The organism is Actinomycetospora chlora (assembly GCF_039542135.1).
GTDB lineage: Bacteria > Actinomycetota > Actinomycetes > Mycobacteriales > Pseudonocardiaceae > Actinomycetospora > Actinomycetospora chlora.
In genome coordinates, this window is record NZ_BAABHO010000033.1 from 1 (window position 1) to 55,663 (window position 55,663).

Here is a 55,663-nt window from a genome sequence, read left to right on the forward strand (position 1 = left end):
CGGCCCGGTCGCTGGCCCGGCGCCCGGCGCCACGCCCGTCCCCACCGCGGACGTGGCGCCGGCGGCCGCCGCCGTGCCCACCGGCGCCGACGGGGGCACCGAGCGGGCCGGGTCCCCGACCGGGCGGGGCGGGTCGGAAGCGGGGGAGTCCGGGTCCGGCAGCCGGTCGTCCGGCGGGTCCTCCGGCGGGTCCTCCGGCGACTCCGGCGGCGGGTCGGGCGGCGGGTCGTCGGGCGGCGGCGGGTCCTCCGGCGGGTCGTCCGGTGGCTCGTCGGGCGGGTCCTCGGGGGGTTCGTCCGGCGGGTCGGGCGGCTCCGGCGGTGGTGGCGGTGGTGGCGGTGGTGGTGGCGGCGGGATCGGCGTCGGCGCCTGCGTGGTCGTGGCCTGCGTGGACGTCGGGCTGGGCCGCTAGCTCACCCGCGGCGCCCGACGAGCAGCGCGACCGGCGCGGCGAGCAGGCACGCGAGGGCGGCGACGACGAACGCGGCCGGCCCGCCGGCGACGCCCAGCACCGCCGAGAGCGCCGCGGCGCCGAGCCCGGTGCCGGCGTCGTAGGCGGTGTTCCACCAGGTGCTGGCGGCGCCCGAGCGGGCCGGACCGGCGCGGGCGAACAGCCCGAGCAGCGTGTCGGCCTGCACCGCGCCGAAGCCGAGCCCGACGACGGCGGCGCCCGCGAGCACGACCGCGCCCTCGACCCCGGCGCCCGCGGCCACGGCGCCGGCCCCGACCGCCACGGCCGCGAGCCCGAGCAGGGTGAGCACCGGGGTGCGGCGGGAGCGCCGGTCGGCCAGCTCGCCGGCGAGGCTGCGGCCCGCGAGCTGGCCCGCGGTGAGCACGGCGAGCGCGACGGCGGCGGTGGCGGTGCCGCCCGCCAGGCCGGTCGGGGAGCCGACGCCGGGCGTCCACAGCGGCAGCACGGTGATGACACCGCCCGCCGCGGCGGCCGACACGACCATCGCCGTCCACGGGCCCGTCACCACCCGCAGGGGCAGCCCCGCCGCGGGCTCGCCGGTCGCGTCCGGCGCCGGCCGCGACGGCAGCCGCAGGCAGGCGAGGGCCGCGAGCACCGGCAGGACCGCGCCGGCCAGCATGACCGTCGCCGGGCCGAGCGCCGCGTAGGCCCAGACGCCGCCACTGAGCAGGGCGAGCTGCGGGAGCCCGAGCGCGAGCCCGTAGACGCCGACCGCCCGCCCGCGGCGCGCCGGCGGGGCGAGGTCGGCGACGAGGGCCGCCCCGGTCACCGTGACCAGGCCGAACCCGATCCCGCGCACGACCGCCACCGCGAACAGCGCGGGCAGCGCGGCCGTCGCCGCGAGCAGCGCGGCCGGGGCGCCCAGGGCGAGCACCCCGGCGATCAGCGCGGTCCGCGGCCCGACGCGGCGCAGCACCGCGGGCACGGCCAGCTGGGTGGCGACGGTGGCCGCCATGAACACGCCCGTCGTGGCGCCCGCGGCGCCGGGGCTCGCCCCCCCGGCCGCGGCGTGGACCGGCACCGCCGGCAGGAGCAGCGCGTAGCCGCCGAAGGCGAGGACCGTCGCGACGAGGACCGCGACGAAGGGCGCGGTCCAGAGCCGCCCGGGTGCCTCGATCAGGAGGCGCCGCGGGCGTCGAGCACGGCCGAGATCTTCGCGGCGAGGTCGGTGTCCTTGGCGGTGAGGCCACCCTCGGAGTGGGTGGACAGCTTGAACTTCAGGCTGTTGTAGCGGATGTCCATGTCCGGGTGGTGGTCGTTCTCCTCGGCCAGCTCGGCGACCGCGTCGACGGCGCGCACCGCCTCGACGAAGCTCGGCAGCTTGGCGAAGCGGACGATCGTGGCGTCGTCCTCCCGCTGCCAGCCCGGCAGGCCCTCGAGGGCCTCGGCGATCGCGTCCTCGCTCAGGAGTTCGGCCATGACGGCATCCTGACACGCATGGGACACGTCGTGGTGGGGGCGGCCGTGGTGCGCGACGGGCGGGTGCTGGCCGCGCGGCGCACCCGGCCCGCGGCGGCGGCCGGACGCTGGGAGCTGCCCGGCGGCGGGGTCGAACCGGGCGAGGACGAGGCGACGGCCCTGGCGCGCGAGCTGCGCGAGGAGCTCGCGCTCGACGCCGTCGACGTGGGCGAGCGGGTGGGGCCGGAGGTGGCGCTGCCCGGCGGGCGGGTCCTGCGCATCCGCGTCTGCCGGACCGACGGCGAGCCCACCGCGCTCGAGCACGACGCCCTGCGCTGGGTCGACCACGACGAGCTCGACGGGGTCGACTGGCTGGACGCCGACCGCGCGGTGCTGCCCGACCTGGCGGCCCTGCTCAGGCCGCCCGCGCCTTCTTCAGCGCCTTCTTGAGGTCCTTGCCCGTCACGCCGGCATCGGCCAGCCGGGCCGCGCGCATCAGCAGCACCGGGCAGCCCTTGCAGCGCGGGGTCGAGCGGCAGCACTGCTTCTTGATCTTCTTCGCGCCGGTGAGGGGCGCGGCGTGGGCGTAGTGCTCGAGGTGGAGCGGCACCTTCGGGGCCTTGTCCCCTCGGGGCTCCTTCTCCTTCTTGGCGCCCTTGCCCATGAGGTGAGGCTAACCTCCGGGTCCCGTCGGGATCCAGACCCCACGGGGGCCGACGGGCCCCTCCGTGTCACGATGACCACGCCGGTGCGGCGGGTCCCGCGGGGTCCGTCCGGCCGGTCCACCGACGCGGTCCCCCGAGGCAGAAGGGCCGGACGAAGGCTGTGACAGGTCCCCGACGCGCCGTCGGAGTCCTCCCCGCCCTCCTGCTCGTCCTCGCGGTCCTGGCGGCGTGCTCCGGCGACCCGCCGCCCGTGGTGGGCCAGGTGCCGACGCCGGCCCCCGCCCCGACGCCCCAGCTCGAGCCGGACCCCACCGAGCTGCGCCTCGGCGTCGACGACCTCGGCATCGGCTTCAACCCCCACCGCGTCGCCGAGGACACCCCGGTCTCGCGCGCGATGGCCGCCCTCGTGCTCCCGTCGGCCTTCCGCCCCGGGCCCGACGGCGAGCCGCGGCTGGACACGGCCGTCGTGACGTCGGCCCGCGTGACCGGGACCCGCCCGTTCACCGTGTCCTACGAGATCGCGCCGGCGGCGAGCTGGTCGGACAACGCGCCGGTGGCCGCCGAGGACTTCGTCTACCTGTGGCAGCAGATGCGCAGCCAGCCCGGGGTGATCAGCTCGGCGGGCTACCGGGCGATCAGCGACGTCCGCTCCCGCGCGGGCGGCAAGGCGGTCGACGTCGTGTTCGACCGCCCGTACCCGGCGTGGCCGACGCTGTTCGACCACCTCCTGCCCGCCCACCTGCTCAAGGACGCGCCCGGGTCGTGGGGCGGCGGGCTCACCGACAGCATCCCGGTGTCGGCCGGCCCCTACTCCGTGCGCGTCGTCGACCGCATCCGCGGGCAGGTCACCCTCGCCCGCAACGACCGCTTCTGGGGCACGCCCGGCGTGCCCGACGAGGTCGTCTTCCAGGCCGCCGAGGCGGGCTCGCTCATCGACCGCGTGCGCTCCGGTGACGTCCAGGCCACCCAGTTCCGCGCGACCGGGGCCGACCTCGCCGCGCTGGCCGCCGCCGGGCCGGGCCTGACCGTCCGGACGCTGCCCGAGCCCGCCCTCGTCCAGCTCGCCCTGCGCAGCGACGACGGCCCGCTGGCCGACCTGCGCGTCCGGCGGGCCGTGGCCGCCGCGCTCGACCGCGACGCCCTGCGCACGGTGGGCGCCGACGGCGGGCCGAGCGCCGACCTGCCGGCCGACGCCTTCGCGCGGGCGCCGTCGGAGCCCGGCTACCGGGCGACGCTGACGCCGGACTCCCCGGCCGCGCGCCGCGACCTCGCCGAGGCGGCCGGGCTGCTCACCGAGGCCGGCTACACGCGCGGCGCGGACGGCATCTGGCAGCGCGCGGGCCAGCCGCTGGTCCTGCGCCTGGCCGCCCCGCCGCAGGTCGCGCCGTACGGCCGGATGCTCGGCACCCTCGGCACGCAGCTGCGCACGGCGGGCATCGCCTCGGTGGTGGTGGCCGACGGCGGCGACGCAGGCTTCCTGCCCGGCCGCGGCCCGGCGTCGACCACGACGCCGGCGACCCCGGTGACCCCCGCGACCCCGGCCCCGACCCTCACGCCGACCACCCCGGGCGCGAGCCCCACCCCGACCACCCCGCTCCCGGTCGGCGCCAGCAGCACGTCCACCACGACGACCACCGTCCCGCCGACGCCCAACTCGGCGTCGGACCTCGCGGTCGCCGACATCGCCCTCGAGGCCCTCCCGATCGGCGCGGACCCGATCGCCGACCTCGCGTCGGTGGTCGGCTGCCCGGGCGGGCGCGCGCCGTCGACGTCGGGCCGGACGGTCCCCGACCCGGGCGTGGACCTCAGCGCCGCCGACCTCGCGACCCCGCCGACGCCGGGCGCCACGTCCACCGTGCCCAGCACCCCGGCCGCGCCCACGAGCACGTCCGCGCCCACCAGCGCGGCCCCCGCCGCGTCGGCCACCGGTGCCGCGCCGACGTCGACCGACGCGCCGGGCCCGACGACCGCGGGCAGCGCCCCCGACGCCGAGGAGCTCGCCGAGCTCACCGAGGAGCTCACCGACCCCCAGGCGTCCGAGGCACTGACGCCCACCGGCTTCTGCGACCCCGCCCTGCAGTCGCTGCTGGACGCCGCGTCCTCGGGTGCGGTCTCCACCGACACCGCCCTCGCCCTCGCCGAGCCCGCGCTGTGGGGCTCGCTGCCGACGATCCCGCTCTTCCAGGCCGCGTCGGTGCTGGTCGGGCCGTCGGACCGCACCGACGTCGTCGTGCCGCCGCTCACCGCGAGCCCCTTCGCCGGCGCCGACCGCTGGACCCCGCCCCCGGCGAGCCAGCGCGGGGACGACGGCATCAACTGACGTTTCTGTGACGGATGCCGTGAACGTTCTCGGAACTCTTGCCCCTCTCTAGGGAAACCCTTAGGTTCCTCCCGGCCGAGTGACGCGCGGTGACGACACGATTGCCCCGCGCGAGCGGTTCCGGCCTTCCCGCCACCACGAGGAGGAACGTTGTCGTTGCGTCGGTTGGTCACCCTGGTGGCCGGGGTGCTCGCCGTGGCGCTGGTCGCCACCGCGTGCGGCGGAGGTGGGGGCGACGACCAGAACGCGTCGACCATCAGCTCCGAGTGGGGCGAGCCGGAGAACCCGCTCATCCCGGGGAACACGACGGAGCAGAACGGCGGCGACGTGATCGACGCCCTGTTCGCCGGCCTCGTGAAGTACGACGTGAACACCGGTCGGCCGTCCAACGAGGTCGCCGACTCGATCACGACGACGGACAACAAGACCTTCACCATCAGGATCAAGCCGGGCTGGACGTTCCACGACGGCACGCCGGTGACCGCCCAGAGCTTCGTCGATTCCTGGAACTGGACCGCGTCCGGCCCGAACGCCGCCCAGGCGCAGTCGTTCATGGAGAAGATCGACGGCTACGACGAGGTCTCGACCGAGGCGCCGACCGCGCCGACGATGCGCGGCCTGCGGGTGGTCGACCCCCAGACCTTCACGGTCACGCTGAAGGCACCCTTCACGATCTTCCCGCTCACGCTGGGCTACTCGGCCTACTACCCGATGCCCCAGGCGTTCTTCCAGAACCGCCAGGCCTGGGAGGACCGGCCGATCGGCAACGGCGAGTTCCGGTTCGACAGCCGGACCCCGAACCAGAGCCTGACGCTGGTGCGCAACGACCAGTACGCGGGCCAGGACAAGGCGCAGGTCCAGCGCATCCAGTTCCGCGTCTACTCCGAGCTGCAGACCGCGTACGACGACGTCATCTCCGGCAACCTCGACCACGTCCGGGCCATCCCGTCGGCCGCTCTCGGCGGCGGACGCTGGCGGCAGGACCTGGGGGCGGGGGCCCACCAGAAGGAAGGGCTCGTCACCGACTCGCTCGGCTTCCCGCTCTACGACCCGCGGTTCGCCAATCCGCTGGTGCGCCAGGCGATCTCCATGGCCATCGACCGCCGGACGATCGTCGACCAGATCTTCGGTGGCGTCTACACCCCGGCGTCGGGCTACGCGACGGCCGCCGCCCAGGGCTTCGTGCCCGGCCAGTGCGGTGAGCTCTGCACCTACAACCCGGACCGCGCACGCCAGCTGCTCGCGCAGGCGGGCGGGTTCCAGGGCCCGCTGACGCTGACCGCCAACTCCGACGGTGGTCACGACCCCTACATGCAGGCCGTGGCCAACAGCATCCGCCAGACCCTCGGCATCGATGCCCGCTACACCCCGGTCCCGTCGTTCCAGGAGCAACGCCGGCTGGCCAACTCCCAGGGCTTCACCGGCCTGTTCCGCAACGGGTGGCAGGGCGACTACCCCGACATCGAGACCTTCCTGACCCAGCTCTACCGCACGGGGGCCTCGTCGAACGACTACGGGTACTCCAACCCGGCCGTCGACGCCGCGCTCTCGGCGGCCGACCAGGCGCCGACCGTCCAGGCGGCTGACCAGGGCTACGCGGCGGCCGAGCGCCTCGTGCTCGCCGATATGCCGAACATCCCGCTGTGGAGCCGCCCGGTGATCTACGGCAACAGCTCCCGGGTGGCCAGCGCCGAGCACAACCCGCTCAACCGCCAGGTCACCTCGACCTACGCGCTCAACCCGCAGGGCTGAACTCCCGGCCCGATCACCACCGCCGGCCCGGGACCGCGCAGCGAGGCGCGGTCACCCGGGCCGGTGTCCGGCCGAAGGGAGGACCGTGGGCCGCTACACGCTGCGGCGCCTGCTGCAGCTGGTCCCCGTGTTCCTGGGGACGACCTTCATCGTCTACTTCCTCGTCTGGGGACTGTCGGACGACCCGTTCGCGGGGAAGTGCGGGCAGCGCGCCTGCTCGGCGTCCTACGTCGCCGAGATGACCCAGCGCTACAACCTCGACGACCCGCTGATCGTGCAGTACCTCAAGTACCTCGGGTCGCTGCTCACCGGTGACTTCGGGCAGACGTTCTCGGGTACCGAGGTGTCCACGCTGATCGCGAACGCCTACCCGATCACCATCAAGCTCGCCCTCGTCGCCGTGGCCATCGAGGCCGTGATCGGCATCGCGGCCGGCGTCCTCACCGGGCTGCGGGGCCGCGGGTTCGTCGACAACCTCGTCCTGGTCTCGACGCTCGTGCTCATCGCCCTGCCGGTGTTCGTCACCGGCCTCGTGCTGCGCCAGGTGCTCGGGGTCGAACTCGGCTGGATCCGGCCCTCGGTGCCCAACAACCCGACGATCGGCCAGCTCTTCATCCCGGGACTCGTGCTCGGCAGCCTCTCGATGGCCTACATCGCGCGGCTGACGCGCACGAGCCTCGTCGAGAACAAGCGCGCCGACTTCGTGCGCACCGCGGTGGCCAAAGGACTTCCGCGGCGCCGGGTCGTCGGGGTGCACATGCTGCGGAACTCGCTCATCCCGGTGGTGACGTTCCTCGGCTACGACATCGGTGCACTCATGGGCGGGGCCATCCTCACCGAGGGCGTGTTCAACATCCGCGGTATCGGCGGGCTGGTGTTCCGGGGCATCCAGCAGCAGGACACCGCCACCGTGGTGGGCATCGTCGCCCTGCTCGTCATCGTCTTCCTGCTGGCGAACCTGATCGTCGACCTGCTCTACGCCGTGCTCGACCCGAGGATCCGCTATGACTGACGCCGCACCGGCCGTCCGGGCCGCCGGGGCCGCCGAGCCCGAGGAGGTCGAGGGCGTCGAGGCCGTCGGTGGCCTGTGGGCCGACGGCTGGGCCCAGCTGCGCCGGCGCCCGCTGTTCTGGGTCTCGTCCGCGCTCATCGTCGTCCTGCTCCTGATGGCGTTGTTCCCGTCGTTGTTCACCTCGGTGGACCCGCGCGCCGCCGACCTCTCGCTCTCCGGCGCCGACCCCTCGCCGGACGCGATCTTCGGGCGCGACCTGCAGGGGCGCGACATCTACGCGCGCGCGATCCACGGCGCCGCGCCGACCCTCACCGTCGGGCTGCTGGCGAGCCTCGGCACGGTCGTGGTCGGCGCGATCGCCGGGCTCGTCGCCGGGTTCCGCAGCGGATGGTCCGACGGCCTCATCTCCCGGATCGCGGAGATCTTCGCAGGGCTGCCGTTCATCCTCGGCGGCATCGTGATCCTCACGACGTTCAACCGGCCCGGGCAGATCGTCGGCGAGGTCCGCATCGTCACCCAGGTCGTGCTCACGATCGTCGTGCTGTCCTGGCCCCTGGCCATGCGCATCATGCGGGCGGCCGCGCTGGAGGCGACCCAGCAGGACTACGTCAAGGCGGCCCGCGCGCTGGGCGCGGGACCCTGGCGGATCGTGACGCGGCACATCCTGCCCAACACGCTGGCGCCGGTGCTCGTCTTCGCGACCATCCAGTTCGGGGTGTTCATCGGCGCCGAGGCCGCCCTGTCCTTCCTCGGGATCGGCCTGCGCGATCCCGTCGTGTCCTGGGGCGTGATGATCTCCGAAGCGCAGGAGCGCGTGGCCGACATCCCGCAGTCGCTGTTCTTCCCGGCCGCCTTCCTCGTCGTCGCGGTGCTGGCGTTCGTCATGCTCGGCGACGCCGTCCGCGACGCCTTCGACCCGAGAGGACGGTGACGTCGATGACGGGACCGGGAGAGCACCTGCTCGAGGTCGACGACCTCCGCGTCGAGTTCGGCCGTGGCCGCGACACCGCGTCCGTGCTCAACGGCGTGAGCTACCACGTCGACGCCGGCGAGACGCTCGCGGTGCTGGGCGAGTCCGGCTCCGGCAAGAGCGTCACCGCCCAGACGATCATGGGCATCCTCGACACCCCACCCGGGCGGGTCACCGGCGGCGCGGTGCGCTTCCGCGGCGAGGAGCTCCTCGGTGCCGACGAGGAGCGACGGCGCCTCCTGCGTGGCGAGTCGATGGCGATGATCTTCCAGGACGCGCTGTCGGCGCTGAACCCCGTCTACTCGGTGGGCTTCCAGATCGCCGAGCAGTTCCGTTTCCGCCGCGGGATGTCGCGGCGGGACGCGATGAAGCGCGCCGCGGAGATGCTGGACATGGTGCGGATCCCGAACGCGACACAGCGCGTGCGGGAGTACCCGCACCAGTTCTCCGGCGGCATGCGGCAGCGGGCGATGATCGCGATGTCGCTCGCCCTCGACCCGGAGCTGCTCATCGCCGACGAGCCGACGACCGCGCTCGACGTCACCGTGCAGGCGCAGATCATGGAGCTGCTCGACGAGCTGCGCCGCGAGCGGGGGATGGGTCTGATCCTCATCACCCACGACCTCGGCGTGGTCGCCGAGGTCGCCGACCGGATCGCCGTGATGTACGCGGGGCGCATCGTCGAGCACGCGGACGCCGCGACGCTCTACGCCCGCCCCGGGCATCCCTACACCCGCGGGCTCATGGACTCGGTGCCGCGGGTGGACGACGTGGCGGGCGCCGCGCTGCGGCCGATCCCCGGGCTGCCGCCGAGCCTGTCCGCGATCCCGAACGGCTGCCCGTTCCACCCGCGCTGCGCGTACGCGCAGGACGTCTGCACGGACGAGGTGCCACCGCTGCGGGCGCTCGGGAACGGACACCAGGCCGCCTGCCACTTCGCCGAGCGGTTCGTGGCGCAGGGTCCGGACCGGCCGGAGACCCAGGAGGTGGTGGGGCGATGACCCAGCCCGTGCTGTCCGTCCGCGACCTCGTCAAGCACTTCCCGGTCACCCGCGGAGTCCTCTTCCGCCGCACGATCGGCCACGTCCGGGCCGTCGACGGCGTCTCGCTCGACCTCTACCCCGGCGAGACGCTGGGCGTGGTCGGCGAGTCCGGCTGCGGCAAGTCGACGCTGGCGCAGGTCCTCATGCGCCTGACGCCGCCGACGAGCGGCACGGCGACGTTCGAGGGCGAGGACCTGTTCGCCAAGCGCGGGTCGGCGCTCACGGCGTGGCGCCGCGACATGCAGATCGTGCTGCAGGACCCGTACACGTCGCTGAACCCGCGCAAGACGGTCGGCGACATCGTCGGTGAGCCCTTCGACATCCACCCCGAGGTGGCCCCGAAGGGCGACCGCCGCCGACGGGTGCAGGAGCTGCTCGAGGTGGTCGGGCTCAACCCCGAGCACATCCGCCGCTACCCGCACCAGTTCTCCGGCGGGCAGCGCCAGCGCATCGGCATCGCGCGGGCGCTGGCGCTGCGGCCCAAGGTCATCGTGTGCGACGAGCCGGTGTCGGCGCTCGACGTCTCGATCCAGGCGCAGGTGCTCAACCTGCTCTCGGATCTGCAGCGCGAGTTCGGGCTGGCGTACCTGTTCATCGCCCACGACCTCGGCGTCGTGCGCCACCTCTGCGACCGCGTCGCGGTGATGTACCTCGGCTCGATCGTCGAGACCGGCACCGCCGACGAGATCTACACGCGGGCGGCGCACCCGTACACGCAGGCGCTGCTGTCGTCGGTGCCGGTGCCCGACCCGTCGCTGCGCGGGCGGCGCGAGGCGATCCGGCTGGAGGGCGACGTGCCGAGCCCCGCGGACCCGCCGTCGGGCTGCCGGTTCCGCACGCGCTGCCCGAAGGCCGCGACGATCTGCGCGGAGGACCCGCCGGCGCTCGAGGTGCGCCCGTCCACCGACCACCCGGCGGCGTGCCACTTCGCGGAGCCGCCGCACCTGGTCCGGGCCGACTAGGCCACCCGTCCGACCCGGTGGCGGCGCCGGGGGAGCGGAGCGCCTACCGTCACCGGTTCGTGAGTCCCGGTCCGCTGCTGCTCGTCCACGCCCACCCCGACGACGAGACGATCACGTGTGGCGGGCTGATGGCGCGGGCCGCACAGGCCGGGACGCCGGTGACGCTCGTGACGTGCAACCGCGGCGAGGCGGGCGAGGTGATCCCGCCCGGGCTGCGCCACCTCGCCGGTGACGCGCTGGGCGAGTACCGCGAGGGCGAGCTGGCCCGGGCCTGCGCGGCGCTGGGCGTCACCGACCACCGCTGGCTCGGCAGGGTCGGCCGATGGCACGACTCCGGGATGGTCCGCGTCGGCGAGGGCATCCTGGCGGCCGCTCCGGACGCGATCTCCCCGGACGCCTTCGCGGCGCCCGACGCGTTCGACGCGCAGGTGAAGGCCCTGGTGGACGTGGTGCGCGACGTCGGGCCGCGCGTGGTGGTGAGCTACGACCACGCCGGCGGCTACGGCCACCCGGACCACGTGCGCGCCCACGAGATCACGATGGCCGCCGTCGCCGAGGTCGACCCCGACGCGTCGGCGATCACCGTCGCCGCGACGGCCGCACCGCGCGACGAGGTGGACGCGGCACTCGCGGTGCTGCGCCGCCGCTCGTGGCTCGGCCTGCCGGTGCCGCCGGTGGACGACCTGCCGACCGTTCCGGACGCGACGATCACGACGCGTCTGCCGCTCGGCGGGGCGCGCGTCGCCAAGCTGGCCGCGCTGCGCGCGCACGCCACCCAGATCGCCGTGTACGACGACGGCGCCGAGCCCCCGGTCTACGCGCTGTCGAACGGCCTCGCCCAGCCCGTGCTCGGCGTCGAGTGCTTCGTGCACCTGCGCGGCCCCCGGGCCGCCGCCGACGACCTGCTCGCCCCGGCGTGAGCTCCCCCGGGGGGAGCGAGGGCGTCCCTCGCGCCGCGGAGAGCAGCGAGGGTGACCCTCGCTCCGGCCCCTCCCGGCGCGCGGTGGTGGGCGTCGTCGCCGTCGGGGTGCTGGCGCTGGACGCGCTTCTCCTGGCGTGGACCGAGATGGCGTGGCTGACCGTGCGGGTCGGCGAGGGCGCGGTGCCGCTGCCGCTGGCCGCGGTCGTGGCGCTGGTGACGACCCCGGTGCTCGTGCTCGCCGCCGACGCGGCCCGGCCCGGCAGCCGGGCCCCGCTGGTGGTGCTCGCGGTGTGGACGCTGACGGTCGTCGGGGCGGGGCTGTGGAGCCCCGCGGGCGGCGGGGTCCTGCCGCCGGACTGGCGGGCGATCGTCCTGCTGGCGGGCGGCGTGCTGCCCGGGGCCCTGGCGCTGTCGTGGACGTCGGCGCGCCGCCGGGTGACGCAGGCCCGGGGTTGAAGGCCCCGGCGGTCGGGAAACGTGCCGCCATGCCCGCCATCCCCGACGAGCACGTCGTCCGCGTCCTGCGGCCCTTCGTCGCCGCCACCGGCCCGGTCCTGCGCGGCCTGCGCGACGCCGACCCGTTCCGGCTCGGGCGCCTGGCCCGCCGCCGGGCACTCGAGCTCTCCGAGCAGTCGGGACGCGAGCCCGAGCCGGCGCCCACCACCCGTCGCGGCCGCGCCGGGCGCGTGCTGCGCCACGGGCGCGCCCGGGCGCTCGACCGGCTCGCGACGTCGAAGCTGCCCGGCACCCCGCGGTGGCAGTCGATGAGCCCCGAGGAGCGGGACCAGTGGTGGGTGTCGCGCGTCGGGCGCTTCACCTCGGTGGTCGCGTCGATCCCGGGCATCGGTGGCGCGCTGGCGCGGCGCCTGCCGGTGTCGGACATCCTCGGCCTCGCCGCCCAGGGCCTGGTCGTGTGCGCGATCGCCAGCGAGCACGGGATGGACGGGCGCGACGAGCAGGTCCGCCTGCTCGCGAACGTGCTGTTCGGCCGCGACGTCGACCCGAGCCGGCACGGCGACCCGCACGGCGCCGACGTCGAGCGCGAGGCCGGGGAGCTGCGCGGCACCGTCGGGCAGGAGCACGAGGAGCGCGGCCGGCTCTCCGCGCTGGCGCACGCGGTGTGGCGCATGGGCAAGACGCTGTGGGGCCTGCAGTCCGAGCTCGACCGCCGGCCCCAGGGCGGGCGCGTCTGGCGCGGCGTGGCCAACCTGCCGGTCGTGGGCGCGGTCGGCAGCTACCGCAGCGAGCGCTCCGGGCTCAAGCGCGCCGCCCGCGCGGCGGCCCGGTGGGTGGCGCGTGAGCAGGGACGTGCGTGAGGGTGTGACGGCCGCCATCCCCGAGCTGGGCAATCAGGGCGCCCCCGCACGGGCGTGACGCGGCGCCGGACGGAATACTCGCCGCAGGCGTCACCCGACGGCCGCGTGACACCACCACGCGTGGGTCGCGGGGAGAGGCCCGAGCATCGTGAGTGAGGAGCAGGAGCAGACGTGACGTACGTGATCGCCGAACCGTGTGTCGACGTGCTCGACAAGGCGTGCATCGAGGAGTGCCCTGTCGACTGCATCTACGAGGGCGGGCGGATGATGTACATCCACCCCGACGAGTGCGTCGACTGCGGGGCCTGCGAGCCGGTCTGCCCCGTCGAGGCCATCTACTACGAGGACGACGTCCCCGACCAGTGGTCGGTCTACACGCAGGCCAACGTCGACTTCTTCGACGAGCTGGGCTCGCCCGGCGGGGCGGCCAAGGTCGGCAAGGTCGACCGCGACGCGGGCCCCGTGCCCGAGCTGCCGCCCCAGGGCGAGTGACGACGGGAGTGACCACCACGGGTCCGGCCGGGATCCGGTTCCCGGCCCTGCCGGACTTCCCGTGGGACAGCCTCGCCGGGGCCGCCGCGATCGCGCGCGGTCACCCGGACGGGGTGGTCGACCTGTCGGTGGGCACGCCCGTCGACCCGGTCCCCGAGGCCGTGGGCGAGGCCCTGCGCGCCGCCTGGGACTCGCCGGGCTACCCGCAGACGTGGGGCACGCCCGCGCTGCGGCAGGCCGCGGTCGACGCCCTGGCCCGCCGCCACGGCGCGGGCCGCGGCGCCGGCGAGGGTCTCGACCCGGACGCGGTGCTGCCCACGATCGGCTCGAAGGAGCTGGTCGCCTGGTTGCCGACGCTCCTGGGCCTGGGGCCGGGCGACGTCGTCGCCTTCCCCGACCTCGCCTACCCCACCTACGAGGTGGGCGCGCAGCTCGCGGGCGCGCGCCCGGCGCGGGTGCGCGACGACGAGCCGCTGCCCGCGGGCACCCGGCTGCTCTGGCTGAACTCGCCGTCCAACCCGACGGGCCGGGTGCTCGACGCCGCGGCGCTGACCGACCGCGTCGCGGAGGCCCGGGCGACGGGCGCGGTCGTCGCCGCCGACGAGTGCTACCTCGCGCTGCCCGGCCCGGGCGTCCTGACCACGTCGGTGCTCGATCCCGGCGTGCACGGCGGCGACGTCACCGGCCTGCTGGCCGTGCACTCCCTGTCGAAGACCTCGAACCTGGCCGGCTACCGCGCGGGCCTCGTGCTCGGCGACCCGGTGCTGGTCGGCGGCCTGCTGCAGGTGCGCAAGCACGCCGGGATGATCGTCCCGCGCCCGGTGCAGGAGGCCATGACCGCGGCGCTGCGCGACGACGTCCACGTCGCCGACACCCGCGCGCGCTACGACGCCCGCCGCACCGTGCTGCGCCCCGCGCTGGAGGCGGCCGGGCTGCGCGTCGAGCACTCCGAGGCCGGGCTCTACCTGTGGGCCACCGCCGACGAGCCCTGCCGCGCGACGGTCGACCGCCTCGCCGCGCGCGGCATCCTCGTCGCGCCCGGCGAGTTCTACGGCCCCGCCGGTGGGGCGCACGTGCGCGTCGCGCTCACCGCGTCCGACGAGCGCATCGCCGCGGCCGCGCAGCGCCTCGCGGGGTGACCGACACGCAGCGACCGGTGCGCCCGGTCGTCGTGCTGCTCGCGGTGCTGGCGCTCGGCGTCAACCTGCGGGCGTCGCTGTCGGCGTACCCGCCGCTGATCGAGACGGTCCGCGCCGACCTCGGCATCTCGGCCGGGGTGGCGGGGCTGGTCCAGGCCGGCGTGGTGCTGATGATGGGGGCCGGGTCGTTCGCCGCGCCCGCCCTGGCGCGGCGGATCGACCGGGAGCGGGCGGCGGCCGTCGGCATCACCGCCATCGCCGCCGGGTCGCTCGTGCACGGCGTCCCCGCGGTCGTCGCGCTCGTCGGCGGGAGCGTGGCGATCGGGCTGGGGATCGGGGTCGTCGGCGTCGCCATCACCGGCGTCGTGCGCGACCACCTGCCCGAGCGGGCGGGCGCGGCCACCGGGCTCTACACGGTGTCGATGATGGGCGGGGCGACGGTCGCGTCGCTCACCGCGCTGCCGCTGGCCGACGTCCTGGGCGGCTGGTGGTGGGCGCTCGCGGCCTGGGCGCTGCCGGCGGTGCTGGCGCTGGTCGTGTGGTGGCCGGTCACGCGGCGCCTGCACGACATCCCGCAGGCCTCGCCCGTCCCGCTGCCCTGGCGCAACCGCTTCGCCCGGCTCGCGGTGCTGTTCCAGGCGATGTCGTCGGTGCAGTTCTACGCGTGGCTGACGTGGCTCGCGCCGTTCTACGAGGCGCAGGGCTTCTCCACCGAGGCCGCCGCGCTGGTGCTGTCGGTGTGGAACGTCGTGCAGATCCCCGCGGCACTGATCGTGCCGGCCCTCGCCGAGCGGCGGCGGGCGTGGGCGCCGTGGGCCGCGGCCTGCGTGGTGTGCGGGGCGCTCGGCGTCGGAGGCACGCTCGTCGCCCCCGTCCTGCCCGTCGTGGGGCCCTGGCCGTGGGTGGTGCTGGCGTCGCTCGCCGTCGGCGCGGGCTTCCCGCTGGGCCTCGCCGTCGTCGCCTGGCGCACGCCCGACGGTGCGACGTCCGCGTCCGTCTCGGCGATGACGCTCGGCTCGGCGTACATCGTCGCCGGCCTCGCCCCGCTCGGCATGGGCGTGCTCATCGACGCCGCCGGCTACCCGGCCGCCCTCGCAGTGATCGCGGCGGGCGTGCTCCTGCAGGGCGTGGCCGTGCTGCGGCTCGGGCCGCGGCACGTCGTCTACGCGGACTGACACCGCAGACCGACACCGCGGGGTGACACGGGTCACCCCGCCCGGCACGGTGGTGGCATGACGACCACGGGCGCCGGGATGGGCGCGGCCTCCTTCCGCGAGGGCGACACGTCGGTGCCGCTGCCGGAGCGCTCGATCGGGGACGCCCTGCGCGCGGCGGCGGCCGCCGCCCCCGACCACCGCGCCGTCGTCGAGGGCTCGCCCGGGCCGGGCCCCCTGCGCACGCTGACCTACGCCGAGCTGCTCGCCCGGTCCGAGGAGGTGGCGCGGGCGCTGCTGGGCCGCTTCCGTCCCGGTGAGCACGTGGCCGTGTGGTCGCCGAACTCCCTCGAGTGGATCCTCCTCGAGTACGGCGCCGCGCTCGCCGGCCTCGTCCTCGTCACCGCCAACCCCGCCTACCAGGCCGGCGAGCTGGCGTACGTGCTCGGCCGGTCGCGCAGCGCGGGGCTGTTCCACGTCGCGAGCCACCGCGGCAACCCGATGACCGAGATCGTCGCGGAGGTGCGCGGCGACCTGCCCGACCTGCGCGAGGTCGTCGACCTCGCCGAGCTCGAGGCGTTCACCGCGGGCGGCGACCCGGCCACCCCGCTCCCCGAGGTCCGGCCGCACGACCGCGTGCAGATCCAGTACACGTCGGGCACGACGGGCTTCCCCAAGGGCGTGCTGTTGCGCCACCACGGGCTGCTCGAGAACGCGCGGCTCACCCTCGAGCGGATGGGCGTCGGCCCCGCGGACACCCTCGTCTGGCCGATGCCGCTGTTCCACACCGCGGGCTGCGGCATGGGCGTGCTCGGCGCGGCGGCGACCGGCGCGACGATCGTCTACCTCACCGCGTTCGACCCCGCCCGCCAGCTCGAGCTGATCGAGGCCGAGCGCGCCACGATCTCCGGCGGGGTGCCGACGATGCTCGTCGCGATGCTCGCCCACCCCGACGCCGGGACGCGGGACACCTCCTCGCTGCGCTGCCTGTTCGCCGGCGGCTCGCCAGTGCCGGTGGAGGTGGCGCGCGAGGTCGAGCGCCGCCTCGGCGGGCGGGTGTCGATCGTCTTCGGCACCACCGAGACCTCCCCGATCATCACGGCCACCTCGCCCGACGACCCCGAGGACGTCCGCACCGGCACGCTCGGCGAGCCGCTGCCGCACACCGACGTGAAGATCGCCGACCCGGTGACGGGCGAGCCCGTCCCGGTCGGCGAGGTGGGGGAGCTGTGCGCGCGGGGCTACCTCGTCATGGAGGGCTACTACGACCAGCCCGAGGCCACGGCCGCCGTCCTCGACGTGGCGGGCTGGTACCACACCGGGGACCTCGCCTCGCTGGACGCGCAGGGCCGGCTGCGCGTCGAGGGGCGCATCAAGGACATGATCATCCGGGGCGGGGAGAACATCTACCCCCGCGAGATCGAGGAGATCCTCCAGGCCCACCCGGGCATCGCCGAGGTCGCCGTGGTCGGGCGGCCCGACCCGCACTGGGGGGAGACGGTCGCCGCGTTCGTGCGGCCGGTCACGGGAGCCGAGCCCCGCCCCGAGGAGCTGCACGCCTGGTGCCGGGAGCGTCTGGCGGCCTACAAGACGCCGGCGAGCTGGCACCTCGTCGACGAGATGCCGGTGACGGCGTCCGGGAAGATCCGCAAGAACGAGCTGCGGGAACGCCTGCTCTGATCAGGTGGCGGGCGCGGGGCGCAGCCGGCGCGTGATCGCCCCGTGCACCGGCTCGACCACCCGGGCCGCCACCGGCCCGAGGATCGCCATGAGCAGCACGTACGTCGTGGCGAGCGGGGCGAGCCCGGGGTCGACCGACCCCGTGGTCAGCGCGAGCCCGGCGATGACGATCGAGAACTCGCCACGGGCGACGAGCGCGGCGCCGGCGCGCCACCGTCCGAGCCGCCCGACCCCGATCTGGCGCGCGGCGAACCACCCCGCCCCGACCTTCGTCGCCGTCGACACCACCGCCAGCGCGATCGCCGCCGGCAGCACCGCGGGGATCTGGCGCGGGTCGGTGTTGAGGCCGAACACGACGAAGAACACCGCGGCGAACAGGTCGCGGAGGGGCGCGAGCACGCGGGTGGCGTTCTCGGCGGTGTCCTCCGAGATCGCGATGCCGAGCAGGAACGCCCCGACGCCGGCCGACACCTGCAGCGACGAGGCGACGCCGGCGACGAGCAGCGCGATGCCGAACACGCGCAGCAGGAACACCTCGGAGCTGGGTGACTCGACCACCGACGACACCACCCGCCCGAACCGCAGCGCCACGAGGAGCACGACGACGAGCAGGCCGAGGGCGATGGCCACGGTGCGCAGGCCGGCGGCGAAGCCCAGCGCGGCGAGCGCGGCGGTGGTGATCGGCAGGTAGAGGGCCATCGCCAGGTCCTCCATGACGAGCACGGAGAGCACGGCCGGCGTCTCGCGGTTGCCGAGGCGGCCCAGCTCCTCGAGGACCTTGGCGACGATCCCCGACGACGACACCCAGGTCACCCCGGCCATCGCCAGCGCCCCGAGCGGGCCCCAGCCCAGGATCAGCGCGGTGATCGCGCCCGGGGCGGCGTTGAGGACCATGTCGACGATCCCGGCCAGCCACGAGCGCCGCAGGCCGCCGACGAGGTCGGAGGCCGAGTACTCGAGGCCGAGCAGCAGGAGCAGCAGCACCACCCCGACCTCGCTGGCCACCCCGGTGAACGGCTCGATGCCCTCGAGGGGCAGGAAGCCGCCCGCGCCGAAGGCGAGCCCACCGAGCAGGTAGAGCGGCACCGGCGAGATCCCGAGGCGCCCGGCGACGCGCCCGAGCACGCCGAGGCCGAAGAACAGCGCGCCCAGCTCGATCAACGAGAGGGCGGTGGAGTGCACGAGCCGATCAGCCGCCCTCGAGGATCGCGGCGGCCTGGCCCAGGCCGTCGCCGGTGCCGACGACCACGACGAGGTCGCCCGCGCGGAACGTGAAGTCCGGCCCGGGCGAGGGGGACACGACGTGGTCGCGCACGACGGCGACGATCGACGTGCTGGTGCGGGTGCGCATCGCCGTGTCGCCGAGGGTGCGCCCGTCGTAGGGCGAGCCGGCGCCGACCGGGAACTGCGCGGTGGTGATGCCCTCGACCTCGCGCTGCTGGTCCTGGAGCTGCGCGACGAGGTTCGGGGCGCCCAGCAGCGTGCCCAGCGCCTGGCCCTCGGCGTCGGTGAGCCCCACCGACGCGGTGCACGCGTCGGGGTCCTCCCGCCCGGAGACCAGCAGCTCGCGGTGACCGTCGCGATGGGTCAGCACACCGATCCGCCTCCCCGCCGTCGTCGTGAACTCCTGCTTGGTGCCGATCCCCGGCAGCCGCGTGACCTCGACGTCCACGGTGTCCAGCGTACGAGTCCGATCACTGCCCGGACGTCGCGGTGTGGCCGGTGCGACGGCCCGGTCAGTTGGCGTGCAGCGCCGCGTTCAGCTCGACCTCGGCGTTCTCCGTGCGCGGCAGGGCGTGGACGGCGCCGGTGGTCGAGTCACGGCGGAAGAGCAGCCCGGAGCGCCCGGACAGCTCGACGGCCTTGACCACGCCGCCGTCCTCCAGCGTCACGCGGGTGCCGGCGGTGACGTAGAGGCCGGCCTCGACGACGCAGTCGTCGCCGAGGGAGATGCCGACGCCGGCGTTGGCGCCCAGCAGGCAGCGCTCGCCGATGGCGATGACCTCCTTGCCGCCGCCCGAGAGCGTCCCCATGATCGACGCGCCGCCGCCCACGTCGGAGCCGTCGCCGACGACGACGCCGCCGGAGATGCGGCCCTCGACCATCGAGGCGCCCAGGGTGCCGGCGTTGAAGTTGACGAAGCCCTCGTGCATCACCGTCGTGCCCTCGGCGAGGTGCGCACCGAGGCGGACGCGGTCGGCGTCGCCGATGCGCACGCCGGTCGGGATGACGTAGTCGACCATGCGGGGGAACTTGTCCACGGCGTAGACGGTGACCGGCCCGCGGCCGCGCAGCCGGGCCCGGACCCGCTCGAACCCCGGCACCGGGCAGGGCCCGTGGTTGGTCCACACGACGTTGGCGAGGTGGCCGAAGATGCCGGTCAGGTCGACCCCGTGGGGCGCCACGAGGCGGTGCGAGAGCAGGTGCAGCCGCAGGTAGACGTCGTAGGCCGACGCGGGCGGTCCGGTGAGGTCGGCGACCGTCCGCACGGCGACGACCTCGACCCCGCGGTCGTGGTCGGGGCCCAGCGCGTCGACCAGCGAGGGCTCGAGCTCGCCGGCCGGCACCACCACGACGCCGGGCTCCTCGGCCATGTCGTCCGCCGCGTCCGAGAGCTCGGGCAGCGGGTACCAGACGTCGAGGACGGTGCCGTCGTCGGTGACGGTGGCCAGGCCGACGCCGAGGGCACGGGACGGGTGCGCGCGAGTGGTCATCGTCCGCCAGGCTAGCGGGCGTGACCGCCTCCGCGTCCGGGCGCGCGCCCGGCCGGGCGGCGACGGCGTCGACGCTGCTCGCCGCCCTCGCGGGCGTCGTGGACCTGTGGGCTGTGACGAGCCTCGGCGGCCCGTTCGCGGGCGTCGTCACGGGCAACCTCGTGACGCTCGGCGCGGCGCTCGGGCGGGGCGGGGGGACGGTGCTGTGGCCACCGCTGGTGGCCGTGGCCGGGTTCGCCGCGGGTGTCGGGGTGTGGTCGCTGCTGTGGCGCCGGCGACCCTCGGCGATCGCCCGCCCGCTGCTCGTGGAGCTCGCCGTGCTGGTGGTCCTGGCGGCGGCGTGGCTGGTCCCGTCCGTCCCCACGACGGTGCTGCTGGCGGGCGCGGCGCTCGCGATGGGCGGGCAGAGCAGCACGGCGCTGCGGCTCGGGGAGTCGACGACCTACCTCACCGGGACGCTCACCGGCGGCATCGCCGCCGCGGTGACGGGCGGGCCGCCGGGGCGGGTGGCGGCGCTGCGCCAGCTCGTCGCGCTCGTCGCCGGGGCCGTCGTGGCGGTGCTGCTGCTCGGGCCGGCCCGGTGGTCGGTGCCGGTGCTGGCCGTCGCGCTGCTGGTCACCGCCGTCGTCGTGCTGGGACGACCCGGTGGAGCAGACCGATCACCCCGTTAGCCTCGGGGCCGTGACCGCGCCGCCCGTCGTCCTGGACCTGCACGCCGACCCCGTGTCGCTGACCGCGGCGCTGGTCGACGTGCCGAGCGTCTCGGGCGACGAGGCGGCCCTCGCCGACGCGGTGCAGACCGCCCTGGCGAGCCAGGCCCCGCACCTCGAGCTGCTGCGCTCCGGCGACGCGCTGATGGCCCGGACCCGGCTCGGGCGCCCGCGCCGGGTGCTGCTCGCCGGGCACCTCGACACCGTGCCCATCGCGGACAACGTCCCGTCGCACCGGGACGGCGGCACGCTGTACGGCTGCGGCACGAGCGACATGAAGTCCGGCGTCGCCGTCATGACCCACCTGGCCGCGACGCTCGTCGAGCCGGCCCACGACGTCACGCTCGTGCTCTACGACTGCGAGGAGGTCGAGTCCGCGCGCAACGGGCTGGGGCGCCTCGAGCGCGAGCACCGCGACTGGCTCGACGCCGACCTCGCGCTGCTCGGCGAGCCGACGTCCGGGCAGGTCGAGGCGGGGTGCCAGGGCACGCTGCGGGTGGTCGTGCGCACGACCGGGCGGCGAGCCCATTCGGCGCGGTCGTGGCTGGGGGAGAACGCGATCCACGCCGCGGCGCCGGTGCTGGCGCGGCTGGCCGCCCACTCCGCCCGCGAGGTCGACATCGACGGCTGCCGCTACCGCGAGGGCCTGCAGGCGGTCCGGATCGCCGGGGGCGTCGCCGGCAACGTCGTGCCCGACGTGTGCGAGGTGACGGTCAACTTCCGCTTCGCCCCGGACCGGTCGCTCGACGACGCCCGCGCCCACGTGGCGGGCGTCCTCGACGGCTTCGACCTCACCGAGACCGACGCCGCCCCCGGTGCCCTGCCGGGGCTGGCCGCGCCGGCGGCGGTCGACTTCGTCACCGCCACCGGCACGGTCCCGGTCGCCAAGTACGGCTGGACCGACGTGGCCCGCTTCGCCGCGCTGGGCATCCCGGCGCTGAACTTCGGCCCGGGCGACCCGAACCTCGCGCACACCCGCGAGGAGTCGGTGCCCGTCGCGGCCGTCACGGCCGCCTGCGACGTCCTGCGCACGTACCTGACCCGCGCCTGAGCGTCCGCGGGGTGTCGGCCCGCGGCTCAGATCGCGGCGGCCTCGCTGCGGCCCGCGACGAGCTGGCGGGTGACCGTCGCGACGCGCTGGCCCGCGTACTGCGTGGCGTGGCGCGTGTCCTCGGAGATCGGGTTCGCGCCCTGGCCGTCGACGTGCGACGGGCCGTAGGGGTTGCCGGTGGTGAACTGGATCGGGTCGGTGTAGCCCGGCGTCACGATCACGCCGCCGAAGTGGTGGACGGTGTTGTAGAGCGCGAGCAGCGTCGACTCCTGGCCGCCGTGGGCGGTCGAGGTCGAGGTGAAGCCCGAGTACACCTTGTCGGCGAGCTGGCCCTGCGCCCACTGCGGGCCGAGCGTGTCGATGAACTGCTTGAGCTGCGCGGCCACGTTGCCGTAGCGCGTCGGGGTGCCGAACACGACGGCGTCGGCCCACAGCACGTCGTCCGCCGTCGCCTCGGGGACGTCCTCCGTCGCCGCCGCATGGGCCTGCCAGGCCTCGTTGGCCGCGATGGCCTCGGGCGGCGCGAGCTCGTGCACCTTGCGCAGGCGCACCTCGGCGCCCGCGCTCTCCAGGCCCTTGGCGTACTCCTGCGCCAGCGCGTGGACCGTGCCGGTCGAGCTGTAGTAGATGATCGCGACCTTGGGGGTGACCGTCGCCACGGGGAACGCCTCCTCGAGAAGATGTTGGCCTTTCAACCACCGGCGTGCCACGCTCCGCGGCTCCCCAAACCGTTGGCCCCGCCGCCCCGCCCCGTTCGTGGGCGGTCCCTAGGCTCGGCGGCATGCTCCACGACGACCCGGCGGGCACCGACGCCACCGCGCCGCGCCCCACCACGATCGACCGCCGTCGCCCGGAGCACCGCGATCCGGGTCGCCTGAGCTCCACGACCGACCAGCGCCTGCTCGACTCGCGCGGCCCGGCCGACTGGGTGCACTCCGACGCGTGGCGCATCCAGCGCATCCAGGCCGAGTTCGTCGAGGGCTTCAGTGTGCTCGCCGAGATCCCGCGCGCGGTCACCGTGTTCGGCTCGGCGCGCACCCCGCCCGAGCACCCCGAGTACGCCCGCGGCGTCGAGCTCGGCGGAGCGCTGGCCCGGGCCGGCTACGCGGTGATCACCGGCGGCGGCCCGGGCGCGATGGAGGCCGCGAACCGGGGGGCGTCGGAGGCCGGCGGGCTCTCGGTCGGTCTGGGCATCGAGCTGCCGTTCGAGCAGGGGCTCAACCCGTGGGTCGACCTCGGCGTCGGCTTCCGCTACTTCTTCGCCCGCAAGACGATGTTCGTGAAGTACGCGCAGGCGTTCGTCTGCCTCCCGGGCGGCTTCGGGACGCTCGACGAGCTGTTCGAGGCGCTCGTGCTCGTGCAGACGGGGAAGGTCACGCGGTTCCCCGTGGTGCTGCTGGGCCGCGACTACTGGGGCGGGCTGCTGGAGTGGCTGGCCGGCCCGGCCGTCGACGCCGGGACGATCAGCGCCCGCGACGTCGACCTCGTGCACCTCACCGACGACATCGACGAGGTCGTGACCATCGTCGAGGAGGGGTTCCGGGAGGCCGTGGGGTCGTGAGCGGCCCGGTGAGCGGCTCGGTGAGGGTCTGCGTCTTCTGCGCGTCCGGGCCCGTGCCCGAGCCCTACCTCGCGCTGGCGTCCGACGTCGGGACGGCGATCGCGGCCCGCGGCTGGAGCCTCGTCTCCGGCGGCGGGCGGGTGTCGATGATGGGCGCGGTCGCCCGCGCGGCCCGCGAGGGCGGCGCCCGCACCGTCGGCGTCATCCCCGAGGCGCTCGTCGCCCACGAGGTCGCCGACGAGCAGAGCGACGAGCTCGTCGTCGTCGGCGACATGCGCACGCGCAAGGGCGAGATGGACGCCCGCAGCGACGCGGTGCTGGCGCTGGCCGGCGGGCTCGGGACGCTCGAGGAGCTGTTCGAGGCGTGGACGTCCCGCTATCTCCGGATGCACGACAAGCCGGTCGTCGTGCTCGACCCGGACGGCCACTACGACCCGCTGTTCGCCTGGCTCGAGAGCCTGCGCGGCACCGGGTTCGTCTCGGACCGCGGCCTGGCCGGCGTGGTGCGCACCACCACCGTCGCCGACGCCCTGGACGCGCTCGCGCCGGGCCCCGCCCCCTCGGCCGTGTCAGGATCGAGGTGATGTCGAGCCACCGGCCTCTCCTGCCCACCGACGGGCGCATCGCGGTGATGGCGATCGTCAACCGCACCCCCGACTCGTTCTACGACCGCGGCGCCGCCTGGGACCCGTCCGCGGCCCTGGACGCGGTCGACCGCGCCGTCGCCGAGGGTGCCGACGTCGTCGACGTGGGCGGGGTGAAGGCCGGGCCGGGCCCCGGCGTGGACGTCGCCGAGGAGCTGCGCCGCGTCCTGCCGACCGTCGAGGCCGTCCGGGCCCGGCACCCCGGCGTCGCGATCAGCGTCGACACCTGGCGGGCCGAGGTCGCCCGCGAGGTCTGCGCAGCCGGCGCCGACCTCATCAACGACACCTGGGCGGGCGTCGACCCCCAGCTCGGCGAGGTCGCCGCGGAGTTCGGCGTCGGCATCGTCTGCTCGCACACCGGCGGCGCCGTCCCCCGCACCCGCCCCCACCGCGTCCGCTACACCGACGTCGTCGCCGACGTGGTCGCGGAGGTGACCCGCCAGGCGCAGGCGCACGAGAAGGCGGGCGTCGACCCGTCGCGGATCCTGGTCGACCCGACCCACGACTTCGGCAAGAACACCTTCCACGGCCTCGAGCTGCTGCGCCGCCTCGACGAGCTGGTCGCGCTCGGGCGCCCGGTGCTCATGGCGCTGTCGAACAAGGACTTCGTCGGCGAGACGCTCGGCACCACCGAGGTCACCGAACGCCTCGAGGGCACCCTCGCCGCGACGGCGGTGGCGGCCTGGGCGGGGGCGCGGATGTTCCGCGCCCACGAGGTCGCCGCCACCCGCCGGGTCGTCGACATGGTCTCGGCCATCCGCGGCGACGTCCCGCCCGCCCGCACCGTCCGGGCCCTGGCGTGAGGACTGTGTCGTGAGACGTGGGACCGAGGACTGGTTCGCGCGGCGGACCTGGGCCCACCCGGACTGGACCGCCGCCGAGCTGACCGCCGCCAAGCGCGGCCGCACCGTGTCGGTCGTGCTGCCGGCGCTCGACGAGGAGGCCACGGTCGGCGGGGTCGTGGCCGCCGCGCGCCCGCTGCTGGGGACGCTCGTCGACGAGCTCGTCGTCGTCGACTCCGGCTCCACCGACGACACCGCCGCGCGGGCCCGTGCCGCCGGCGCACGGGTGGTGCCCCGCGACGCCGTGCTCCCCGACGTCCCCGTGCGCCCGGGCAAGGGCGAGGTGCTGTGGCGCTCGCTCGCGGCCACGACCGGCGACCTCGTCGTGTTCCTCGACTCCGACCTCGTCGACCTCGGCCCCGACTTCGTCACCCACCTGCTCGGGCCGCTGCTGACCGTCGACGGCGTCGCGCTGGTCAAGGGCTTCTACCACCGGCCGCTCCGGATCTCCGACCACGACGCCGCGCTCACCGGCGGCGGCCGGGTCACCGAGCTGACGGCCCGGCCCGCGCTCGCGGCGCTGCGCCCCGAGCTCGCCGGCGTCGTCCAGCCCCTCGGCGGTGAGTACGCGGCCACCCGCGAGCTGCTCGAGTCGCTGCCGTTCGCCGCGGGCTACGGGGTGGAGATCGGGCTGCTGCTCGACACCCACCGCGAACGCGGCCTCGACGCGATCGCCCAGGTCGACCTCGGCGTGCGCAAGCACCGCCACCGCAGCCTGCGCGCCCTGGGCGCCACCGCCGCCGAGGTGCTCGACGCCGTCCTGCGCCGGTGCGTGCCCGGCCACCCGGGGTCCGACCCGCTGACGCAGTTCGTCCCCGTCGACGGCGACTGGCTGCCCGACGAGCAGCCGGTCGCGACCGCCGACCGCCCGCCCCTGGCGACGCTCCGGGCCCCCGGGAGCTGACGCTCGTCGTCGGGGGTGCCACCTACGATCGGACCCCATGGGCAGCGCGCTGGTGTACGTCATCGTGGTCGGCCTCGTGGCCGCCGCGGTCTACCTGCTCGTGGCCTTCGTGTTCGGCCGCTCGGAAGAGCTGGCCCCCATGCCGCCCGGCGCGACGCCCACGCGCCTGCCCGCGCGCGACCTCACGGGCGGCGACGTGCGCGATCTGCGGTTCCAGCAGGCCCTGCGCGGTTACAAGTGCAGTGAGGTCGACTGGGCGCTGGAGCGCCTCGCCGCCGAGGTCGACGCCCTGCGCGCGCGGGTCGACGCCATGGACGGCGCGGACGCCCCGGCGCACACCAACGGTCACGCCCGTGCCGCCGAGGTCGCCGACCCGGTCGACCCCGCGCCCACCGACCCGACCGTCCGTACCGACCCCACCGCCGACGCACGGCGCAGCTGAGAGGGAGGCCCATGGCCCGCCGCGAGATCACCTTGTCGGTCGACGTCGACGCGCCGGTCGAGACGGTGTGGCGCGAGGTCACCGACTGGGAGTCCCAGGGCGAGTGGATGCTCGGCACCGAGGTGCGGGTCACCCGCGGCGACGGCACGAGCGTCGGGTCCGAGCTGGCGGCCACCACCGGCGTCGGGCCCCTCGGGGTCACCGACACGATGGAGATCGTCGGCTGGGACCCGCCGCACCGCGCGACCGTGCGGCACACCGGGCGCGTCGTGCGGGGCAGCGGCGTCTTCAGCGTCCTCGCCCGCCGCGGCGACGACGGCCGCGAGGCGTCGACGTTCGTGTGGAGCGAGCAGCTCGACCTGCCGCTGGGTGCCCTCGGCGCGCTCGGCTGGCCCCTGGTCCGGCCCGCGTTCGCCTGGGGCCTGCAGCGCTCGCTCGACGCCCTCGCCCGCCGCTGCGAGCGGGACGCCGACCGGGACGCCGACCGGGACGCCGAGCGGTGACGGAGGCGGTGCCGGTCGCGGTCGTCGGCGCCGACGGCGTCGGGCGCTGCCCCTGGGGCGCCGGGGACGGCCTGCTCGCCGAGTACCACGACACCGAGTGGGGCCGCGAGCTGCGCGGCCGCGACGCGCTGTTCGAGCGGATCAGCCTCGAGGCGTTCCAGTCCGGGCTGTCGTGGCTGATCGTGCTGCGCAAGCGCCCCGCGTTCCGGGCCGCGTTCGCCGGGTTCGACCCGGAGGCCGTCGCCCGCTTCGGCGACGACGACGTCGCGCGCCTGCTGGCCGACGCCGGCATCGTCCGCAACCGCGCCAAGATCGACGCCACGATCGCCAACGCCCGGGCCGTCCTGGGCCTCGCCGAGCGCGGCGAGGACCTCGAAACGCTGCTGTGGTCGTTCGCCCCGCCGCCGCGGGAGGCGCCGCCCGCCGGCTTCGACGAGGTCCCGGCGACCACGCCGGAGTCGACGGCGATGGCGAAGGCGCTGCGCGCCCGCGGCTTCCGCTTCGTCGGCCCGACCACGTGCTACGCCCTGATGCAGGCCACCGGGATGGTCGACGACCACGTCGCCGGGTGCTTCCGCGCGGTGGGCGCGGCGGGGGCGCCGAGGGGTCGCGGCACCGCCTGACCGGGGAGGACACGCCCGGATGATCGCCTCGGTGTCGTGCCGGTCGCGCGGATGGTGAAGAATCGTCGCCAGTCACACGGCGCTCGCTCCCCGGCCGCCCCGCTCGGGCGATCGGGGGACGGGGACGACGCAGCTCGCGGAGGGAGCACGCTATGGCGGCCATGAAGCCCCGGACCGGTGACGGTCCCCTCGAGGTCACCAAGGAGGGGCGCGGCATCGTGATGCGCGTGCCGCTCGAGGGTGGGGGGCGCCTCGTCGTCGAGATGACGGCGGACGAGGCGGGCGACCTGCGGGAGGCCCTGCAGGGCGTGGTCGGCTGAGCACCGCGACCTCCGCCGGGCCCGGCGACGCCGAGCAGTCGGCGTTCGCCGACCCGGCGTTGCCCACACCCCTCGCGACGCTCACGCCCGCGCCGGCACCGGACCCGGTCGCCACCGTGTGCTGGCGGCGACGCGACGAGCGTCCCGAGGGGGACGAGACCGACACCGACACCGACACCGGCACCGACGAGACCGTCGCCGGTGCGCCCCCGGGCTGGCGGCCGACCGCCGGCGCGGTGGTCGCGCTGCCCGGGTCGGCGCCCGGGCAGTGGCTCGTCGAGGTCGGCGACGGCGACGCGAAGGACTGGCGTGCCGCGGGCGCGGCCGCGGTGCGGGCGGTGCGCGACGCCCCGCCCGCGGCGGTCGGGGCCGACGGCAAGGACGCGCCGCGCGTCGCGCACCTGCGCGCGGAGCGGCCCGAGGACGCCCCCGGTGACGCCGGCTCGTGGGCCGCGCTGGCCGTCGGGATCGTGCTCGGGTCGCACCGGTTCCTCGTGCGGCACGCGTCCCGCCCGCCGCTGACCGTGCACCTCGACGTCCCCGCCGAGCACTTCGACGCCGTCAACGACGCCGTCGAGCTGGCCACCGCCACCGCCCGGGCGCGCGACCTCGCCGACACCCCGTCGGGCACGAAGTCCCCGGCCTGGTTCGCCGCGACCGCCACCGAGCTCGTCGCCGACGCCGCGGGCCTCGACGTCGTCGTCCGCGACGAGCAGTGGCTGGCGGCGCAGGGCTTCGGCGGCGTGCTCGCCGTCGGTGGCGGGTCGTCGCGCCCGCCGCGGCTGCTGGAGCTCACGTGGTCGCCGCCGGACGCGACGGGGGAGCACGTCGTCCTCGTCGGCAAGGGCATCACGTTCGACACCGGCGGCATCTCGATCAAGCCGAACGCGGGCATGGCGGACATGCGCACCGACTGCTCCGGCGGCGCGGCCGTCGTGGCGGCGCTGCGGTCGCTGGCCCGGTCGCACGTGCCCGTGCGGGTCACCGGCCTCGTGCCGCTGGCCGAGAACCACGTGTCGGGCTCGGCCTACCGGCCCGGCGACGTCGTGCGGCACCGCGGCGGCACCACCACCGAGGTCACCAACACCGACGCCGAGGGCCGGATGGTCCTCGCCGACGCGATCGCCTACGCCCTCGACGAGCTCGCACCCGACGTCCTCGTCGACGTCGCCACGCTCACCGGCGCGATGAAGGTCGCGCTCGGCGTGCGCACCGGCGGCGTATTCGCCAGCGACCCCGCGCTGCGCACCGCGCTCGTCGACGCCGGCGCGGCCACCGGCGAGTCGTGGTGGCCGATGCCGCTGTCGGCGGACCTCGACCCCGACGTCGACTCCGCCATCGCCGACGTCCGCCAGATCCCGGGCGGCCCCGGCGGGATCGCCGCGGCGCTGTTCCTGCGGCGCTTCACCGCGTCACGGCCGTGGATCCACCTCGACATCGCCGGGCCGGCCCGCTGCGACAGCCCGCACGAGGAGGTCGCCAAGGGCGCCACCGGCTTCGCCGCGCGGACGCTCGTGGCGTTCTGCCGCGGCCGGGCCTGAACGTCAGCGCCGGGCGGCGCAGAGCAGCCCCTCGGCGATCGGCAGCAGCAGCGGCACGAGGCGCTCGTCCTCGCGCACGGCGCGGACGGTCTCCCGCAGCGCGCCGGTCAGCGCCTCGCGGCGCACCGGGTCGGCGATGCGCCCGGACCACAGCACGTCGTCCACGACGACGACCCCGCCCGGGCGCAGGAGCCGCAGCGCGGCCGCGAGGTCGCGGGGGAACTCGGTGGTGGCGCCGTCGACGACGACGAGGTCGTAGCCGGCGTCGGAGAGCTTGGGCAGCACCTGCCGCGAGGTGCCGGTGATGAGGCGCACGCGCCCGGCCGCGAAGCCCGCCTCGGCGCACGCGAGCCGCGCCTCGGCCTGCCGGCCCCCGTCGGGGTCGATGCTGGTCAGGAGCCCGTCGACGGGCATCCCGCGCAGCAGCGCGATGGTGCCGAGGCCCAGCCCGGTGCCGATCTCGACCACGGCCCGCGCCCGCGTGGACGCCGCCAGGAACGTCAGCGCCGCGGCCGTGGCCGGGGCGACGGCGACGACGCCCTGCTCGGCCGAGCGCTCGCGCAGTCGCGTCAGCAGCTCGTCCTCGACGAGGAAGGCCGCGGCCTTGTCGGCCAGGCGGGTCCGGCCCCGCTCCCCGGTCTGGTCGTCGGGGGCGGCCGGCGGGCCGGTCTCGGGGCCGGCGGCCGCCGGGCGGACGGCCCGCAACGGGCGGTGCGCCCCGCGCACGCCCCCGCCCCGCCCACCCGGGCGTCCCGCCACCATCCGTGCAGGCTAGATCGGGATCGGGCCGGTGGCGGCGTGCCGCGCCGACACGCCGCGCACACGGTCGGGGGCGTGACCACCACCACGGGGGTGAACGGCCCCGCCGACCGAAACTCAGCGCGCTCTCAGCACGACCTCACCGTCGTGACATCACGGCGCGCCAGTGTGGTGTCACGTCGCCGGCACCCCGACCGGCGCCGCCGGACGAGCCGAGGAGCCCGGACCCCGATGCCCGACCGCCCCGCCCCGACCGCGGTCCTCGACCGCCCCGACGCGACGACCGCCGAGGTCGCCCCGCAGGGTCTCGGCGAGGACACCGAGTGGGTGCCCCCGACGTGGGACGACGTCGTGCGCCAGCACGCCGACCGCGTCTACCGCCTGGCCTTCCGGCTCACCGGCGACGCCCACGACGCCGAGGACCTCACGCAGGAGACGTTCATCCGCGTGTTCCGGTCGCTCGCCGGCTACAAGCCCGGCACCTTCGAGGGCTGGCTGCACCGCATCACCACGAACCTCTTCCTCGACATGGTGCGCCGCCGCGCCCGCCTGCGGATGGAGGGCCTGCCCGAGGACACCGACCGCCTGCCCGGCGGCGGGCCGGACCCCGAGCAGGTCTGGTCGGACGCCCACCTCGACCCGGATCTGCAGGCCGCGCTCGACGCCCTCGCCCCCGAGTTCCGGGCCGCCGTCGTCCTCTGTGACGTGGAGGGCCTGTCCTACGAGGAGATCGCGGCGACGCTCGGTGTCAAACTGGGGACCGTGCGAAGCCGCATCCACCGCGGGCGTCAGGCCCTGCGCGCCGCGCTCGAGGCCCGTGCCGCCGAGCGGGTGCACGCCGTCCCCCTCGGGAGCCCGTCGTGATCGGCAGCGGCTCCGGCCGGTGGTCCTGGCGCACCGACGCCGGCCACCTCGCGCTCGACGCGGTCGTCGCCTTCGTCGACGGCGAGCTGCCGCCCGGCCCCGCCCAGCGCGCGGCCGCCCACGTCGACCACTGCCTGTCCTGCGCCGCCGAGGTCGCCGCCCAGCGGCAGGCCCGGCGGCGGGTGCGCGGCGCGGCCGGCCCGGCGATGCCGAGCTCGCTCTACGCCACCCTCTGCTCGATCCCCGACGCCGCGCCCCTGCCCGGCCTGCCCGCCGGCCTCGCCGCGGGCCCCGGCGGCGAGATCGTCGCCCCGGCCGAGGAGCCCCGCGGTCGGCGACGCGGCCGGCGCCGCACGCTCGGTGTGCCCGTGGCCCTGAGCTCCGGGGTCGTCGTCGGCCCCGCGGTGCTCGCCGCGCTCACCGGCCCGGTGGTCGCCGCCGGCACGCCCGCGCCCACGGCGCCCACAGCCCCGCCCGGCAGCGCCGTGCCGGTCGTCGCGCGCACGCTGCCCGCGGTGGCCGCCGCCGACCTCTCGCTGCGCGAGGCGACACCCGAGCCCGGCCTCCGGGGCCCCGGCGCGCCCTGAGCCTGACCGGACCTTCACCGCTGCGGTCGCACGCTGTGACGGTGTCGACGCGGGCCGCGGGGCGAGGCTCTACGGTGGTGGGGCGATGAGCGGACCCACCGAGCCGCACGGGCGGCCCCAGCACCCGGAGCCCGACGCGTCGTCGGCTCCGCAGGGCCACGACGCCCCGATCTCGGGGCAGCCCCACGGCCAGGGCAACGGTCACGTGTCCGCGCCGGCCAACGGTCACGCCAACGGCCAGACCAACGGGCAGACCAACGGGCAGACCAACGGGCAGACCAACGGGCAGACCAACGGGCACGGCAATGGTCACGGGAACGGCCACCAGCCCGGGGAGCGCGAGCTCGCCGCCGTCTTCGGCCGCCCGCAGGGCGTCGCCGGCGGGTTCGGCGACCAGCGCGCCGAGATCCCGCGCTCGTCGCCGCGGGGCGACGCGCCCGCGCCCGCGCTCGTCGCCGCGTTCGGCCGCCCCGAGGGGACGGCCGGCGCCGGTGGCACGTCGCTGCAGCGCCCGGACCGCCCGGCCGAGCGCCCCGACGACCGCCGCGGCGACTTCTGGGAGGGCGACGAGGCCGCGTCGGCCGATCCGTGGCGCGACCCGGGCGCCGGCGCCGTCCTGGGTGGCCCCGCGCTCGGTGAGAGCCGCGGCGCGACGGCGACGCCGCCCACCGGGCCGCGGCTCTCGGCCCGCGAGCTCGTCCTCGGCCGGCGCGTGCAGCCGACGGCGCTGGCCCTGCTCGCCGTGGTCGCGCTGCTCCTCGGCGGCGTCGGCGGCGTCGTCGGGTGGGCCGTGGCCGGCAGCGCCGACAGCCTCGTCGACCCCGGCGCCACGCTCAGCCCCGTGTCGGCCGGCCACGAGCGGCCGCCGGGATCGGTCGCCGACATCGCGGGCCGGGTGACGCCCGCCGTCGTGTCCCTGGAGCTGCAGGCGGGCACCAGCGGCGGCACCGGGTCGGGCGTCGTGCTCGACCCGAACGGCTACATCGTCACCAACAATCACGTCGTCGAGCTCGCCGCCACCGACCCGCGCGCCTCCCTCGAGGCCGTCTTCGCGTCGGGCCTCCGGGCGCCGGCCCGCGTCGTCGGGCGCGACCCGCAGACCGACGTGGCCGTGGTCAAGGTCGACATCGCGAACCCGGTCGTCGCGCAGCTCGGCCGCTCGTCGGACCTGCGCGTCGGCGACGGCGTCATCGCCATCGGGTCGCCGCTCGGACTCGCCGGCACGGTCACCGAGGGCATCGTCAGCTCGCTCGACCGCCCCGTGCGCCTCGACGCCGAGACCAACGACGCCAACCCCGTGATCGACGCCATCCAGACCGACGCGGCGATCAACCCCGGCAACTCCGGCGGCGCGCTGGTCGACACCTCCGGCGCCGTCGTGGGCATCAACACCGCGATCCGCACGCTCGGCGGCGGCGAGGGCGGCTCGATCGGTCTCGGCTTCGCCATCCCCATCGACGACGTCCGCGTCATCGCCGAGTCGATCATCCGGACCGGCGGGTACACCCACAGCGACCTCGGGGTGAACGCGAAGTCGGTCACGGACGGGACCTCCGACGGCGCGCAGGTGCTCAACGTGCGCCAGGGTGGGCCCGCGTCGCGGGCCGGCCTCCTCGAGGGCGACGTCGTCCTGCGCGTCGACGACCGCCCGATCGCGTCGGCCGACGAGCTCGTCGTGGCCGTGCGGGAGCACCCGCCCGGCTCGACGGTCACCCTCGGCGTCGTGCGCCAGGGCCGGCCCCTGACGCTGCAGGTCACGCTCTAGGAGGGCGGGGTGTTCGACAACATCGGCTGGCCCGAGCTGCTCGTCCTCGCGCTCGTGGGCCTGTTCGTGCTGGGGCCCGAGCGCCTGCCGGCGGCGGCCGCGTGGGTGGCCAACACCGTGCGGACCGTCCGTGACTACGCCACCGGCGCGCGCGACCAGCTGCGTCAGGAGCTCGGCCCCGAGTTCGACGAGCTGCGCAAGCCGCTCGACGACCTGCGCTCGGTGCGCGACCTCGACCCGCGCCGCGCGGTCCGCCAGCACCTGTTCACCCCGCCGCCGGACGACGGCACGTGGAGCGGCGCCGCCGCGCCCGGCACGCCGCCGGCGGTCGCGTCCCCGGCCCCGGCACCCGCCCCCGAGGTGCGGCGCGCCCCGGCACCGGTCCGTCCGCTGGGGCCGGGGGAGATCGCGCCGGTGGACCCGGACGCGACCTGAGCCCGATCTGATCCCGAGCTGATCTCGGTCCGTGGGCCTCCTCACGGACGCCCCGCAGGGTGCGGGAGCACGCCGGAGTCGCTGTTAGCGTCGGTCAGCGTGTTCGTCCGCCCCAGTGAGCCGGTCCGCCGGCGGGTGCGCGGAGCCGCCGACCGGCTCGACAGCGACCCGCGGCTGCTCGCCGCGCTCGAGTGGGCACGCTCGCGCCTGCCCGGCGACGCCACCTACGGTGACCCGCTCTCCACGGGCGACGACGCCGTCGGTCGCCTCGCCGCCCAGCTCGCCCCGCTCGCCGCGACGCGACCCAGCGTGCTGCGGGAGGTCGGGCTCACGGCGCTGCAGGTGTGGCAGGCGCACGCCGGGGTGGAGGAGCGGCCCAGCGACGAGCTCGTCGCGGTGCTGTTCACCGACCTCGCCGGCTTCTCGGACTGGACGCTCGAGGTCGGCGACGATGTCGCGGTGCACGCCCTGCGGCGGGTCGGGGCCGAGGTGGAGCCGCTGGTGCGCCGCCGCGGTCGCGTGGTCAAGCGTCTCGGCGACGGCCTGATGGCCGTGTTCCCGACGGCCGACGACGCCGTCGAGGTCGCCCTCGCCGCCCGCGACGCGGTCGAGCGGCTGGAGGTCGACGGGCACCGCCTGCACCTGCGCGCCGGCGTCCACGTCGGCGCGCCCCAGCAGCTCGGTGGCGACTACTACGGCCGCGACGTCAACATCGCCGCCCGCATCACGGACGCCGCCGGCGCGGGCGAGGTGTGCGTGTCGAGCACGACGCGCGAGCACCTGACGGACGCGCACGTGACCGCCCGGCCGCACCGGCACCGCCGCGGCAAGGGCGTCCCCGCCGAGATCACGCCGTGGCGGGTGGATCGCACTCCTGGTCCGGCCCCCCGCGCCTGAGCGGGTTGGCGCGCAGCTTGCCGGACGGGTCGAGGCGCCCGAGGATCGCGGCCGTCACGCAGGCGAGGGACTCGACGCCCTCGCCGTCGAGGGCGTCGAAGATGAGCCGGCGGACCTCGGCGGCGTGCCCGGGTGCGGTCTGCCGCACCTTCTCCAGCCCCGCGTCGGTCAGCCGGGCGACGGTCACGCGCCCGCTCTCGGGCGACGGCTCGCGGCTCACCCAGCCCTGCGCCTCGAGCCGGGCCACGACGTGCGACAGCCGCGAGAGCGAGGAGTTGACGGTCGCGGCGAGCGCGCTCATCGGGAGGGTCCGGCCCGGGGTCTCGGAGAGCATCGCCAGCGTCAGGTACGAGAACTGCGTCAGCCCGGCGTCGCGCTGCAGCTGCGCGTCGAGCGCGGCCGGCAGCAGGGTCATCACCGCCGCCGTCCGGCGCCACGCCCGCTGCTCGTCGTCGTCCAGCCAGCGCGTCTCGTCCATGGGACCCACATTACTTGATGCTTCAACTCCGGGCAGGTAGCGTCGGCGGTTGAAGGATCAACTGGACATCCCAGGGGAGTCGCCATGGACCCGTTCGCCACCGCCCACCCGGGAGCGGCGTTCGACGCCTACGAGCCGGGTGCCCGCGAGCGCGCGGCCCGACGCACGCCCTGGACGCCGCAGGACGGGCCGCTGCCGGCGCTGTACGTCAGCCACGGGGCGCCGCCGCTGTTCGACGACGCCGAGTGGATGACGCGGCTGGGGGAGTGGGCCGACCGCCTCCCGACCCCGCGCGCGATCCTCATCGTCTCCGCGCACTGGGAGTCCGCGCCGCTCACGCTCTCGAGCCCCGAGGCCGGGACGCCGCTGGTCTACGACTTCGGCGGGTTCGCCGAGCGCTTCTACCGGATGAGCTACGCGACGCCCGACGCGTCCGCGCTGGCCGCGCGGGTCGCCGCCGCGCTGCCCGACGGTCAGCCGGTGCACACCTCAGGCCGCGGGCTCGACCACGGGGCGTGGGTGCCGCTCAAGGTCATGTACCCGCTCGGCGACGTGCCCGTCCTGCAGATGAGTCTGCCCACCGAGGACCCCGGGCGGCTCCTGGCCGTCGGCGCCCGCCTGCGCGAGCTGCGCGGTGAGGGCGTGCTGGTCATCGGCTCGGGGTTCATGACCCACGGCCTGCCGTTCCTCTCGCGGTCGATGCTCGCCGGGCAGGAGACCCCGGGCTGGACCGGCGACTTCGACGCCTGGGCCGCCGAGGCCCTCGACCACGGCGACCTCGAGACCCTGCACCGCTTCCGCGACGCGCCGGGCATGCCCTACGCCCACCCGACCGCGGAGCACTTCGTGCCGCTGTTCGTGACCCTCGGCGCGGCCACCGACCCCGAGGGGCCGGTGACGACGACCATCGACGGCACCATGTGGGGCCTCTCCCGCCGCTCACTGCAGGTGGCCTGAGGGTCACGGGAAACGCTCTGGCGCGCCCAAGGAGGAGCGGGCACGCTGGTGCGGACCGGGGCGAGCGTCCCCGGACACGACCTCGAGGAGTGGACGCCATGGCCGCCCGGACCGGGCGCCATGACAGGCGCCGTCACGCCACCACACGGTGACGCCTCGCCGCGCAGCATTGCGGCCACGGCGTCCTGCTCGGAGGGTCGTACCCCGCAGTGTTCTCCGCACTCCCGCACGCATCCGTCCTGCCCACCTACGGCTGGGACAGCACCTGGGAGCAGCTCGCTCTCACCGCTGACGCCCCGGCCGGAGCCGTGCCCGGCCGCGTCGCCCGCGTCGACCGCGGCCGCGTCGACGTCCTCACCGGCCGCGGCCGCGTCCACGCGGCACCCCGCGTGCCGTGCGCGGTCGGCGACTGGGTCCTCGTCGACGGATCCGCCGTCGCCGCCGTCCTGCCCCGGCGCACGGCGCTGACCCGGTCCGCGGCGTCCGGGCGCTCCGAGGCCCAGGTCCTCGCGGCCAACGTCGACACCGTGCTCGTCGCCGCCCCCCTCGCGGCCGGCGTGCGCCCCGGCCGGGTGGAGCGCCTGGTCGCCCTGGCCTGGGAGAGCGGGGCGACACCCGTCGTCGTGCTCACCAAGATCGACCAGGACGACGGGTCCTCGCTCGTGGCTGCCCTCTCCGACCTCGCCGACGCCGCGCCCGGCGTCGACGTCGTGCCCGTGAGCGCGGTCTCCGGCGACGGGGTCGACGAGGTCGCCGCGGCCGCGCGCGGGACCGCCGTGCTCGTGGGCCCCTCGGGTGCGGGGAAGTCGACGCTGGCGAACGCCCTGCTCGGGGAGGAGGCGATGGCGACCGCCACGGTCCGCGACGTCGACGGCAAGGGCCGGCACACCACCGTGCACCGCGAGCTGCTGCCGCTGCCCGGGCCCGGGGTGCTCGTCGACACCCCGGGCCTGCGAGCGGTCGGTGTCCGCGACGCCGCCGAGGGCATCGACCGCGCCTTCGCCGACGTCGTCGACCTCGCCGGCGGGTGCCGGTTCGCCGACTGCGCCCACGACACCGAGCCGGGCTGCGCCGTGGCGGCGGCCGGTGACGCCGGGACGCTCCCGGCCCGCCGGCTCGCGGCCTACCGGAAGCTCGTCCGCGAGGACGAGTGGGCGGCCGCGCGCACCGACGCCCGCCTCGCGGCGGAGCGCCGCGGGCGCTGGAGGCAGATCACGCGGGACCAGCGCGCCCGCTACCGCGCCCGCGGCCACTGACCCCGTCGACCCGCCCCACCCCGACGAACGAACGGCGCTCTCGCTGCTACGGAAGCAGCGAGAGCGCCGTTCGTTCTCGGGCGGACTCGGCGACCGGCGGCACGATGTGGGCCGGTCGGCGGATCAGCGGCCGGCGGGCGAGATGTTCAGCGACATGCCCGCGAGGCCGCGGGACCGGACGGTGAGCTTCTCGGCGACGGCGCGCAGGGCGGCGCCGGCGGCCGACTCGGGCTGGCTGAGCACCAGCGGGACGCCGGCGTCGCCGCCCTCGCGCAGGCGGGTGTCGATCGGGATCTGGCCGAGCAGCGGCACCGGGGCGCCGACCGAGCCCGACAGCGAGTCGGCCACGGTCTGCCCGCCGCCGGAACCGAAGAGGTCCATGCGGGAGCCGTCGGGCATGTCCAGCCACGACATGTTCTCGACGACCCCGGCCAGGCGCTGGCGGGTCTGCAGCGAGATCGCGCCCGCGCGCTCCGCGACCTCGGAGGCGGCCTGCTGCGGCGTGGTGACCACCAGCAGCTCGGCGTTCGGGATCAGCTGCGCGACGGAGATCGCGATGTCGCCGGTGCCCGGCGGCAGGTCGAGCAGCAGGATGTCGAGGTCGCCCCAGAAGACGTCGGCGAGGAACTGCTGCAGCGCGCGGTGCAGCATCGGCCCGCGCCACACGACCGGGGTGTTGCCCGGGGTGAACATGCCGATCGAGATGACCTTCACGCCGTGGCTCTGCGGCGGCATGATCATGTCGTCGACCTTGGTGGGCCGGTCGTCGGTGCCGAGCATCCGCGGCACCGAGTGCCCGTAGATGTCGGCGTCGACCACGCCGACCGACAAGCCGCGGTCGGCCATCGCGGCCGCGAGGTTGACCGTCACCGACGACTTGCCGACGCCGCCCTTGCCGGACGCGACGGCGTAGACGCGTGTCAGCGAGCCCGGCTGGGCGAAGGGGATCACCGGCTCGTCGGCGTCACCGCGCACGGTCTTGCGCAGCTCGCGGCGCTGCTCGTCGTTCATGACGTCGAGCTCGACCGACACGGCCGTCACGTTCGACACCGCGGACACCGCCGTGGTCACCCGCTGGGTGATGGTGTCCTTCATCGGGCAGCCCGCGACGGTCAGGTAGACCGCCACCTCGACCTTGCCGTGGTCCAGGACGCGGATGTCCTTGACCATGCCCAGCTCGGTGATGGGCTTGTGGATCTCGGGATCCTCGACGCCGGCCAGGGCGGACCGGATCGCGTCGACGGACGGTGCTGCGGCCATCGGACCTCGACTCCTTCGGAAGAACCGGCCCCGCCCTCGGCGGCCTCACGGGGCCCACCAGGGAGACCGGGAGGGGGCAGGAGGGCCCCCGTCGGCTCGGTGTCCATGCTACGTGCCGGTCACCGGCGTCGCGGCGGGGTGCCGGGCGGTGCGCGTCACGCCCCGTGGGGCGCGCTCACCGTCCGTTGGCCGAGGTCGGTGTCGAGCCGGAGGTGCCGGACGCGTCCGGCTCGGCCGGTCCGTGGCCGTCGTGCCGGGCGAGGGCGCGCAGCAGCGCCTGCTCGACGGCGGAGGCCAGCCGGTGGTCGACGGCACGGGCGACGGCGCGGTCGACGGCCTTCGCCACGGCCTTCTCCAGCGACTTGTCCGACCTCCCGGCGCCGTCGCGATGGCCGTCCCGGTGGCCGTCGCGGGACCCGCGCTGCTGCTCGAGCTCGCCGCGCAGGTAGTCGCGCGTGACGACCTCGCCGAGCTGCAGCCGCATGGAGGCCAGCTCGCGGGCCAGGTACTCGGTCTCGGCCGAGAGCCGGCCGGCGCGGGTGCGGTCCTCCTCGAGCGCGACGCGGTCGCGGTCGTCCTGGCGGTTCTGCGCCAGCAGGATCAGCGGCGCGGCGTACGCGGCCTGGGTGGAGAACGCGAGGTTGAGCAGGATGAACGGGTAGGGGTCCCACCGCAGGCTGACCATGAAGACGTTCAGCGCGATCCAGACGGTGACGATCACCGTCTGCCAGAGCAGGAACGTGCCGGTGCCGAGGAAGCGCGCCAGGCGCTCGGCGACGCGGGCGAACCACTCGGCGTCGACGCTCAGGCGCAGCCGGGCGGTGCCCGAGGGCTGGTCGAGCCGGCGGCGGGTGCTGGGTTCAGGCACGACCGCCTCCGGGGGCCGGGGCGGGGGCCGGGGTGGGCCCCGAGGACGTCGGGGCGGGATCGGGCTGCGAGCGCCAGTCCTCGGGCAGCAGGTGGTCGAGGACGTCGTCGACCGTGACGGCGCCGACGAGGTGGCCCGCCTCGTCGATCACGGGTCCGCAGACGAGGTTGTAGGTCGCGAAGTAGCGGGTGACCTCGGCCAGGCCGGCCTCCGGACCGAGCCGGGTGAGCTCGGAGTCGAGCACGCCCGCGACCAGCTCGGACGGCGCCTCGCGCAGCAGCCGCTGCGCGTGCACGCAGCCGAGGTAGCGCCCGGTCGGGGTGGCGGTGGGCGGCCGGCAGACGAACACCATCGACGCGAGCGCCGGGGTGATGTCGGGGTTGCGGACGTGGGCGAGCGCCTCGGCGATCGTCGCCCCGGGCGTCAGCACGATCGGCTCGGGCGTCATCAGCCCGCCCGCGGTGTCGGCCGAGTAGGTCAGCAGGCGCCGGACGGGCTCGGAGTCCTCGGGCTCCATGAGGCCGAGGAGCTCCTCGGACTCGGCGCCAGGCAGGTCGGCGAGCAGGTCGGCCGCGTCGTCGGGGTCCATCTCCTCGAGGACGTCGGCCGCGCGGTCGCTCGAGAGGTGGCGCAGGAGGTCCTGCTGCTCGGCCGAGGGCAGCTCCTCGAGGACGTCGGCGAGCCGGTCGTCGGCCAGGCCGTCGGCGACGTCGTGGCGGCGGCGCTGCGGCAGGTCCATGAGGGTGTGCGCGATGTCGGCGGGCCGCATGTCCTCGAACGTGGCGAGCAGCTGCTCGGTGCCCTGCCCGGTCTCCGAGAGCGACAGCCCCGACACCGCCGCCCACGGCAGCACCTGCACCGGGCCGCGCCGCCCGAGCCGCCCGACCAGCTCGCGCACCGCCAGGCGCGTGACCAGCCAGTCGCGGCTGCGCTGGTGCTCCATCAGCACGTCGACCACCTGCGCGTCGGCGTCGTGGTCGACCACGCGGACCCGCGCGTCGAGCATCTCGCCGACGACCAGCACCTCGTTGGGGCGCTGCGCGAACTCCCGCAGGTTGACCTGGCCCGTCGCGAGCGTCACCGCCGCCGCGTCCACCGCCGTCACCCGCAGCATCGGCACGAAGATGCGGCGCCGGGACGCGACCGCCACGACGAGGCCGAGGACGCGCGGGGGCCGCGGGCCGACGGCCACCGCACAGACCGCGTCCCGCACGCGCCCGATGCGTTCGCCGTCCGGCCCGAGCACGGGCAGCCCGGCCATGCGGGCCACGAACACCCTGGTCATGGCGGTAGTCACGGGATGAGGCTAACCGGCGGGGCGTGAAGACCTGGATCGAGTCATCGGTGAGAGGGTCGCCACCTCGGCCGATGACGCGCGACGCGTCGTGTCAGCATCGGCCGTCTCTCGTGACGAGGAGGTCAGCAAGCCCGTGAGTGTGGAGAACCGCCCCCGCCGGTCGTGCCTGGCGGTGCCCGGGTCGAGCCAGAAGTTCATCGACAAGGCCCGCACCCTGCCCGCCGACCAGATCTTCCTGGACCTCGAGGACGCCTGCGCCCCGCTGGTGAAGCCCGAGGCCCGCAAGACGATCGTGGCGGCCCTCAACGAGGGCGGCTGGGAGGGCAAGACGCGCGTCGTGCGCGTCAACGACTGGACCACCGAGTGGACCTACCGCGACGTCACCGAGGTCGTGGAGGGCGCGGGCGCCAACCTCGACGCGATCATGCTGCCGAAGGTGCAGACGCCCGAGCAGGTCCACGCGCTGGACTTCCTGCTCACGCAGATCGAGAAGACGATGGGCTACGAGGTCGGCCGGATCGGCATCGAGGCCCAGATCGAGAACGCGCGCGGGCTCAACAACGTCGTCGCGATCGCCGAGTCGTCGCCCCGGCTGGAGACCATCGTCTTCGGCCCGGCCGACTTCATGGCCTCGATCAACATGAAGTCGCTCGTCGTGGGCGAGCAGCCCCCCGGCTACACCGAGGGCGACGCCTACCACTACATCCTCATGCAGATCCTCATGGCCGCGCGGGCCAACGACCTGCAGGCCATCGACGGCCCCTACCTGCAGATCCGTGACGTCGACGGCTTCCGCCGCGTCGCGAACCGGGCCGCCGCGCTCGGCTACGACGGCAAGTGGGTGCTGCACCCCGGCCAGATCGACGCCGCCAACGAGACGTTCTCGCCGTCGCAGGAGGACTACGACCACGCCGAGAACATCCTCGACGCCTACGAGTGGTTCACCTCCGAGGCCGGCGGCGCCAAGGGCTCGGCGATGCTCGGCGACGAGATGATCGACGAGGCCTCGCGCAAGATGGCGCTGGTCATCGCGGGCAAGGGCCGCGCAGCGGGCATGACCCGCGGCGAGCGGTGGACGCCGCCGGAGAGCTGAGCACATACTCGTCGGTAACTTCTACGCAGCAGGAGCACCACGCATGGCACGCCTCGCCCAGACCGCCGGCCTGACCGATGTGCAGCAGGAGATCCTTTCCACGGTCCGCGACTTCGTGGACAAGGAGATCATCCCGCACGCGCAGCAGCTCGAGCACGACGACGTCTACCCCCAGGACATCGTCGACGGGATGAAGGAGATGGGCCTGTTCGGGCTCATGATCCCGGAGGAGTACGACGGTCTGGGCGAGTCGCTGCTGACGTACGCGCTGGTCGTCGAGCAGATCGCCCGCGGGTGGATGAGCGTCTCCGGCGTCATCAACACCCACTTCATCGTCGCGTACATGCTGCGCCAGCACGGCACGCCCGAGCAGAAGCAGCACTACCTGCCGCGGATGGCGACCGGTGAGGTCACCGGCTCGTTCTCGATGTCCGAGCCCGACCTCGGGTCCGACGTCGCCGCCATCAAGACCAGCGCCAAGGCCGACGGCGACGACTACGTCGTCAACGGCGCGAAGATGTGGCTGACCAACGGCGGGTCGTCGAACCTGTCGGCGGTGCTCGTCAAGACCGACGAGGGTGCCGAGAAGCCCTACCAGAACCTGACGACGATCCTCGTCGACAAGGAGCGGGGCTTCGGCAAGGTCGCCGAGGGGCTGAGCATCCCCGGCAAGATCGAGAAGATGGGCTACAAGGGCGTCGACACCACCGAGATGGTGTTCGACGGCTTCCGCATCCCGCAGTCGCAGGTGCTCGGTGCCGCGCCCGGCAAGGGCTTCGCGCAGATGATGGACGGCGTCGAGGTCGGCCGCGTCAACGTCGCCGCCCGCGCCTGCGGCATCGCGATCCGCGCGTTCGAGCTCGGCATCGAGTACTCCCAGCAGCGCTCCACGTTCGGCAAGCAGATCGCGGGCCACCAGGCCATCGCGTTCAAGCTCGCCGAGATGGCCACCAAGGTCGAGGCCGCGCACCACATGATGGTCAACGCCGCGCGCCTCAAGGACCGCGGCGAGCGCAACGACGTCGAGGCCGGCATGGCCAAGTACCTCGCGTCGGAGTACTGCAAGGAGGTCACCGAGGAGTCGTTCCGCATCCACGGCGGCTACGGCTACTCGAAGGAGTACGAGATCGAGCGGCTCATGCGCGAGGCGCCGTTCCTGCTCATCGGCGAGGGCACGTCCGAGATCCAGAAGACGATCATCAGCCGGGGACTGCTCAAGGAGTACAAACTGCGCTGATCAGCGGTACCGTCCTCCGTCACACCGGCACCCCGCTCGGGCACTCCCGGGCGGGTTCCGCCGTTGTACGGGACGACACCGTTCGAGAGGAATCGTCGTGACTGCGCCGTTCACCGGTAACCGCCCGGGCGCCCAGCCGGGGCTGCCCAATCTCCCCGAGCCGCCGTCGGGGTGGCCGGTGGGCTCCTACGCCAAGTACGAGGAGGCCCAGCGCGCCGTCGACCACCTCGCCGACAACGAGTTCCCCGTCGCCGACGTCACCATCGTCGGCGTGGACCTCATGCTCGTCGAGCGCGTCATCGGCCGCCTGACCTGGGGCCGCGTGCTCGCCACCGGCGCCGCGTCGGGCGCCTGGCTGGGCCTGTTCGTCGGCCTGGTGCTCTCCCTGCTCGCGCCGGTGGGCAGCGGCCTGACCTCGATTCTCACCGGCCTGGTGCTCGGTGTGGTCTTCGGCGTCGTGTCCGGGGCGATCACCTACGGCGCCTCCCGCGGCCGCCGCGACTTCACCTCGCAGAGCCAGCTCGTGGCCGGCCGCTACGACGTCCTCTGCCAGCCCCGCAACGCCGAGAAGGCCCGCGACATGCTGGGCAAGCTCGCGATGGGCACCGACGGCTGAGGGCGGGTGGTCGCACCTCCGGTGCGAGCAACGCGGCATTGCTGGCACGGGGGGCCAGGATCGCCACATCCTCGCCGGCGCGACACGCCGGGAACTCGACCGATCGACACGACGAGGCCCCGCCCGGACGTCCCGGGCGGGGCCTCGTTCACGTCGGCGACGGGTCAGGTTCCCACGCCGCCCACGCCCGTGGCGCGGACGACCGAGAGCGGGGTGGCGATGTCCTCGAGCGACTTGCGCTCCGCCGCCACGCCGAGCACCGCGGCCACGATGCCACCGATGATCATGATGACGGCGCCGAGGATGTAGGCCCAGAACAGGCCCGACGTGCTCGGGTTGTCCTCGCTGCCGATCATCACCGCGTAGATCAGCGGCGCGACGGAGCCGAAGATCTGGGCGATCGCGAAGAACACCGCGATGGCCTTCGCCCGGACCTCCATCGGGAAGATCTCGCTGACGGTCAGGTACGCCGCGCTGGCGCCCGCCGAGGCGAAGAAGAAGATGATGCACCAGGCGATCGTCTGGGTCAGGGCGTTGAGCACCCCGGCCTGGAACAGGAACGCCGTGATGACGAGCAGCGTCCCGGCCAGCAGGTAGGTCCCGGAGATCATCTGTCGGCGGCCGATCGTGTCGAACAGGCGCCCGAGCAGCAGCGGGCCGAGGAAGTTCCCGACCGCGAACGGGATGTAGTAGATCGACGTGTCGGCGTCGGGGCCGAGGTAGAAGTGCGTCAGCACGATCGCGTACGAGAAGAAGATCGCGTTGTAGAGGAACGACTGCGTGATCATCAGCGTCGCGCCGAGCGTCGAGCGGCCCGGGTACTCGCGGAACAGGATCCGCAGCAGCGTGAGGTAGCCCGCCGACGGCGTCGGGCGGATCTCGATGGCCTTGCTCTCGTCGACCGGCTCGACGTGCTTGTTGGTCGTCGTCTCGACCTCGTGCTCGATGTACCGGATCGACTCCTCGGCCTCCGCGCCCCGGCCGTGCATGATCTGCCAGCGCGGGCTCTCCGGCACCGACCGGCGCAGAACGACGATGACGATGGCCAGCACGGGGCCGATGAGGAACGCGAGGCGCCAGTCCCAGGTCGGGGAGATGGCCCCGGACAGCAGCGGGATCTGGATGACGGCCGCGATCGCCGCGCCCGCCCAGTAGGTGCCGTTGACGATGATGTCGGTGCGGCCGCGGTAGGGAGCCGGGATCAGCTCGTCGATCGCGGAGTTGATCGCCGCGTACTCGCCGCCGATGCCGGCGCCCGCGATGAAGCGTGTCAGGTAGAGGAACGTGATCGAGGCGGCCCCGGTGCCGATGGTGAGCGCGGTGAGCGCGCTGCCGCCGAAGTAGATCGCGAGGGTGATGAAGAAGAGCTTGCGGCGCCCGAGGCGGTCGGAGATCTGGCCGAAGACGAGGGCGCCGACCACCTGCCCGATGAGGTAGACGGTGGCGAGCAGGCCGACGGCGGTGGTGGAGATGCCGAGCCGGTCGGCCCCCGAGAGCTTCTCGCCGACGTTGCTGGCGATGGTGATCTCGAGGCCGTCGAGGATCCAGCACGAGCCGAGCGCGAGGACCATCCGCGTGTGGAACGGCGACCAGGGCAATCGGTCGATGCGAGCCGGGATGAGACTGCGGACCGACTCCTGGGACTGCGTCGTCATGGCACCTCCCGTGTCACCGAGCGTTCACATCGTGAGCGATGCTAGTCACACGTCTACCCCGGTGGGGTGCGGAAATACCTCTCCGTGGTCGGGTGACTACAGCTCGGACGAACGGTGAGTAACCGGACGGGAAAGGATCATACGGACACGGAGTGCGCCGTTCGCCGCAGCGACTACAGCCAGCGGTTGCGCCGGAAGGTGCGCCAGAGGACGGCGCAGATGGTCAGGATCACGAGGATCACGGCCGGGTAGCCGTACTGCCAGTGCAGCTCGGGCATGACGTCGAAGTTCATGCCGTAGATGCCGGCGAGCATCGTCGGCACCGCGAGCAGCGCCGCGTAGGCGGTGATCTTGCGCATGTCGTTGTTCTGCCGGAGCGTGATCTTCGCGAGGACGGCGTCGACGAGGGTGGTCAGCAGCTCGTCGAACGACGCGACGCGCTCGGCCACCGTCGCCAGGTGGTCGTCGACGTCGCGGAAGTAGCTGCGCACGTCCGAGGGCACGAGCGGCGAGTAGCCCTCGGTGAGCCGGCGCATCGGCGTCACCAGCGGTGTCACCGCGCGGCGCAGCTCGAGCACCTCGCGCTTCATCAGGTAGATCTGCTCGGCGCCGACCTCGCTGTAGGGCGCGAACACCTCGGTCTCCATGACGTCGATGTCGCCCTCGACGCCGTGCGAGACCTCGAGGTAGGCGTCGACGATGTGGTCCGCGACCGCGTGCAGCACCACGGCCGGGCCCTGGGCGAGGTGCTCGGGGTCGCCCTCGAGCAGGTGCCGGACGCGGCGCAGGCCGGAGTGCTGGCCGTGCCGCACCGTCACGACGAAGTCCTTGCCGAGGAAGACCATGAGCTCGCCGGACTCGACGATCTCGTTCGCGGTGGTCGGCGACGCGTGCGCGACGTAGCGCATCGTCTTGAACACCGAGAACAGCATGTCGTCGTAGCGCTCGATCTTCGGGCGCTGGTGGGCGTGCACGGCGTCCTCGACGGCCAGCGGGTGCAGCCCGAACACCTCGGCGATGTCCTGGATCTGCTCGGCGTCGGGCTCGTGCAGCCCGATCCACACGAAGCCCTCCTCGCGACGGCGGACCTCGGCGATGGCGTCGCGGTGGTTCCAGCGGCCCTCGAGCCGCTGGCCGTCGACGTACACCGCGCAGTCGACGACGAACGCCGCGAGCGGCACGTGGGGCACGCGGGTGTCCTGGCGGGGACGGCCGGGGCGGATCACGCGGGAACCGGCGTTGCGCAGCGTGGGCAGGCTGGGCATGGGGACCTCCGGGGACCGGACGGTGGGACGGGGAAGCAGGCACCGTGGGCTGTGCCACCGCGTCCCTCCCCGAGTACCCCGAGCCGGTCAGCGCGCGGACGGAACGGGGGAGGGGACGCGGCCCGTACTGGGGGGCAGGGAGCCCGTCCTGCTCGAGGAGTCGTCCACGTCTCACCTCCCACGCGTCGCACGACACGACGTCGACCAATGGGCCATCCTAGCGACCGCCCGCGCCCGTGTCGGACGAGGACCACACGGCGCCGTGACGACCGACGATGTTCAGGAGGCGGATCCGTGCAGTTCGGGCGGTACTTCGAGGAGTTCGAGGTCGGTGCGACGTACAAGCACTGGCCGGGCAAGACGGTCACCGAGTACGACGACCACCTCTTCTGCCTGATCACGATGAACCACCACCCGCTGCACCTGGACGCGCACTACGCGGAGGGCACGCAGCAGGGCCGCAACGTCGTCGTCGGCAACTACGTCTACTCGCTGCTGCTCGGGATGTCGGTGGCCGACGTCTCGGGCAAGGCGATCGCGAACCTCGAGGTCGAGTCGCTGCGCCACGTGAAGCCGGTCTTCCACGGCGACACGATCTACGGCGAGTCGACGGTGCTGGACAAGAAGGAGTCGTCGTCGAAGAACGACCGCGGCGTCGTGCAGGTCGAGACGATCGGCTACAACCAGGACGGCGTCGTCGTGTGCATCTACCGCCGCAAGGTGATGGTGCCCAAGCGCCCGGAGGACGCCGGCGAGGAGTCCGAGCAGCCCCGCCGCCCCGTCCCGCAGCGCGACTGATCAGTCCGGCAGGCAGTCCCAGCCGCGCAGGGCGGCGGTCAGGCCGCTGACCAGCTCGCCGGCGTCATCGAGCGCCGCGTAGGCCGCGGCGTCGACCCACCGCGCGTCGGCGGCGTCGTCGCCGGCGCGCGGCACCGCGGGCTCGGTGACGGGGCGGCAGCGGAAGTCGTGGATCGCGAACACCCGCCCGTCCGGCGCCGGCCGGTGGACGCTCCCGACCTCGGCGCCGACCGTGACGGCCACCCCGGTCTCCTCGGCGACCTCCCGGGCCGTCGCGGCCACCGTCGTCTCACCCGGTTCGACCCGGCCGCCGGGCAGCGACCAGCGCCCCGCCTCGGGGTCGTGCGCCCGGCGGACCAGCAGCAGGCGGCCGTCGGCGTCGGTGACGATCCCCCCGACGCAGAGGACGACGGCCCGGCGGGTGGACCCGTCGGGTGACGGCGTCCGCGCGCCCGGCGTGGGATCACGCTTCGTCACAGGAGTTCACCCTAGTATCACCGCGCGCCACCGGGTCGTCGTGATCGAGACGACCCCATACTGCGCGGGCAGCGTCGACCCCGATCTTGGTGAGGGAACCGTAGAGTGAACGCGAAGAAGCTGGGCATCATCGCGGGCGTCGCGTTCGCGCTCTTCTTCGTGATCTCGAACCCGCAGGGGTCGGCCGACCTGGTGCTCAACATCTTGACGATCCTGGCCAACGCGGCGGCGTCCGTGGTCCAGTTCATCCAGGCGCTGTTCTAGTCCCGGAGGCACGACGTGCTGGCACCCCGCGAGGTCGACGAGTACGTCCTGCCCACCGAGCGGCGGGTCATCCGCTTCCGGCGGCACTGGGCGGTGATCGTCGGCGAGGTGCTGCAGGCCGTCGTCCTGTTCGTGCTGCTCGCGCTGGGGGCCGCGTTCCTGCCGCAGAACGTCGTGCTGGACAACCTGTTCTGGTACGGCGCGCTGCTCGTGCTGCTCAAGACCAGCTACAAGGTCAGCGAGTGGTGGGTCGAGAAGGTGGTCGTCACCGACAAGCGCGTCATGCTGACCAAGGGGATCTTCACCCACAGCGTGGGCATGATGCCGCTGACCAAGGTCACCGACCTCAGCTTCGTGCGGACGTTCTGGGGCCGCCTGCTCGGCTACGGCACGATGGTCATCGAGTCGGCCGGCCAGATCCAGGCGCTCAACCAGATCCACTTCCTGCCCGACCCCGAAGAGGTCTACGAGGCCATCTCCGAGCTGGTGTTCGGCGACAAGCGCCAGACCCGCTCGTACACGCTGCCCGGGAGCGGCTTCGGCGGCGCGCGCGGCCGTCGGCGGTAGAGAAGCGGTAGACACTCTCCGGGTGATCGATCTCCACACCCACTCCGCGGTCTCCGACGGCACCGACACGCCCGCCGAGCTGCTGGCCACGGCCGCGGCCGCCGGTGTCACGGTCCTCGCGCTCACCGACCACGACACCACGGCGGGGTGGGACGAGGCCGCCGACGCGAGGCCGGGCTCCCTGACGCTGGTGCGCGGCGCGGAGTTCTCCACCGAGAGCCCGGACGGGCGCGGCGGGACGGTCACGGCGCACCTGCTCGGGTACCTGTTCGACCCCGGCCACCCCGACATCGTCGCCGAGCAGGAACGCCTGCGGCTCTCGCGCCGCGAGCGCGTCCGCACGATGGGGGAGCGGATGGCGGCCGACGGGCTGCCGGTCGACGGCGACGAGCTGCTGGCCCGCCTGCCGGCCGATGCCGCGGCCGGGCGCCCGCACCTCGCCCGCGCGCTCGTGGACGCCGGCGTCGTGCCGAGCGTGGGCGCGGCGTTCGACGACCTGCTGCGCACCGGCGGTCGGTACTACGTCGAGAAGGAGAACACGCCGATCGGCACCGCGATCGCCATGATCCGGGCCGCGGGCGGCGTCGCCGTGTTCGCGCACCCGTTCGCCCGCCGCCGCGGCCCGGTCGTCGACGGGTCGGTGCTGCGGGACCTCGCCGCCGACGGCCTCGCCGGCGTCGAGGTCGACCACCCCGACCACGACGCGGACGACCGGGCCGCGCTCCGCGCGATCGCCGACGACGAGGGCCTGCTGGTCACGGGCTCGAGCGACTACCACGGGGCGAACAAGACGACCCCGATCGCCGCTGAGACGACCTCGCTGGCGGTGCTCGAGGCGCTCGTGGCGCGGGCGACGGGGGCGGAGGTGCTCGCGGGCTGACTCATCTGGCCCGCCTAGGCTGCGGGGTGATGAGCATGCAGCTGGGTCTCGACGGCATGCCCGCCCGCCTGGTGCGGGTGACGCCGTCGCGCCTGGCCACCTGGGAGGACTGCCGCCGCCGCTACCGGCTGACCTACCTCGACCGGCCGGTCCCGCCGCGGGGCGGGCCGCGGGCGGCCAGCACGCTCGGCGCGGTGGTGCACACCGCCCTGCAGGCCGTGTTCGGCGACGCCCCCGCCCGCCGCAGCCCCGCGCGGGCCGCCCTCGAGGTCGACCGGCGGTGGTCGTCGGAGGGGTTCCGCGACGACGCCCAGGCCGCGACCTACCGCGAGCGGGCCCGGACGTGGGTGGCCGACTACGTCGAGCGCCACGCCGTGCCCGACGCACCGGAGCCGACGGGCGAGGTCGTCGGCCTCGAGCGCTGGCTGTCCGCGCCGATGGGGGGCATGGTCGCCGAGGGGCGCGCCGACCGTCTCGACGACCGTGCGGGCGAGACGGTGGTCGTCGACTACAAGACCGGCCGCCGGGTGCCCGACGCCGACGACGCGCGGCGCTCGCCGGCGCTGGCGCTCTACGCGCTCGCGGCCCGCCGGACGCTGCGCCGCCCCTGCCGCCGTGTCGAGCTGCACCACCTGCCCAGCGGCACGATCGCGGCGGCCGAGCACGACGAGCTCTCCCTCGCCGCGCACCGCGAGCGCGCCGAGGGCACCGCCACCGAGCTGGGCGCCGCCACCGACGCGTTCGAGGCCGACCCCGGCGTCGCGGAGAGCCTCTTCCCGCCCGCCCCGGGCCCGCGCTGCGCCTCGTGCGACGTGCGCCGGCACTGCCCCGAGGGCCGCGCGGCCGCCCCGGCCGAGCCGGCGTGGGCGGGGCTGGCGCCGTGAGCCAGGCCAGCAGCGGACCCGACCCCGGGCCCGACCACGGCCGCACGCCCCCGGACGGCTGGGACGTGCCGACCCCGCCACGCGGGGAGTCGGCGGACCACCGGCCGGCCACGGCGACGGGCTCCTTCGTCGCGCCCGGCTCGTGGACCCGGCCCGCCGGCGTGCCCCGCGCCGCCGATCGGCGCGCCCGCGGCCGCCGGCCGGCCGGGCGCCCCACCCCACCGGCCGGCTTCCCCGTGACGCGCCCGCCCCACCCGGACCGCCTCGCCGGCACGCGGCGCCGCCTCGTCGGGCTCGCCCGCGTGCTGGCCGGCGGGACGGTGGTGCTCGCGGTCGTCGTGGTCGTCGCGCCGTGGCTGCTCGGGGGCCCGGGGCCGGGCACGGACACGGTCGTCGGCCACCTCGTCGCCGCCGTGGGCGCGGTCGGGGCCACGGCCCTGGCCGCCCACCGCCGCACCCGTCCCGTCGTCTCGGTCGTGGCCGCGGCCGCGGTGCCGGTGATCCTGTTCGTGCTGCTCGCCGTCGTGTGGTGGCAGTAGCCGTTCAGACCGGCACGTCGTCGCGCAACCACGTCCGCCAGGTCGGCACGAGCACGTCGAGCAGCGCCGCCGGGTTCTCGACGTTCGGGGCGTGCACGGCGCCGGGGACGGCCGCGAACTCGGCCTCGAGGCGGTCGGCCATGGTGCGCTGCATGCTCACCGGCCAGGCGTCGTCGTCGAGGCCGCACACCACGAGGCACGGGATGCGCCGGGCGCGGACGGTGGCGACGAGCTCGGCGGTGCGGTCGGGCTCGGCGCGCAGGGCGTCGCCCATGCCCAGGAGCCCGGCGACCGTCGAGCGGCGCAGGCGCTCGCGCAGCAGGTCGACGACCGGCGGGGCGGTCGCCGACCACTCGCCGGCCGCCTCGCGCAGCGCGATGACCGCGTCGATGCCGCGGCGGCGCAGGACGGGCTCGAGCACGTCGAGCTGGGTGCGGCGCCGGCCCATCGGCAGCTCGCCGGGACCGGAGTCCATGAGCGTCAGGCCCGAGACCGGCGCCCCGGCGAGCACGGCCGCGCGGGCGACGAGCCCGCCGAACGAGTGCCCGAGCAGCAGCACCCGGCGCCCGGCGGCCGCCTCGTCGGCGACGATCCCGGCGAGCACCGGCCCGAGCGCCGCGGGGCGGTACTCCGCCTCGGTGTCCGGACCCGGGGACTCGTACTGGCCGGGCAGGTCGAGCGCCAGCACCCCGATGCCGCCCTCGGCGACGGCGTCGATGAGCGGCGCGAAGTCCTCCTTCGACCCCGAGTAGCCCGGCACCATCACCGCGAGGGCCGGCGCGCCGCCCGCGGCGGCCTCCTCGACGGGGTCGGCCCGCAGCGCACGGAGCGGTCCGAGCGACGAGGCGACCGTCACCGGCCGCGCCCGGTGGGGGTGGCACTGTGCCGAAGAGCCCGGGGCCTGATCGCCCCGTGGCGCCGCCACCGGGCTCGCGTCCGGCGCGCGCACCGCCGGGAGCGCGGCGTCGGGGGTCTCGGGGCGGCCCACCCCGGCCAGTCTGCCCCATCACGGTGCCGTCCGGGTGCCGAGCGGCCTACCCGGCCGGGCGCAGGGCGACCACGGTCGAGCCGCGCAGCTCGACGACGGTCGTCCCCGTGGCGGCGACCGCGACCGGCGTGCCCGCCGGCAGGCCGCGGGCGACGGGGATCGTCGGCCCGCGCGGCGCGCCCGTCGCGGCGTCGAGGACGGCGAGCCCGTCGGGCACCGGGACGACCGCGACCGCCGCCGGCGCGCTGCCCGGCCAGGCCGCGCCCGCCCCGAGCGTGCCCGGGAGCGACCAGCGCGGGCTGAGGTCGCCGGCGTCGAGCGCCACGGTCGCGGTCCCCGTCCACCACAGCAGCACGCTGCCGACCGGCCGGACGGCGGCGGCGAGACCCGGCGGGTCGGTGGTCGGCCCGGCGGCGGTGCCGAGCGGGAACACCGACTCGGAGAGGGAGGCGGAGTCCGGGGAGGTCCCGACGACGTGCAGCGTCCCGTCCGGCGCGGCCCACGCGGCCCGCTGGTCGGTGAGCGCGACGAGGCGGGCGCCGCGGACGCCGAGCAGCGTGCTCGCGCGCTCCTCGGGCTTCTCCGAGCTCTGGGGGTCGGCGTCGACGACGGTGAGGCGATCGGAGTCCTCGCCCGGGCAGCGCTGCACCATCCCCACCGTGCCGCCGCCCACGGCGACCGAGCCGTTGGTGCACCCGGCCCGCGGCTGGGCATCGGGGGGCTGCACCGGGGTCGGGAGGCGCCCGACCTCCGTGGTGAGCACCAGGTCCGAGCGCCAGGTCTCGACGTGGTCGGCGCCCGTGCCGGTGACGTGGTCCCGGTCGGCCAGCAGCCGGGTGCCCTCGCGCAGGTCGGCGTTGCGGGCGGGGCCGCGGGCGCCGGTGTCGGGCTCCAGGGCGGCGACGTCGGAGCACCACGTGCCCAGCGCGCCCTGCGTGCGGAACACGGCGAGGACGTCGCCGAACCCGGCGCCGACGGTGCAGGGCGGCTCGGGGCGGTCGTAGCGCCACGCCTCGCGCCCGGTCAGCGGGTCGCGGCCGGCGACGCCGTCCGGACCCGCCGTGACGACCGCCGCGCCCACGGCCAGCGGCGCGGGCGTCGCCGGGCTCTCGGCGCGCCACGCCTCGGCCAGCGCCGTGGGCACCGGCCCGGTCGGGGTGGTCGCGAGCGGCGGGGACGCCGTGCTGTCGACCGTGCGGCCCGCGTCCCCCGACGCGAGCACGAGCAACGTCCCGACGACGGCCGCGACCGCGATCAGCGCGATCGCGACGAGGTCACCGCGGCGGCGCCGCTCGGGCCGGAGCCGGGGACGCCGGCCCCCCGTGCCGTCGGGGGGTCCGGCGGGGGCGTCGGGGCCCGGGGGCCCCGTCGACACCGGGGAGCCCACCGCCGCGGGTTACTCGCCCGCCGCGGACGCCGTCGCGCCCGTGGGCTCGCCGTCCGACGGCTCCGGCGACGCGTCGGCGCCCGACCCGTTCGACCCGGTCGACCGGGACCCGCCACGGCCGCCGCGGCGGCGACGGCGACGGCGGGTGCCGTCGCCGGAACCCTCGCCGGAGGCCTCCTCGGTGCGCTCGGTGGCGGCGTCGCCGTCGGCGGCACCGTCGGCCTCGGGGCTGCCCTCGGAGCCGTTCTCGGAGCCGGCCACGACCTCGCCGTTGCGTCGCCGCGTCCGGGTCCGCGAGGGGCGGCTGCGCCGGCCCGCGTCCTTGTCCTCGCCCTCGTCCGACGACCCGCCCCGCGAGCGGGTCCGGCCGCCGCTGCGGGCGGGACGGCGGCCGTCGTCCTCCTCGGCCTCCTCCTCGGCCGGGCGGCGACGGCGCGCGACGCGCCCGCCGGCCGACTCCGGGATGCCGAGGTCGGCGTAGAGGTGCGGCGAGCTGGAGTAGGTCTCCGGCGGCTCCGGGGCGCCGAGGCCCAGGTCGTCGGAGATCAGCTTCCACTTCGGCAGGTCGTCCCAGTCGACGAGGGTGATCGCGATACCGGTCTTGCCCGCGCGACCCGTGCGGCCGATGCGGTGGATGTAGGTCTTCGCGTCGTCGGGGCACTGGTAGTTCACGACGTGCGTCACACCGGTCACGTCGATGCCGCGGGCGGCGACGTCGGTGCAGACGAGCACGTCGATGCGGCCCTCGCGGAAGGCGCGCAGCGCGTGCTCGCGCGCGCCCTGGCCCAGGTCGCCGTGCACCGCGCCGACGGCGAACCCGCGCTCCGCCAGCTCCTCGGACACCTTGCTCGCGGTGCGCTTGGTCCGCGTGAACACCATCGTCGGCCCGCGGTCCCGGGCCTGGAGGGTGCGGGCGAGGATCTCGACCTTGTCGAGGGCGTGCGCGCGGTAGACGAACTGCGCGGTCTTCTCGCCGATCGCGCTCGCGTCGACCTGCTCGGCGCGGATGTGCGTGGGCTGGGTCAGGAAGGTCCGGGCCAGCGTGATGATCGGGCCGGGCATGGTGGCCGAGAAGAGCATCGTCTGGCGCTTCTCCGGCAGCATCCCGAGGATGCGCTCGACGTCGGGCAGGAAGCCCAGGTCGAGCATCTCGTCGGCCTCGTCGAGCACGAGCCCGCCGACCTTGGCGAGCACCAGGTGGCCCTGCTGGGCGAGGTCGAGCAGTCGGCCGGGCGTGCCGACGACGAACTCGACGCCGCGCTGCAGGGCGGCGATCTGCTGGTCGTAGGGGCGCCCGCCGTAGATCGACACGACGCGGGTGCCGAGGCCCTTCGACGCGGCCTCGATGTCCTGGGCGACCTGGATGCACAGCTCGCGGGTGGGGACGACGACCAGCACGCGCGGGGTGCCGTCCTCGGTGGGACGGCCGAGGCGCTGCAGCAGCGGGACGCCGAAGCCGAGGGTCTTGCCGGTGCCGGTGCGCGCCTGCCCGATGACGTCCTCGCCGGCCAGCGCCAGGGGGAGGGTGAGCTCCTGGATGGCGAACGTGCGCACGATGCCGGCGCGGCCCAGGGCCGAGACGATCTCGGGGACGACGCCGAGCTCTTCGAAGGTGGGGGAGTTCTCGTCGACGGGCGCGGTGGCGGCGAGCGGCTCGCCGACCGGCTCGTCGGTCTCGGTGATGGTCAGGGGTCTGCCTCTCTCGCGTCTCTGCGCGCGAGGCGGACCGGCTGGCTCGACCGCGTCGGGGTCGGCGACGGTGGCACGGTGGTGTGCCCGGGCCCGCCCCCTCGTCGGGGCGACCCCTCGTCACCGGACGCGGGAGAGCCGGGAGGCGCCCGCACGCTCGGGTACGGCTCGCGGAGCACGACGGCGACCTCGGTGGCCGGCGACGGTGCATGCACCGCGGGACGCACCCATGGTACCGGTCGACCCGTGACCGACGCGTCACCGCGGGTGGTGCGGGCTCGGTCACGGCCCCCGCGGCGCCGCGGAGCCCTAGGCTGCTCGGCCGTGACCGAGCCGCCCGTCGATCTCCTCGGCGCCGTCGCGTACGGCGCGCTGACGGCGTTCACGCGTCTCGCCGCGGACGCCGCCCTCGCCCCCGACCTCGACGGGCGCGCCGAGATGGCCGCGCTCGCCGCGGTCGAGATGGCGCACGTCGAGCGGGTCCGCGCGCACCTCGCCGGGCAGGGCGTCGAGCTGGTCCCGGCGATGGCCCCGTTCGCCGCGGTGCTCGACGCCTTCGCCGCCCGCACGGCCTCGCGCGACTGGGGCGAGGCCCTGGTCGGGGCCTACATCGGCCGCACCCTCGCCGTCGACCTCGTCGCGGCCACGGGGGTGGCTGCCGAGGGGGAGGCCGGGGAGCTCCTGCACGGGCCGGACGCCGGCCGGGAGGCGCGCGGCGAGAGCGGCTTCGACGCGTTCGCCGAGCGGGC

Annotated in this window: 59 protein-coding genes and 2 pseudogenes (1 of these 61 cut by a window edge); 43 read left to right on the top strand and 18 right to left on the bottom strand. The window is 75.3% G+C overall.

What is annotated here, in order from left to right:
* A pseudogene (locus ABD994_RS19525) lies at positions 1-412 on the top strand (hypothetical protein); the annotation flags it as partial.
* Position 413: 1 nt separating this feature from the next.
* Here the strand turns inward: ABD994_RS19525 and ABD994_RS19530 are convergent.
* Positions 414-1,592 carry an MFS transporter gene (locus tag ABD994_RS19530; protein ID WP_345418933.1) on the bottom strand — a complete coding sequence of 393 codons (1,179 nt, stop codon included), beginning with the start codon at positions 1,590-1,592 and terminating at the stop codon, positions 414-416.
* A complete protein-coding gene (locus tag ABD994_RS19535) occupies positions 1,589-1,891 on the bottom strand; it encodes a 4a-hydroxytetrahydrobiopterin dehydratase (protein ID WP_345418936.1) in 303 nt (100 codons plus the stop codon). The genes ABD994_RS19530 and ABD994_RS19535 overlap by 4 nt, the downstream gene beginning before the upstream one ends.
* Positions 1,892-1,909: 18 nt before the next feature.
* On the opposite strand from ABD994_RS19535, the gene ABD994_RS19540 reads away from it, so the two are divergent.
* Complete coding sequence (locus ABD994_RS19540) at positions 1,910-2,320, top strand: NUDIX domain-containing protein (RefSeq protein ID WP_345418765.1); 411 nt, start codon at positions 1,910-1,912, stop codon at positions 2,318-2,320.
* Here the strand turns inward: ABD994_RS19540 and ABD994_RS19545 are convergent.
* Positions 2,286-2,534, bottom strand: a complete 249-nt coding sequence (locus ABD994_RS19545; protein ID WP_345418768.1) for a hypothetical protein — start codon at positions 2,532-2,534, stop codon at positions 2,286-2,288. The two genes, ABD994_RS19540 and ABD994_RS19545, sit on opposite strands and share 35 nt — an antisense overlap.
* A gap of 161 nt (positions 2,535-2,695) precedes the next feature.
* On the opposite strand from ABD994_RS19545, the gene ABD994_RS19550 reads away from it, so the two are divergent.
* The 13 genes from ABD994_RS19550 to ABD994_RS19610 all read left to right on the top strand — a co-directional run bounded on the left by ABD994_RS19550 (position 2,696) and on the right by ABD994_RS19610 (position 17,297).
* Positions 2,696-4,855 carry an ABC transporter substrate-binding protein gene (locus ABD994_RS19550; RefSeq protein WP_345418771.1) on the top strand — a complete coding sequence of 720 codons (2,160 nt, stop codon included), beginning with the start codon at positions 2,696-2,698 and terminating at the stop codon, positions 4,853-4,855.
* Between the two features lie 156 nt (positions 4,856-5,011).
* On the top strand, positions 5,012-6,607 hold the full coding sequence (locus tag ABD994_RS19555; RefSeq protein WP_345418774.1) for a peptide ABC transporter substrate-binding protein: 1,596 nt from the start codon (positions 5,012-5,014) through the stop codon (positions 6,605-6,607).
* Between the two features lie 85 nt (positions 6,608-6,692).
* A complete protein-coding gene (locus tag ABD994_RS19560) occupies positions 6,693-7,619 on the top strand; it encodes an ABC transporter permease (RefSeq protein WP_345418777.1) in 927 nt (308 codons plus the stop codon).
* Positions 7,612-8,550: an ABC transporter permease gene (locus tag ABD994_RS19565; protein ID WP_345418780.1), complete on the top strand. Its 939-nt coding sequence runs from the start codon at positions 7,612-7,614 to the stop codon at positions 8,548-8,550. The genes ABD994_RS19560 and ABD994_RS19565 overlap by 8 nt, the downstream gene beginning before the upstream one ends.
* A 5-nt stretch (positions 8,551-8,555) precedes the next feature.
* Positions 8,556-9,590, top strand: coding sequence for an ABC transporter ATP-binding protein (locus tag ABD994_RS19570; RefSeq protein ID WP_345418783.1), 1,035 nt, complete (start codon positions 8,556-8,558; stop codon positions 9,588-9,590).
* On the top strand, positions 9,587-10,594 hold the full coding sequence (locus ABD994_RS19575) for an ABC transporter ATP-binding protein (protein WP_345418786.1): 1,008 nt from the start codon (positions 9,587-9,589) through the stop codon (positions 10,592-10,594). The genes ABD994_RS19570 and ABD994_RS19575 overlap by 4 nt, the downstream gene beginning before the upstream one ends.
* Positions 10,595-10,653: 59 nt before the next feature.
* A complete protein-coding gene (gene mshB / locus ABD994_RS19580; RefSeq protein ID WP_345418789.1) occupies positions 10,654-11,514 on the top strand; it encodes an N-acetyl-1-D-myo-inositol-2-amino-2-deoxy-alpha-D-glucopyranoside deacetylase in 861 nt (286 codons plus the stop codon).
* Positions 11,511-11,972: a hypothetical protein gene (locus ABD994_RS19585; RefSeq protein WP_345418793.1), complete on the top strand. Its 462-nt coding sequence runs from the start codon at positions 11,511-11,513 to the stop codon at positions 11,970-11,972. Before mshB ends, ABD994_RS19585 begins: the two co-directional genes overlap by 4 nt.
* Positions 11,973-12,001: 29 nt before the next feature.
* The gene (locus ABD994_RS19590; RefSeq protein WP_345418796.1) at positions 12,002-12,832 is read left to right on the top strand and encodes a hypothetical protein; all 831 of its coding nucleotides are present in this window, start codon (positions 12,002-12,004) and stop codon (positions 12,830-12,832) included.
* A gap of 171 nt (positions 12,833-13,003) precedes the next feature.
* Positions 13,004-13,324 (top strand): ferredoxin, encoded by a 321-nt coding sequence (gene fdxA, locus ABD994_RS19595; protein WP_345418799.1) that lies wholly within the window; start codon positions 13,004-13,006, stop codon positions 13,322-13,324.
* An 8-nt stretch (positions 13,325-13,332) separates the two neighbouring features.
* Positions 13,333-14,463, top strand: coding sequence for a succinyldiaminopimelate transaminase (dapC, locus tag ABD994_RS19600; RefSeq protein ID WP_425550087.1), 1,131 nt, complete (start codon positions 13,333-13,335; stop codon positions 14,461-14,463).
* The gene (locus ABD994_RS19605) at positions 14,460-15,638 is read left to right on the top strand and encodes an MFS transporter (RefSeq protein ID WP_345418802.1); all 1,179 of its coding nucleotides are present in this window, start codon (positions 14,460-14,462) and stop codon (positions 15,636-15,638) included. Before dapC ends, ABD994_RS19605 begins: the two co-directional genes overlap by 4 nt.
* Before the next feature lie 57 nt (positions 15,639-15,695).
* Complete coding sequence (locus ABD994_RS19610; RefSeq protein WP_345418805.1) at positions 15,696-17,297, top strand: AMP-binding protein; 1,602 nt, start codon at positions 15,696-15,698, stop codon at positions 17,295-17,297.
* Here ABD994_RS19610 and ABD994_RS19615 read toward each other — a convergent pair whose 3' ends face one another.
* From ABD994_RS19615 to dapD, 3 genes are all read right to left on the bottom strand, one after another.
* Positions 17,298-18,479, bottom strand: a complete 1,182-nt coding sequence (locus ABD994_RS19615; protein ID WP_345418808.1) for a cation:proton antiporter — start codon at positions 18,477-18,479, stop codon at positions 17,298-17,300.
* A gap of 7 nt (positions 18,480-18,486) precedes the next feature.
* Positions 18,487-18,969: a cation:proton antiporter regulatory subunit gene (locus ABD994_RS19620; RefSeq protein ID WP_345418811.1), complete on the bottom strand. Its 483-nt coding sequence runs from the start codon at positions 18,967-18,969 to the stop codon at positions 18,487-18,489.
* Positions 18,970-19,033: 64 nt separating this feature from the next.
* Entirely contained in the window at positions 19,034-20,011 is a 978-nt protein-coding gene (dapD, locus tag ABD994_RS19625) for a 2,3,4,5-tetrahydropyridine-2,6-dicarboxylate N-succinyltransferase (RefSeq protein ID WP_345418814.1), read from the bottom strand.
* Between the two features lie 20 nt (positions 20,012-20,031).
* Here dapD and ABD994_RS19630 point away from each other — a divergent pair, with 20 nt between their 5' ends.
* On the top strand, positions 20,032-20,682 hold the full coding sequence (locus tag ABD994_RS19630; RefSeq protein ID WP_345418817.1) for a DUF1275 family protein: 651 nt from the start codon (positions 20,032-20,034) through the stop codon (positions 20,680-20,682).
* A gap of 10 nt (positions 20,683-20,692) precedes the next feature.
* Positions 20,693-21,772, top strand: coding sequence for a succinyl-diaminopimelate desuccinylase (gene dapE / locus ABD994_RS19635; protein WP_345418820.1), 1,080 nt, complete (start codon positions 20,693-20,695; stop codon positions 21,770-21,772).
* A gap of 26 nt (positions 21,773-21,798) precedes the next feature.
* Here dapE and wrbA read toward each other — a convergent pair whose 3' ends face one another.
* Positions 21,799-22,431, bottom strand: coding sequence for an NAD(P)H:quinone oxidoreductase (gene wrbA, locus ABD994_RS19640; RefSeq protein ID WP_345418823.1), 633 nt, complete (start codon positions 22,429-22,431; stop codon positions 21,799-21,801).
* Positions 22,432-22,553: 122 nt separating this feature from the next.
* On the opposite strand from wrbA, the gene ABD994_RS19645 reads away from it, so the two are divergent.
* From ABD994_RS19645 to ABD994_RS19685, 9 genes are all read left to right on the top strand, one after another.
* Complete coding sequence (locus ABD994_RS19645) at positions 22,554-23,333, top strand: LOG family protein (RefSeq protein ID WP_345418826.1); 780 nt, start codon at positions 22,554-22,556, stop codon at positions 23,331-23,333.
* Positions 23,330-23,917 carry an LOG family protein gene (locus tag ABD994_RS19650; protein WP_345418829.1) on the top strand — a complete coding sequence of 196 codons (588 nt, stop codon included), beginning with the start codon at positions 23,330-23,332 and terminating at the stop codon, positions 23,915-23,917. Before ABD994_RS19645 ends, ABD994_RS19650 begins: the two co-directional genes overlap by 4 nt.
* The gene (gene folP, locus ABD994_RS19655) at positions 23,917-24,780 is read left to right on the top strand and encodes a dihydropteroate synthase (RefSeq protein WP_345418831.1); all 864 of its coding nucleotides are present in this window, start codon (positions 23,917-23,919) and stop codon (positions 24,778-24,780) included. The genes ABD994_RS19650 and folP overlap by 1 nt, the downstream gene beginning before the upstream one ends.
* A gap of 10 nt (positions 24,781-24,790) precedes the next feature.
* Positions 24,791-25,723, top strand: coding sequence for a glucosyl-3-phosphoglycerate synthase (locus ABD994_RS19660; RefSeq protein WP_345418834.1), 933 nt, complete (start codon positions 24,791-24,793; stop codon positions 25,721-25,723).
* Positions 25,724-25,760: 37 nt separating this feature from the next.
* A complete protein-coding gene (locus ABD994_RS19665; RefSeq protein ID WP_345418836.1) occupies positions 25,761-26,165 on the top strand; it encodes a DivIVA domain-containing protein in 405 nt (134 codons plus the stop codon).
* 11 nt (positions 26,166-26,176) lie between these two features.
* Positions 26,177-26,668 carry an SRPBCC family protein gene (locus ABD994_RS19670; protein ID WP_345418838.1) on the top strand — a complete coding sequence of 164 codons (492 nt, stop codon included), beginning with the start codon at positions 26,177-26,179 and terminating at the stop codon, positions 26,666-26,668.
* The gene (locus ABD994_RS19675) at positions 26,665-27,291 is read left to right on the top strand and encodes a DNA-3-methyladenine glycosylase I (protein ID WP_425550088.1); all 627 of its coding nucleotides are present in this window, start codon (positions 26,665-26,667) and stop codon (positions 27,289-27,291) included. The genes ABD994_RS19670 and ABD994_RS19675 overlap by 4 nt, the downstream gene beginning before the upstream one ends.
* A 152-nt stretch (positions 27,292-27,443) precedes the next feature.
* A complete protein-coding gene (locus ABD994_RS19680; protein WP_133827309.1) occupies positions 27,444-27,611 on the top strand; it encodes a DUF3117 domain-containing protein in 168 nt (55 codons plus the stop codon).
* Between the two features lie 59 nt (positions 27,612-27,670).
* A complete protein-coding gene (locus ABD994_RS19685; RefSeq protein ID WP_345418841.1) occupies positions 27,671-29,152 on the top strand; it encodes a leucyl aminopeptidase family protein in 1,482 nt (493 codons plus the stop codon).
* Positions 29,153-29,155: 3 nt separating this feature from the next.
* On the opposite strand, the gene ABD994_RS19690 is transcribed toward ABD994_RS19685, so the two are convergent.
* Complete coding sequence (locus tag ABD994_RS19690) at positions 29,156-29,914, bottom strand: O-methyltransferase (RefSeq protein ID WP_345418844.1); 759 nt, start codon at positions 29,912-29,914, stop codon at positions 29,156-29,158.
* A gap of 228 nt (positions 29,915-30,142) precedes the next feature.
* Between ABD994_RS19690 and sigE the strand changes: the two genes are divergently transcribed.
* The 5 genes from sigE to ABD994_RS19715 all read left to right on the top strand — a co-directional run bounded on the left by sigE (position 30,143) and on the right by ABD994_RS19715 (position 34,459).
* The gene (sigE, locus tag ABD994_RS19695; RefSeq protein WP_345418847.1) at positions 30,143-30,775 is read left to right on the top strand and encodes an RNA polymerase sigma factor SigE; all 633 of its coding nucleotides are present in this window, start codon (positions 30,143-30,145) and stop codon (positions 30,773-30,775) included.
* Positions 30,772-31,362 carry a zf-HC2 domain-containing protein gene (locus ABD994_RS19700; protein WP_345418850.1) on the top strand — a complete coding sequence of 197 codons (591 nt, stop codon included), beginning with the start codon at positions 30,772-30,774 and terminating at the stop codon, positions 31,360-31,362. The genes sigE and ABD994_RS19700 overlap by 4 nt, the downstream gene beginning before the upstream one ends.
* Before the next feature lie 85 nt (positions 31,363-31,447).
* A complete protein-coding gene (locus ABD994_RS19705) occupies positions 31,448-33,127 on the top strand; it encodes a trypsin-like peptidase domain-containing protein (protein WP_345418853.1) in 1,680 nt (559 codons plus the stop codon).
* A gap of 9 nt (positions 33,128-33,136) precedes the next feature.
* Positions 33,137-33,562, top strand: a complete 426-nt coding sequence (gene tatB / locus ABD994_RS19710) for a Sec-independent protein translocase protein TatB (RefSeq protein ID WP_345418856.1) — start codon at positions 33,137-33,139, stop codon at positions 33,560-33,562.
* A gap of 99 nt (positions 33,563-33,661) precedes the next feature.
* On the top strand, positions 33,662-34,459 hold the full coding sequence (locus tag ABD994_RS19715; protein WP_345418859.1) for an adenylate/guanylate cyclase domain-containing protein: 798 nt from the start codon (positions 33,662-33,664) through the stop codon (positions 34,457-34,459).
* Here ABD994_RS19715 and ABD994_RS19720 read toward each other — a convergent pair.
* Entirely contained in the window at positions 34,410-34,937 is a 528-nt protein-coding gene (locus ABD994_RS19720) for a MarR family winged helix-turn-helix transcriptional regulator (protein WP_345418862.1), read from the bottom strand. The genes ABD994_RS19715 and ABD994_RS19720 overlap by 50 nt on opposite strands.
* Positions 34,938-35,021: 84 nt before the next feature.
* Between ABD994_RS19720 and ABD994_RS19725 the strand changes: the two genes are divergently transcribed.
* Both ABD994_RS19725 and rsgA read left to right on the top strand, forming a co-directional pair.
* Complete coding sequence (locus ABD994_RS19725) at positions 35,022-35,894, top strand: dioxygenase family protein (RefSeq protein ID WP_345418865.1); 873 nt, start codon at positions 35,022-35,024, stop codon at positions 35,892-35,894.
* A 209-nt stretch (positions 35,895-36,103) separates the two neighbouring features.
* Positions 36,104-37,150, top strand: a complete 1,047-nt coding sequence (rsgA, locus tag ABD994_RS19730; RefSeq protein WP_345418868.1) for a ribosome small subunit-dependent GTPase A — start codon at positions 36,104-36,106, stop codon at positions 37,148-37,150.
* A gap of 123 nt (positions 37,151-37,273) precedes the next feature.
* Here the strand turns inward: rsgA and ABD994_RS19735 are convergent, their stop codons facing one another.
* From ABD994_RS19735 to ABD994_RS19745, 3 genes and pseudogenes are all read right to left on the bottom strand, one after another.
* Entirely contained in the window at positions 37,274-38,410 is a 1,137-nt protein-coding gene (locus tag ABD994_RS19735; protein ID WP_345418871.1) for an Mrp/NBP35 family ATP-binding protein, read from the bottom strand.
* A 418-nt stretch (positions 38,411-38,828) separates the two neighbouring features.
* Positions 38,829-39,278: pseudogene (locus tag ABD994_RS19740) on the bottom strand (DUF1003 domain-containing protein); the annotation flags it as partial.
* Positions 39,271-40,563, bottom strand: coding sequence for a magnesium transporter MgtE N-terminal domain-containing protein (locus ABD994_RS19745; protein ID WP_345418945.1), 1,293 nt, complete (start codon positions 40,561-40,563; stop codon positions 39,271-39,273). The gene ABD994_RS19745 and the pseudogene ABD994_RS19740, both read right to left, overlap by 8 nt.
* Before the next feature lie 145 nt (positions 40,564-40,708).
* Here ABD994_RS19745 and ABD994_RS19750 point away from each other — a divergent pair, with 145 nt between their 5' ends.
* The 3 genes from ABD994_RS19750 to ABD994_RS19760 all read left to right on the top strand — a co-directional run bounded on the left by ABD994_RS19750 (position 40,709) and on the right by ABD994_RS19760 (position 43,521).
* Positions 40,709-41,668: an HpcH/HpaI aldolase/citrate lyase family protein gene (locus ABD994_RS19750; RefSeq protein ID WP_345418874.1), complete on the top strand. Its 960-nt coding sequence runs from the start codon at positions 40,709-40,711 to the stop codon at positions 41,666-41,668.
* 43 nt (positions 41,669-41,711) lie between these two features.
* The gene (locus ABD994_RS19755; RefSeq protein ID WP_345418877.1) at positions 41,712-42,905 is read left to right on the top strand and encodes an acyl-CoA dehydrogenase family protein; all 1,194 of its coding nucleotides are present in this window, start codon (positions 41,712-41,714) and stop codon (positions 42,903-42,905) included.
* A 91-nt stretch (positions 42,906-42,996) separates the two neighbouring features.
* Positions 42,997-43,521 carry a YflT domain-containing protein gene (locus tag ABD994_RS19760; protein ID WP_345418948.1) on the top strand — a complete coding sequence of 175 codons (525 nt, stop codon included), beginning with the start codon at positions 42,997-42,999 and terminating at the stop codon, positions 43,519-43,521.
* Between the two features lie 164 nt (positions 43,522-43,685).
* Here ABD994_RS19760 and ABD994_RS19765 read toward each other — a convergent pair whose 3' ends face one another.
* Together ABD994_RS19765 and corA are read right to left on the bottom strand one after the other, a co-directional pair.
* Positions 43,686-45,176, bottom strand: coding sequence for an MFS transporter (locus ABD994_RS19765; protein ID WP_345418879.1), 1,491 nt, complete (start codon positions 45,174-45,176; stop codon positions 43,686-43,688).
* Between the two features lie 173 nt (positions 45,177-45,349).
* Positions 45,350-46,441, bottom strand: coding sequence for a magnesium/cobalt transporter CorA (gene corA / locus ABD994_RS19770; RefSeq protein WP_345418882.1), 1,092 nt, complete (start codon positions 46,439-46,441; stop codon positions 45,350-45,352).
* Between the two features lie 294 nt (positions 46,442-46,735).
* Here corA and ABD994_RS19775 point away from each other — a divergent pair, with 294 nt between their 5' ends.
* Positions 46,736-47,239, top strand: coding sequence for a MaoC family dehydratase (locus tag ABD994_RS19775; RefSeq protein ID WP_345418885.1), 504 nt, complete (start codon positions 46,736-46,738; stop codon positions 47,237-47,239).
* On the opposite strand, the gene ABD994_RS19780 is transcribed toward ABD994_RS19775, so the two are convergent.
* Positions 47,240-47,716, bottom strand: a complete 477-nt coding sequence (locus ABD994_RS19780) for an NUDIX hydrolase (RefSeq protein ID WP_345418888.1) — start codon at positions 47,714-47,716, stop codon at positions 47,240-47,242.
* A 105-nt stretch (positions 47,717-47,821) separates the two neighbouring features.
* Here ABD994_RS19780 and ABD994_RS19785 point away from each other — a divergent pair, with 105 nt between their 5' ends.
* From ABD994_RS19785 to ABD994_RS19805, 5 genes are read left to right on the top strand one after another with little or no spacing between them, the layout of a single operon-like run.
* Entirely contained in the window at positions 47,822-47,980 is a 159-nt protein-coding gene (locus tag ABD994_RS19785; RefSeq protein WP_345418890.1) for a hypothetical protein, read from the top strand.
* A 15-nt stretch (positions 47,981-47,995) separates the two neighbouring features.
* Positions 47,996-48,547, top strand: coding sequence for a PH domain-containing protein (locus tag ABD994_RS19790; protein WP_345418893.1), 552 nt, complete (start codon positions 47,996-47,998; stop codon positions 48,545-48,547).
* 22 nt (positions 48,548-48,569) lie between these two features.
* Entirely contained in the window at positions 48,570-49,427 is an 858-nt protein-coding gene (locus ABD994_RS19795) for a PHP domain-containing protein (protein WP_345418896.1), read from the top strand.
* A gap of 29 nt (positions 49,428-49,456) precedes the next feature.
* Positions 49,457-50,311: a RecB family exonuclease gene (locus ABD994_RS19800; RefSeq protein WP_345418899.1), complete on the top strand. Its 855-nt coding sequence runs from the start codon at positions 49,457-49,459 to the stop codon at positions 50,309-50,311.
* The gene (locus ABD994_RS19805) at positions 50,308-50,850 is read left to right on the top strand and encodes a hypothetical protein (RefSeq protein WP_345418902.1); all 543 of its coding nucleotides are present in this window, start codon (positions 50,308-50,310) and stop codon (positions 50,848-50,850) included. Before ABD994_RS19800 ends, ABD994_RS19805 begins: the two co-directional genes overlap by 4 nt.
* A 4-nt stretch (positions 50,851-50,854) precedes the next feature.
* Here the strand turns inward: ABD994_RS19805 and ABD994_RS19810 are convergent, their stop codons facing one another.
* From ABD994_RS19810 to ABD994_RS19820, 3 genes are all read right to left on the bottom strand, one after another.
* Positions 50,855-51,706 (bottom strand): alpha/beta fold hydrolase, encoded by an 852-nt coding sequence (locus ABD994_RS19810; RefSeq protein ID WP_345418905.1) that lies wholly within the window; start codon positions 51,704-51,706, stop codon positions 50,855-50,857.
* A 178-nt stretch (positions 51,707-51,884) separates the two neighbouring features.
* Complete coding sequence (locus tag ABD994_RS19815; RefSeq protein WP_345418907.1) at positions 51,885-53,213, bottom strand: Rv3212 family protein; 1,329 nt, start codon at positions 53,211-53,213, stop codon at positions 51,885-51,887.
* A 21-nt stretch (positions 53,214-53,234) separates the two neighbouring features.
* Positions 53,235-54,908, bottom strand: coding sequence for a DEAD/DEAH box helicase (locus ABD994_RS19820; protein ID WP_345418951.1), 1,674 nt, complete (start codon positions 54,906-54,908; stop codon positions 53,235-53,237).
* Between the two features lie 330 nt (positions 54,909-55,238).
* Between ABD994_RS19820 and ABD994_RS19825 the strand changes: the two genes are divergently transcribed.
* Positions 55,239-55,663, top strand: partial view of a ferritin-like fold-containing protein gene (locus ABD994_RS19825; RefSeq protein WP_345418910.1) — the 5' portion only. The gene runs 211 nt beyond the window's last position; the window shows 425 of its 636 coding nt (coding positions 1-425); it begins with the start codon at positions 55,239-55,241; the stop codon falls past the right edge of the window.

Excerpts from the sequence above, each read along its gene's own strand:
- ABD994_RS19535 (WP_345418936.1), bottom strand. The coding sequence starts at position 1,891 with ATGGCCGAACTCCTGAGCGAGGACGCGATCGCCGAGGCCCTCGAGGGC.
- ABD994_RS19540 (WP_345418765.1), top strand. The coding sequence starts at position 1,910 with ATGGGACACGTCGTGGTGGGGGCGGCCGTGGTGCGCGACGGGCGGGTG.
- ABD994_RS19545 (WP_345418768.1), bottom strand. The coding sequence starts at position 2,534 with ATGGGCAAGGGCGCCAAGAAGGAGAAGGAGCCCCGAGGGGACAAGGCC.
- ABD994_RS19565 (WP_345418780.1), top strand. The coding sequence starts at position 7,612 with ATGACTGACGCCGCACCGGCCGTCCGGGCCGCCGGGGCCGCCGAGCCC.
- ABD994_RS19570 (WP_345418783.1), top strand. The coding sequence starts at position 8,556 with ATGACGGGACCGGGAGAGCACCTGCTCGAGGTCGACGACCTCCGCGTC.
- ABD994_RS19575 (WP_345418786.1), top strand. The coding sequence starts at position 9,587 with ATGACCCAGCCCGTGCTGTCCGTCCGCGACCTCGTCAAGCACTTCCCG.
- ABD994_RS19590 (WP_345418796.1), top strand. The coding sequence starts at position 12,002 with ATGCCCGCCATCCCCGACGAGCACGTCGTCCGCGTCCTGCGGCCCTTC.
- ABD994_RS19610 (WP_345418805.1), top strand. The coding sequence starts at position 15,696 with ATGACGACCACGGGCGCCGGGATGGGCGCGGCCTCCTTCCGCGAGGGC.
- dapD (WP_345418814.1), bottom strand. The coding sequence starts at position 20,011 with ATGACCACTCGCGCGCACCCGTCCCGTGCCCTCGGCGTCGGCCTGGCC.
- ABD994_RS19645 (WP_345418826.1), top strand. The coding sequence starts at position 22,554 with ATGCTCCACGACGACCCGGCGGGCACCGACGCCACCGCGCCGCGCCCC.
- folP (WP_345418831.1), top strand. The coding sequence starts at position 23,917 with ATGTCGAGCCACCGGCCTCTCCTGCCCACCGACGGGCGCATCGCGGTG.
- ABD994_RS19665 (WP_345418836.1), top strand. The coding sequence starts at position 25,761 with ATGGGCAGCGCGCTGGTGTACGTCATCGTGGTCGGCCTCGTGGCCGCC.
- ABD994_RS19670 (WP_345418838.1), top strand. The coding sequence starts at position 26,177 with ATGGCCCGCCGCGAGATCACCTTGTCGGTCGACGTCGACGCGCCGGTC.
- ABD994_RS19680 (WP_133827309.1), top strand. The coding sequence starts at position 27,444 with ATGGCGGCCATGAAGCCCCGGACCGGTGACGGTCCCCTCGAGGTCACC.
- ABD994_RS19690 (WP_345418844.1), bottom strand. The coding sequence starts at position 29,914 with ATGGTGGCGGGACGCCCGGGTGGGCGGGGCGGGGGCGTGCGCGGGGCG.
- sigE (WP_345418847.1), top strand. The coding sequence starts at position 30,143 with ATGCCCGACCGCCCCGCCCCGACCGCGGTCCTCGACCGCCCCGACGCG.
- ABD994_RS19705 (WP_345418853.1), top strand. The coding sequence starts at position 31,448 with ATGAGCGGACCCACCGAGCCGCACGGGCGGCCCCAGCACCCGGAGCCC.
- ABD994_RS19720 (WP_345418862.1), bottom strand. The coding sequence starts at position 34,937 with ATGGACGAGACGCGCTGGCTGGACGACGACGAGCAGCGGGCGTGGCGC.
- ABD994_RS19725 (WP_345418865.1), top strand. The coding sequence starts at position 35,022 with ATGGACCCGTTCGCCACCGCCCACCCGGGAGCGGCGTTCGACGCCTAC.
- ABD994_RS19735 (WP_345418871.1), bottom strand. The coding sequence starts at position 38,410 with ATGGCCGCAGCACCGTCCGTCGACGCGATCCGGTCCGCCCTGGCCGGC.
- ABD994_RS19745 (WP_345418945.1), bottom strand. The coding sequence starts at position 40,563 with ATGACCAGGGTGTTCGTGGCCCGCATGGCCGGGCTGCCCGTGCTCGGG.
- ABD994_RS19755 (WP_345418877.1), top strand. The coding sequence starts at position 41,712 with ATGGCACGCCTCGCCCAGACCGCCGGCCTGACCGATGTGCAGCAGGAG.
- ABD994_RS19765 (WP_345418879.1), bottom strand. The coding sequence starts at position 45,176 with ATGACGACGCAGTCCCAGGAGTCGGTCCGCAGTCTCATCCCGGCTCGC.
- corA (WP_345418882.1), bottom strand. The coding sequence starts at position 46,441 with ATGCCCAGCCTGCCCACGCTGCGCAACGCCGGTTCCCGCGTGATCCGC.
- ABD994_RS19800 (WP_345418899.1), top strand. The coding sequence starts at position 49,457 with ATGAGCATGCAGCTGGGTCTCGACGGCATGCCCGCCCGCCTGGTGCGG.